53 protein-coding genes, 1 tRNA gene and 2 pseudogenes (2 of these 56 running past the window's edge) are annotated in these 56,174 nt (G+C 63.0%); 35 read left to right on the top strand and 21 right to left on the bottom strand.

Annotated features, from left to right (window positions below):
* The 6 genes in view from ACVW1C_RS24605 to ACVW1C_RS24580 are tightly spaced (at most 2 nt apart) and all read right to left on the bottom strand, a layout consistent with a single transcriptional unit that may run on beyond the window.
* Positions 1-154 carry the 5' portion of a PPC domain-containing DNA-binding protein gene (locus ACVW1C_RS24605; RefSeq protein ID WP_456760614.1) on the bottom strand. Its footprint begins 290 nt before the window's first position, so the window shows 154 of its 444 coding nt (coding positions 1-154); its start codon is at positions 152-154; its stop codon lies beyond the left edge, outside the window.
* A complete protein-coding gene (locus ACVW1C_RS24600) occupies positions 129-1,829 on the bottom strand; it encodes a GMC family oxidoreductase (RefSeq protein WP_456760613.1) in 1,701 nt (566 codons plus the stop codon). Before ACVW1C_RS24600 ends, ACVW1C_RS24605 begins: the two co-directional genes overlap by 26 nt.
* Positions 1,819-2,481 carry a gluconate 2-dehydrogenase subunit 3 family protein gene (locus tag ACVW1C_RS24595; RefSeq protein WP_456760612.1) on the bottom strand — a complete coding sequence of 221 codons (663 nt, stop codon included), beginning with the start codon at positions 2,479-2,481 and terminating at the stop codon, positions 1,819-1,821. Before ACVW1C_RS24595 ends, ACVW1C_RS24600 begins: the two co-directional genes overlap by 11 nt.
* On the bottom strand, positions 2,474-3,544 hold the full coding sequence (locus ACVW1C_RS24590) for a hypothetical protein (protein WP_456760611.1): 1,071 nt from the start codon (positions 3,542-3,544) through the stop codon (positions 2,474-2,476). The genes ACVW1C_RS24595 and ACVW1C_RS24590 overlap by 8 nt, the downstream gene beginning before the upstream one ends.
* Positions 3,462-4,559: an enolase C-terminal domain-like protein gene (locus ACVW1C_RS24585; protein ID WP_456760610.1), complete on the bottom strand. Its 1,098-nt coding sequence runs from the start codon at positions 4,557-4,559 to the stop codon at positions 3,462-3,464. The genes ACVW1C_RS24590 and ACVW1C_RS24585 overlap by 83 nt, the downstream gene beginning before the upstream one ends.
* Positions 4,560-4,561: 2 nt before the next feature.
* On the bottom strand, positions 4,562-6,337 hold the full coding sequence (locus tag ACVW1C_RS24580) for a thiamine pyrophosphate-requiring protein (protein WP_456760609.1): 1,776 nt from the start codon (positions 6,335-6,337) through the stop codon (positions 4,562-4,564).
* 329 nt (positions 6,338-6,666) lie between these two features.
* Here ACVW1C_RS24580 and ACVW1C_RS24575 point away from each other — a divergent pair, with 329 nt between their 5' ends.
* From ACVW1C_RS24575 to ACVW1C_RS24515, 13 genes are all read left to right on the top strand, one after another.
* On the top strand, positions 6,667-6,945 hold the full coding sequence (locus ACVW1C_RS24575; protein ID WP_456760608.1) for a DUF4396 domain-containing protein: 279 nt from the start codon (positions 6,667-6,669) through the stop codon (positions 6,943-6,945).
* Positions 6,946-7,123: 178 nt separating this feature from the next.
* Complete coding sequence (locus ACVW1C_RS24570; RefSeq protein WP_456760607.1) at positions 7,124-7,777, top strand: cytochrome c3 family protein; 654 nt, start codon at positions 7,124-7,126, stop codon at positions 7,775-7,777.
* Positions 7,765-10,623 carry a 4Fe-4S dicluster domain-containing protein gene (locus ACVW1C_RS24565; protein WP_456760606.1) on the top strand — a complete coding sequence of 953 codons (2,859 nt, stop codon included), beginning with the start codon at positions 7,765-7,767 and terminating at the stop codon, positions 10,621-10,623. The genes ACVW1C_RS24570 and ACVW1C_RS24565 overlap by 13 nt, the downstream gene beginning before the upstream one ends.
* Positions 10,620-11,987, top strand: coding sequence for an NrfD/PsrC family molybdoenzyme membrane anchor subunit (nrfD, locus tag ACVW1C_RS24560; RefSeq protein ID WP_456760605.1), 1,368 nt, complete (start codon positions 10,620-10,622; stop codon positions 11,985-11,987). The genes ACVW1C_RS24565 and nrfD overlap by 4 nt, the downstream gene beginning before the upstream one ends.
* Positions 11,984-12,511: a DUF3341 domain-containing protein gene (locus ACVW1C_RS24555; RefSeq protein WP_456760604.1), complete on the top strand. Its 528-nt coding sequence runs from the start codon at positions 11,984-11,986 to the stop codon at positions 12,509-12,511. Before nrfD ends, ACVW1C_RS24555 begins: the two co-directional genes overlap by 4 nt.
* Complete coding sequence (locus tag ACVW1C_RS24550) at positions 12,511-13,032, top strand: c-type cytochrome (protein WP_456760603.1); 522 nt, start codon at positions 12,511-12,513, stop codon at positions 13,030-13,032. The genes ACVW1C_RS24555 and ACVW1C_RS24550 overlap by 1 nt, the downstream gene beginning before the upstream one ends.
* Positions 13,029-14,102, top strand: coding sequence for a hypothetical protein (locus ACVW1C_RS24545; protein WP_456760602.1), 1,074 nt, complete (start codon positions 13,029-13,031; stop codon positions 14,100-14,102). The genes ACVW1C_RS24550 and ACVW1C_RS24545 overlap by 4 nt, the downstream gene beginning before the upstream one ends.
* Positions 14,092-14,502, top strand: coding sequence for a hypothetical protein (locus ACVW1C_RS24540; RefSeq protein ID WP_456760601.1), 411 nt, complete (start codon positions 14,092-14,094; stop codon positions 14,500-14,502). The genes ACVW1C_RS24545 and ACVW1C_RS24540 overlap by 11 nt, the downstream gene beginning before the upstream one ends.
* Positions 14,499-15,272, top strand: a complete 774-nt coding sequence (locus tag ACVW1C_RS24535) for an SCO family protein (protein WP_456760600.1) — start codon at positions 14,499-14,501, stop codon at positions 15,270-15,272. Before ACVW1C_RS24540 ends, ACVW1C_RS24535 begins: the two co-directional genes overlap by 4 nt.
* Positions 15,269-16,228, top strand: a complete 960-nt coding sequence (gene coxB, locus ACVW1C_RS24530) for a cytochrome c oxidase subunit II (RefSeq protein ID WP_456763161.1) — start codon at positions 15,269-15,271, stop codon at positions 16,226-16,228. Before ACVW1C_RS24535 ends, coxB begins: the two co-directional genes overlap by 4 nt.
* Positions 16,225-17,898, top strand: coding sequence for a cytochrome c oxidase subunit I (locus ACVW1C_RS24525; protein ID WP_456760599.1), 1,674 nt, complete (start codon positions 16,225-16,227; stop codon positions 17,896-17,898). Before coxB ends, ACVW1C_RS24525 begins: the two co-directional genes overlap by 4 nt.
* Positions 17,895-18,539: a cytochrome c oxidase subunit 3 family protein gene (locus ACVW1C_RS24520; RefSeq protein WP_456760598.1), complete on the top strand. Its 645-nt coding sequence runs from the start codon at positions 17,895-17,897 to the stop codon at positions 18,537-18,539. Before ACVW1C_RS24525 ends, ACVW1C_RS24520 begins: the two co-directional genes overlap by 4 nt.
* Positions 18,536-18,847 (top strand): cytochrome C oxidase subunit IV family protein, encoded by a 312-nt coding sequence (locus ACVW1C_RS24515; RefSeq protein WP_456760597.1) that lies wholly within the window; start codon positions 18,536-18,538, stop codon positions 18,845-18,847. Before ACVW1C_RS24520 ends, ACVW1C_RS24515 begins: the two co-directional genes overlap by 4 nt.
* 592 nt (positions 18,848-19,439) lie before the next feature.
* On the opposite strand, the gene ACVW1C_RS24510 is transcribed toward ACVW1C_RS24515, so the two are convergent.
* The 6 genes from ACVW1C_RS24510 to ACVW1C_RS24485 form a co-directional block, all read right to left on the bottom strand.
* Positions 19,440-19,688, bottom strand: coding sequence for a hypothetical protein (locus tag ACVW1C_RS24510; protein ID WP_456760596.1), 249 nt, complete (start codon positions 19,686-19,688; stop codon positions 19,440-19,442).
* A gap of 115 nt (positions 19,689-19,803) precedes the next feature.
* Entirely contained in the window at positions 19,804-20,043 is a 240-nt protein-coding gene (locus tag ACVW1C_RS24505; protein ID WP_456760595.1) for a DUF2798 domain-containing protein, read from the bottom strand.
* A gap of 61 nt (positions 20,044-20,104) precedes the next feature.
* The gene (locus ACVW1C_RS24500) at positions 20,105-21,316 is read right to left on the bottom strand and encodes an MFS transporter (RefSeq protein ID WP_456760594.1); all 1,212 of its coding nucleotides are present in this window, start codon (positions 21,314-21,316) and stop codon (positions 20,105-20,107) included.
* Positions 21,317-21,429: 113 nt separating this feature from the next.
* Positions 21,430-21,921: a cupin domain-containing protein gene (locus tag ACVW1C_RS24495; protein WP_456760593.1), complete on the bottom strand. Its 492-nt coding sequence runs from the start codon at positions 21,919-21,921 to the stop codon at positions 21,430-21,432.
* A gap of 130 nt (positions 21,922-22,051) precedes the next feature.
* Positions 22,052-23,413, bottom strand: a complete 1,362-nt coding sequence (locus ACVW1C_RS24490; protein ID WP_456760592.1) for a dihydrolipoyl dehydrogenase family protein — start codon at positions 23,411-23,413, stop codon at positions 22,052-22,054.
* 40 nt (positions 23,414-23,453) lie between these two features.
* On the bottom strand, positions 23,454-23,990 hold the full coding sequence (locus tag ACVW1C_RS24485) for a DUF302 domain-containing protein (RefSeq protein ID WP_456760591.1): 537 nt from the start codon (positions 23,988-23,990) through the stop codon (positions 23,454-23,456).
* A 154-nt stretch (positions 23,991-24,144) separates the two neighbouring features.
* Here ACVW1C_RS24485 and ACVW1C_RS24480 point away from each other — a divergent pair, with 154 nt between their 5' ends.
* Positions 24,145-24,852 carry a peroxiredoxin-like family protein gene (locus ACVW1C_RS24480; RefSeq protein WP_456763160.1) on the top strand — a complete coding sequence of 236 codons (708 nt, stop codon included), beginning with the start codon at positions 24,145-24,147 and terminating at the stop codon, positions 24,850-24,852.
* 33 nt (positions 24,853-24,885) lie between these two features.
* Here ACVW1C_RS24480 and ACVW1C_RS24475 read toward each other — a convergent pair whose 3' ends face one another.
* Positions 24,886-25,785, bottom strand: coding sequence for a LysR family transcriptional regulator (locus ACVW1C_RS24475; protein ID WP_456760590.1), 900 nt, complete (start codon positions 25,783-25,785; stop codon positions 24,886-24,888).
* A 170-nt stretch (positions 25,786-25,955) separates the two neighbouring features.
* On the opposite strand from ACVW1C_RS24475, the gene ACVW1C_RS24470 reads away from it, so the two are divergent.
* Positions 25,956-26,780, top strand: a complete 825-nt coding sequence (locus ACVW1C_RS24470; RefSeq protein ID WP_456760589.1) for a 3-hydroxybutyrate dehydrogenase — start codon at positions 25,956-25,958, stop codon at positions 26,778-26,780.
* Positions 26,781-26,852: 72 nt separating this feature from the next.
* Positions 26,853-28,001, top strand: a complete 1,149-nt coding sequence (locus tag ACVW1C_RS24465; protein ID WP_456760588.1) for a patatin-like phospholipase family protein — start codon at positions 26,853-26,855, stop codon at positions 27,999-28,001.
* 36 nt (positions 28,002-28,037) lie between these two features.
* Here ACVW1C_RS24465 and ACVW1C_RS24460 read toward each other — a convergent pair.
* A pseudogene (locus ACVW1C_RS24460) lies at positions 28,038-28,683 on the bottom strand (LysR family transcriptional regulator substrate-binding protein).
* A 1,202-nt stretch (positions 28,684-29,885) separates the two neighbouring features.
* On the opposite strand from ACVW1C_RS24460, the gene ACVW1C_RS24455 reads away from it, so the two are divergent.
* Positions 29,886-30,068, top strand: a complete 183-nt coding sequence (locus ACVW1C_RS24455) for a hypothetical protein (protein WP_456760587.1) — start codon at positions 29,886-29,888, stop codon at positions 30,066-30,068.
* A 250-nt stretch (positions 30,069-30,318) separates the two neighbouring features.
* Entirely contained in the window at positions 30,319-31,998 is a 1,680-nt protein-coding gene (locus ACVW1C_RS24450; RefSeq protein WP_456760586.1) for a recombinase family protein, read from the top strand.
* On the opposite strand, the gene ACVW1C_RS24445 is transcribed toward ACVW1C_RS24450, so the two are convergent.
* A tRNA-Met gene (locus ACVW1C_RS24445) sits at positions 31,984-32,060 on the bottom strand. The genes ACVW1C_RS24450 and ACVW1C_RS24445 overlap by 15 nt on opposite strands.
* A 317-nt stretch (positions 32,061-32,377) precedes the next feature.
* On the opposite strand from ACVW1C_RS24445, the gene ACVW1C_RS24440 reads away from it, so the two are divergent.
* Together ACVW1C_RS24440 and ACVW1C_RS24435 are read left to right on the top strand one after the other, a co-directional pair.
* On the top strand, positions 32,378-33,811 hold the full coding sequence (locus ACVW1C_RS24440) for a coniferyl aldehyde dehydrogenase (RefSeq protein WP_456760585.1): 1,434 nt from the start codon (positions 32,378-32,380) through the stop codon (positions 33,809-33,811).
* Between the two features lie 45 nt (positions 33,812-33,856).
* Positions 33,857-35,464 (top strand): GMC family oxidoreductase, encoded by a 1,608-nt coding sequence (locus tag ACVW1C_RS24435; protein ID WP_456760584.1) that lies wholly within the window; start codon positions 33,857-33,859, stop codon positions 35,462-35,464.
* 1,287 nt (positions 35,465-36,751) lie between these two features.
* On the opposite strand, the pseudogene ACVW1C_RS24430 reads toward ACVW1C_RS24435, so the two are convergent.
* Positions 36,752-36,892: pseudogene (locus ACVW1C_RS24430) on the bottom strand (SDR family oxidoreductase); the annotation flags it as partial.
* A gap of 166 nt (positions 36,893-37,058) precedes the next feature.
* Between ACVW1C_RS24430 and ACVW1C_RS24425 the strand changes: the two are divergent.
* From ACVW1C_RS24425 to ACVW1C_RS24415, 3 genes are all read left to right on the top strand, one after another.
* Positions 37,059-37,574, top strand: coding sequence for a CvpA family protein (locus tag ACVW1C_RS24425; protein WP_456760583.1), 516 nt, complete (start codon positions 37,059-37,061; stop codon positions 37,572-37,574).
* Between the two features lie 351 nt (positions 37,575-37,925).
* Positions 37,926-38,708 (top strand): SDR family oxidoreductase, encoded by a 783-nt coding sequence (locus tag ACVW1C_RS24420; RefSeq protein WP_456760582.1) that lies wholly within the window; start codon positions 37,926-37,928, stop codon positions 38,706-38,708.
* Positions 38,709-38,874: 166 nt separating this feature from the next.
* The gene (locus ACVW1C_RS24415) at positions 38,875-39,864 is read left to right on the top strand and encodes an NADPH:quinone reductase (protein WP_456760581.1); all 990 of its coding nucleotides are present in this window, start codon (positions 38,875-38,877) and stop codon (positions 39,862-39,864) included.
* A gap of 185 nt (positions 39,865-40,049) precedes the next feature.
* On the opposite strand, the gene ACVW1C_RS24410 is transcribed toward ACVW1C_RS24415, so the two are convergent.
* On the bottom strand, positions 40,050-40,463 hold the full coding sequence (locus ACVW1C_RS24410) for a DUF3775 domain-containing protein (protein ID WP_456760580.1): 414 nt from the start codon (positions 40,461-40,463) through the stop codon (positions 40,050-40,052).
* A 117-nt stretch (positions 40,464-40,580) separates the two neighbouring features.
* Between ACVW1C_RS24410 and ACVW1C_RS24405 the strand changes: the two genes are divergently transcribed.
* From ACVW1C_RS24405 to ACVW1C_RS24390, 4 genes are all read left to right on the top strand, one after another.
* A complete protein-coding gene (locus tag ACVW1C_RS24405) occupies positions 40,581-41,429 on the top strand; it encodes an MBL fold metallo-hydrolase (protein ID WP_456760579.1) in 849 nt (282 codons plus the stop codon).
* 140 nt (positions 41,430-41,569) lie between these two features.
* Positions 41,570-42,412, top strand: coding sequence for a fumarylacetoacetate hydrolase family protein (locus ACVW1C_RS24400; protein ID WP_456760578.1), 843 nt, complete (start codon positions 41,570-41,572; stop codon positions 42,410-42,412).
* A gap of 177 nt (positions 42,413-42,589) precedes the next feature.
* On the top strand, positions 42,590-43,204 hold the full coding sequence (locus tag ACVW1C_RS24395; protein WP_456760577.1) for a glutathione S-transferase family protein: 615 nt from the start codon (positions 42,590-42,592) through the stop codon (positions 43,202-43,204).
* A gap of 389 nt (positions 43,205-43,593) precedes the next feature.
* Positions 43,594-44,463: an MBL fold metallo-hydrolase gene (locus tag ACVW1C_RS24390; RefSeq protein ID WP_456760576.1), complete on the top strand. Its 870-nt coding sequence runs from the start codon at positions 43,594-43,596 to the stop codon at positions 44,461-44,463.
* A gap of 200 nt (positions 44,464-44,663) precedes the next feature.
* Here the strand turns inward: ACVW1C_RS24390 and ACVW1C_RS24385 are convergent, their stop codons facing one another.
* Positions 44,664-45,206: a methylated-DNA--[protein]-cysteine S-methyltransferase gene (locus tag ACVW1C_RS24385; protein WP_456760575.1), complete on the bottom strand. Its 543-nt coding sequence runs from the start codon at positions 45,204-45,206 to the stop codon at positions 44,664-44,666.
* 155 nt (positions 45,207-45,361) lie between these two features.
* Between ACVW1C_RS24385 and ACVW1C_RS24380 the strand changes: the two genes are divergently transcribed.
* Positions 45,362-46,171, top strand: coding sequence for an alpha/beta fold hydrolase (locus ACVW1C_RS24380; RefSeq protein WP_456760574.1), 810 nt, complete (start codon positions 45,362-45,364; stop codon positions 46,169-46,171).
* Positions 46,172-46,365: 194 nt separating this feature from the next.
* Here ACVW1C_RS24380 and ACVW1C_RS24375 read toward each other — a convergent pair whose 3' ends face one another.
* Positions 46,366-46,821 (bottom strand): carboxymuconolactone decarboxylase family protein, encoded by a 456-nt coding sequence (locus ACVW1C_RS24375; RefSeq protein ID WP_456763159.1) that lies wholly within the window; start codon positions 46,819-46,821, stop codon positions 46,366-46,368.
* Between the two features lie 110 nt (positions 46,822-46,931).
* On the opposite strand from ACVW1C_RS24375, the gene ACVW1C_RS24370 reads away from it, so the two are divergent.
* The 5 genes from ACVW1C_RS24370 to ACVW1C_RS24350 all read left to right on the top strand — a co-directional run bounded on the left by ACVW1C_RS24370 (position 46,932) and on the right by ACVW1C_RS24350 (position 52,300).
* Positions 46,932-47,798 (top strand): sigma-70 family RNA polymerase sigma factor, encoded by an 867-nt coding sequence (locus ACVW1C_RS24370; RefSeq protein WP_456760573.1) that lies wholly within the window; start codon positions 46,932-46,934, stop codon positions 47,796-47,798.
* 65 nt (positions 47,799-47,863) lie between these two features.
* Positions 47,864-49,120 carry a M20/M25/M40 family metallo-hydrolase gene (locus tag ACVW1C_RS24365; RefSeq protein ID WP_456760572.1) on the top strand — a complete coding sequence of 419 codons (1,257 nt, stop codon included), beginning with the start codon at positions 47,864-47,866 and terminating at the stop codon, positions 49,118-49,120.
* Between the two features lie 148 nt (positions 49,121-49,268).
* Positions 49,269-49,943, top strand: a complete 675-nt coding sequence (locus tag ACVW1C_RS24360) for a GntR family transcriptional regulator (RefSeq protein ID WP_456760571.1) — start codon at positions 49,269-49,271, stop codon at positions 49,941-49,943.
* Between the two features lie 55 nt (positions 49,944-49,998).
* Positions 49,999-50,799 carry a phytanoyl-CoA dioxygenase family protein gene (locus tag ACVW1C_RS24355; RefSeq protein ID WP_456760570.1) on the top strand — a complete coding sequence of 267 codons (801 nt, stop codon included), beginning with the start codon at positions 49,999-50,001 and terminating at the stop codon, positions 50,797-50,799.
* Positions 50,800-50,992: 193 nt separating this feature from the next.
* Positions 50,993-52,300 carry an NAD(P)H-dependent oxidoreductase gene (locus ACVW1C_RS24350; RefSeq protein WP_456760569.1) on the top strand — a complete coding sequence of 436 codons (1,308 nt, stop codon included), beginning with the start codon at positions 50,993-50,995 and terminating at the stop codon, positions 52,298-52,300.
* Positions 52,301-52,437: 137 nt separating this feature from the next.
* On the opposite strand, the gene ACVW1C_RS24345 is transcribed toward ACVW1C_RS24350, so the two are convergent.
* Positions 52,438-53,523, bottom strand: a complete 1,086-nt coding sequence (locus ACVW1C_RS24345) for an NAD-dependent epimerase/dehydratase family protein (RefSeq protein WP_456760568.1) — start codon at positions 53,521-53,523, stop codon at positions 52,438-52,440.
* 292 nt (positions 53,524-53,815) lie between these two features.
* Here ACVW1C_RS24345 and ACVW1C_RS24340 point away from each other — a divergent pair, with 292 nt between their 5' ends.
* Positions 53,816-54,904: a TRAP transporter substrate-binding protein gene (locus ACVW1C_RS24340; RefSeq protein WP_456760567.1), complete on the top strand. Its 1,089-nt coding sequence runs from the start codon at positions 53,816-53,818 to the stop codon at positions 54,902-54,904.
* Between the two features lie 89 nt (positions 54,905-54,993).
* Here the strand turns inward: ACVW1C_RS24340 and ACVW1C_RS24335 are convergent, their stop codons facing one another.
* On the bottom strand, positions 54,994-55,620 hold the full coding sequence (locus tag ACVW1C_RS24335; protein WP_456760566.1) for a hypothetical protein: 627 nt from the start codon (positions 55,618-55,620) through the stop codon (positions 54,994-54,996).
* Positions 55,621-56,055: 435 nt separating this feature from the next.
* Between ACVW1C_RS24335 and ACVW1C_RS24330 the strand changes: the two genes are divergently transcribed.
* On the top strand, positions 56,056-56,174 hold the 5' end (the start) of the coding sequence (locus tag ACVW1C_RS24330; RefSeq protein ID WP_456760565.1) for a GFA family protein. It continues 160 nt past the right edge of the window; only the first 119 of its 279 coding nucleotides appear in the window; it begins with the start codon at positions 56,056-56,058; its stop codon lies off the right edge, out of view.

Genomic DNA, 56,174 nt, shown 5'->3' with positions numbered 1-56,174 from the left:
CGTTGCTAAATGCGCCGATCGCAGTGAATTGAGCAGCGAAGATATGTTGATCGGCGACGAACGATTGCAACCGATCCATGGCCTCATCTCCGGCATCAAGAATAATCGCGAATATTCGTTGGCCGGCATTATCGTGCAGAAGCTTGTGCTGCATGGTATCCTCCTCGTGAATCTGCCGTGCTATTAAGCTCGCCACGCCGATTGAGTGTTTGTATGCGATCCGCGGTGCGGCACGCGATCGCCTGAATGGTGAGGGATGGATTGGCGCCACCGACGGTCGGGAATACGGAGCCATCGCAAATCCAGAGATTGGGAATATCCCAGCTGCGGCAATCGCCATCGACCACGCTGCATGACGGATCGCTTCCCATCCGCGCCGTCCCGTTGAGATGGCAGGTGTCGTCATCCTGCGTCCAGATGTTTCGGGCGTCCACCGCGCGTAGCGCCTCGGTCATGAATCTGAGCGAATGGTTGATGAGCCGCTTGTCGTTGTCGCACCAGGAATAAGTGATGCGCGGGATCCGCAGGCCATACTGATCGACCTCGTCGGCAAGGGTGACGCGATTGGACTCTTGCGGCAGCATCTCGCCGACGATCTTGAGACCGACGACGTGGTTATAGTTTTGCATCTCGGTCATCAGCCGCGAGCCCCAGAGGCCGTGCGCAGCCATCTGGGTATGGGCCCATAATTGCGGCAGAGGCCCCTGGCTCATGTAGCTGTAGCCACCGAAGAAGTCCTTGCCCTTGTCTTCGTAGTTCCAGTGCTCGGTGATGGCCAGCGAAGGCGGACCCTTGTACGAGCGGACCTCCTGATCCATCACGCCCCAAACGGCCTGGTTCGATTGCGCCATCAGGTTTTTCCCGACCAGCCCGGAACTGTTGGCCAGACCATCCGGAAACTTGCCGTTGGCCGAATTCAACAGCAGCCTTGGCGTCTCGATCGCGTAACCAGCCACGACGACATTGCGCGCGTTCTGGAAATGCCACGCACCCTCGCGATGATAATGCAGGCCGGTGACCAGCCCCGCGTGGTCGGTCTCGATCCTGCCGACCATCGCAAGATCCCGAATCTCCGCTCCGGCCGCGATCGCGCGCGGAATCCACGTCACCAGTGCGCTCTGCTTTGCGTTGGTCGAACAACCGGTGACGCAAAAGCCGCGGTATACGCAGGGATGCGCCAAGCCACGCGGCGAAGACAATGTCGCCAGCGGCGTTTCCGTCCAGGCAATGCCCATCGCCTCACAGCCCTTGGCGAGCGCCCGCGCGGGGGCGTTGAGCGGATGCGCACGACAGGGATAGCGCGGGCGATGCGGCCCCCAGGGATAACTAACGGGGCCTGCGATGTTCAGGGCCTGCTCAACCTCGGTGTAGTAGTTCCACATCTCGCGCCAATCGAGCGGCCAGTCCGCGCCATAACCCAGCAAGCTGCGCGACTTGAACCACTCGGGGCGGAAGCGCAGCGATACCATCGCGAAATGCACGGTCGAGCCGCCGACCGCCTTGCCGCTGTTGTTGCTGCCCATCTGCAATGGGTTCTCGCCGTCGACGATGCGGTCGTCGGTCCAGTACAGTTTGGTCTGTTCGCTTTCATCAGACGCGAAGTCTTCGAGCGGCCGGAAGTATGGACCAGCATCGAGCGCCACGACCGAAAATCCCTGCTCCGCCAGCCTGCACGCCAATGTGCCGCCGCCGGCTCCGGTCCCTACGATCGCGAAGTCGACCGTCTCGCTTTGCGCGTATTCCCGCATCGGCATCCATGCGCCGGGCCGAAAGACGTCCGGCGCCCGGCCGCGTCGCGCGCGTGGGTGCTCCATGGGATTATCCGACATTGCGATTGATCCCGAGAACCGAGGCGTCGTCGCCATTCGCGGCTTCGGCGGCCTCCCAGGGGTCGCGTTCGTTGAAATCGAGGCGGACATAACCACGCGGACTTGCGGGGCCGCCCCAGCCGATCTCGCTCCATGCAGTAGGGTGTGCGTAATAGGCGAGCACGATGTCGCGCGCCATACGCTTCTTGAAGAAGTCCTTCGATGTCATGCTGCCCCACGCTGGGGATTTCAGCTCTCCACGCTGCATGCGCGCCAGCAGCGCGTCCTGCAAACCAGTTGCGAGGCGTTGGAAATGTTCGCCATAGGCACCTATGGCTTCGGCATCGAGCGCCTGCAGGCCAAGCCGCCAGGCGTCGGGCTCCCGCGGCATCCCCGCCAGCCGATAGCCGTCGGATCTGCCGCTCGCCAATTTGTCGTCCACTAGCGACGCCACCGGAATTGGTGCGCGTACGGTGGGCTGCGGCACAATCCGGGACGCGATCGCAATGACCGTCCGGAATTCGTCGTCGCTGAAAAAGCGCGGCGGACCGCCGAGTGCCAGCCTGCGCGTCACGACGCGGCGGGTTTGTTCGTTCCACGACGGGCTCTGGCGCTTCGACAGGACGTCATAGCCGGGATAGCGGCTTGGGATATCGTCGACGGGATCATGCATCGGGATGATCCCTCATCAGGCCGAGCGCCGCAAGACCGGCGAGCGCAAGCCCCGCAAAGCTGGGCGGCGCCGGCAGCGGCGGCCCGTTGAGGATGTTCTGACTCCAGTTGCGCCAGCCGCCCATGTTTCGGGATACGCCGTAGGCGTGGAAACCAACGCCGGCCAAACCCATCGCGGCCAGGATGCGCATCCACCAGCGCGTGAAGCGGTGCTCACGTCCGGGTCCGCCTGCCGCGGCCGACGCAAGCATCGCCGCACCGACCGGTGGAAGCGTCACCGGAAGCATCATGAAGGGATTGTGAAATGCACCACGGAAGTGCAACAGCGCAGCTTCGCCGGTCGTGCCCAGCAGTCCGGCCCCGACGACCGCGGCCAGCGCACGGCCCGCCGGCAGGTCGAATATCTCGGGCCGCGTGCCCGGCTCGCTTTCGCGAACCCGTTCCGAGCAGAACCCGACAAGACCCGACAGCAGGATGGCCATCGGCGCGCCGAGCGGCGCGGCATAGAAGAAATTCTGCCAACTGAAGCCTCCGATCTTCTTGCCTACGTTGTAAATATGGAAACCGGTGCCGATCAGACCGGTGGCAGCCGCCAGCAGATAGGTCGTGTCGCGCAGTCGATGCGCCGCCGGTCGCATGTCGGCGGTGCCATGCAGGCTGACGCCGAGCGTCAGGGCGGAAACGATCAGGGGCATAAACATCGCCTTGTTCTTGAATGAGCCACGGTAGTGCTCGACGCCACTGTCGGCGAGCACGGAAGCCGCCAGCGTGCCGGCGGCGCGATTGAGACGCCGGGCCGCATGGACCGTCGCCGATTTCTTCGGTGAGCGAACAGGCCGGATCGCGACCGCGTATCGCCTCCGGCCGTCGCCGCTGCGAAGGGGCGTTCCTCCAAGCAGGGCGGCGCCCACCACCATGCCAGCCAGCGCCACACCGGCGCTTGCCAAGACATCGCTGTTGCTCGGTCGGATCATGCGCTTCCTATACGGCGTATCGAGCCGCGTCCCGGTGCTTGAAGCGGAGACCATTGCCGGGTCGCGAAGGATCAGGCCGAATTTCGCCATCGCTGGCGACGGGCGCGCCGTCAAACAGCATGTGTTCGATCCGGACGTGATCGTGAAACCATTCGAGGTGACGCAACCGCGGCGATGCGCAGGCCACGTGCAAATGCAGCGCCGGCGCGCAATGCCCCGACAGGTCGGTATGGAAGGCCTCGCAGAGCGCCGCGATCTGCAGAAAGGCGGTCACGCCGCCGCAACGGGTCACATCGGCCTGCTGCACATCGACCGCCTGCGCTTCCAGCATTCCGCGGACATAGTCGATCGTGTACGCGTACTCGCCCGCGGCGACTTCCATTCCAGCCGGAGCGCGCTGCCGCGTCGCGCGCAGTCCCGCCAGATCATCGGAACTGACGGGCTCTTCGAACCAGCCGATGCCCTGTCGGGAGAACTCATCGGCAAATTGGAGCGCCTGCCGGACGCGATAAGCGCCATTGGCATCGACGAACAATGTCGCGCGATCGCCGATCGCCTGTTTGGCGGTCTTTACCCGGCCGATATCCTTCTCCGGCTGCGAACCGACTTTCATCTTGACGAAGCTGCAACCGTCCCGCTCGACCCAACCGCCCAGCTGGGTTTCTAGTTCGCGGTCCGAATAGGTCGTGAAGCCGCCACTGCCATAGATCGGGACGCTGTCGCGGTAGCTACCCAGCATCTTGAATAAAGGTAGGCCGAGCAATCGCGCCTTCAGATCGTGGATAGCAGCGTCGACGGCGGAGATGGCGCTTGCGGCGAGGCCCTCCCGCCCGAGGTTGCGAACCGAACGCTGCATCTCAAGCCAAGCGGCCTGTGGGGAAAAAGCGTCCTTTCCCTTGACGACTGACGCCAGCCTGCCGCTGATCAATCCGACGATCGAAGTTCCGGAATAGGTGTAGCCCAACCCGGTCTCACCACCGGCGGAAACCTCGACGAGTACCAGTGTTGTCGAATTCCATGCAACCGTCCCGTCCGCTTCCGGCTTGTCGGTCGGAATCTCGAACGCTTGCGCGCGCACACCGTCGATCGAAACTCCGGCCGTCATCGTTAGCTCTTTCCGGGAAGAACACTCGTCAACAATTCCTTGGCGCTGTTGCGCAACACGCTGCCGAGCTCAGGTTCGGATGGAATCATGCTGACGAAATTCTTGGCGTCCTTCAGAGTGATGTGCGGCGGCAACGGCGGCACGTTGGGATCGGTATAAGCTTCCAGGATGACCGGCCGATCGTCGGCCAGCGCCTCGTCCCAGGCCGCGCCCACCCGATCTGGGTTGTCGACGAAAATGCCCTTGAGTCCGAGCAACTCGGCGTATTTGTGATAGGGAAAATCCGGAATGCTCTGGGTCGACTCGGTTTTGCCCGCGCCCAGTTGAATCCGCTCTTCCCACGTGACCTGATTGAGATCGCGGTTATTGAGAACGAGAACAATGAGGTGGGGGTTCGACCATTTCTTCCAGTATTTCGAAATGGTAATCATCACATTGAGGCCGTTCATCTGCATCGCCCCGTCGCCCATGCAGGCGATCACGGTGCGGTCGGGATAAGCCATCTTGCCGGCCAGCGCGTAGGGCGTACCCGCGCCCAGCGAGGCCAGTCCGCCTGACAGCGACGCCTTCATGCCGCGCCGCATCTTTAGGTCGCGCGCATACCAATTTGCGACCGATCCTGAGTCAGCGGTGATAATGGCGTTGTCAGGCAGCCGGGGGGACAACTCCCAGAATACCCGCTGCGGATTGAGCGGTTCAGCCGAATCCATTGCGCGTTCCTCCAGCGTCTGCCACCAGCGACGGAGGCCGTCCTCGATGCCGCGGCGCCAGGCCGATTCCTTCTTCTGGGTGAGCATCGGCAGCAGCGCGCGCAGGGTGGTGGCGCTGTCGCCGACCATATTCACTTCCATGGGATAGCGCAGGCTCAGCCGACTGCCGTCGATATCGATCTGTACGCCGCGCGCCTTGCCCGGCTGGGGGAGGAATTCGCTGTACGGGAACGCGGAGCCGATCATTAAGAAAGTGTCGCAGCCTTTCATGAGGTCCCAGCTTGGCTTGGTGCCGAGCAAGCCGAGTGACCCCGTCACGAAAGGCAGATCGTCCGGCAGCGCGGCCTTGCCGAGCAGCGCCTTGGCGACGCCGGCCTGCAGTCGCTCGGCCACCGCAATGAGTTCGTCGGTCGCCTCAAGCGCGCCCGCCCCAACCAGCATGGCAACCTTGTTGCCGGTGTTCAAAACGTCGGCGGCTGCGCGAAGCAGGCTTTCCTCCGGCAGCTTCGCCGGTCCTGCGTAGCCGACACCGGTATGCGTCGCGCCGTGCGCCACCGGCGGATCCTTGTAATTGAGTTCCTGCAGGTCGTTGGGCAGGATGACGCAGGTGACCGCTTTCTTGTTGTGCGCGATACGCACCGCGCGGTCGATCAGATGCCGGACCTGCTCCGGCACGCTCGCCTGTTCGACGTATTCGGCGACGTCCTGAAACAGGTTTTGCAGATCGACTTCCTGCTGATAGCTGGCGCCAAGCCCGCTTCTGGCCTGTTGGCCGACCAGCGCCACAACCGGCACGTGGTCCATTTTGGCATCATAAAGCCCGTTCAAGAGATGGATCGCGCCGGGCCCCGAGGTCGCGTAACACAGGCCCACCTGCCCGGTGAACTTCGCATGTGCCGACGCCATGAAGGCCGCCATTTCCTCGTGACGGACCTGCACGTATTCCATCTTGTCCTTCGCCGCTTCCAGCGCGACGTCGAGACCGCCGACGCCATCTCCCGGATAACCGTAAACCCGCCGCAGTCCCCATTCGGATAATCGCTGCCAAACAAACTCGCTGACGTTCATGCGTTTTCTCCACGAGGCGCGGAATTATCGCGTCCGAATCCATACAAACCTTGATGCACTGCCAACGTTGCCCGGAATGAAACGTTGCAATCATGAACGGATTTTCACCGAGCCGATCGCTCGGCGGTCGCCAGCCCGCAGCGGACGACCCGACCATCCGCGACAGTCAGACAATGTAGTAAGGAACGAACGTAAGGTGCGCGCCTTGGTGCGCGTGCTTTCCGCTTGGCTGCACGTCACCTCACTCGCGCTGATCGGGCTTGGATTCGGCTGCGCCATCGTGATTGCTGCCGATGAGGGGCAATATCCACGGCGGATGTGGATCATGAATGTGGTCTGGCCACTTACTGATGCGTCACCTGGCGTGGCGCAGGGCATCTGGGCCCGCCATAAAGGCCGACACGCTTTCCCTCACCGCGTCGCAGGTCGACATGACGGCTTCATGGCCGTCGCACATTTCTGGATATTCATCACCTGCTCGGCTTCAACTAAAGGCTGATACGCCCGAGTTCTGGTCGACAATGCAGGTCGCAATGATCTTCGGATTTCTGACGAGCTACCCGGTTAATTGGTGGCTGCTGCGGACCGGTCTGAAGGAAAAGATGTGAGCGTTGCCGGGATCCCGCGCCTCGGGTCAGGTCGATCTTTTCGCTCAATTGGAACTCTGCGGCATAAAGTCCGTTGGGACTCGGCCGATTGTTCCCGTGCCGGACGGGCTCTTGCCGGAGTTCGAGCGTAGGTCGCGGAAGGCGCGTTCGCAGGGTCGCCACTGTCAGAGACGGATGCATGCAGATCTTCCGTCCCGGAACCGACACGATCGCCACGCTGTTGCTGGCCTCTCTGGGAGTTTTGCCGGTGTTAGCGGTTGGACTGGGCTACCAGATCGTGCGTTCACCGCACATCACGGATCAGAACGTCACCCGCGACCAACCCGTGCCGTTCAGCCACGAACATCACGTCGGCGGGTTGGGCCTCGATTGCCGGTATTGCCACACATCGGTCGAGAAGGCGCGTTTCGCCGGCCTGCCCCCGACGGAAACCTGCATGACCTGCCATTCCCAAATCTGGACCAACGCCGAGATGCTGGCGCCGGTGCGCGAGAGCCTTGCCGAAAACAAGCCGATCCACTGGCAGCGCGTCAACGAGCTGCCCGATTACGTCTATTTCGATCATTCGATCCATACCGCCAAAGGCGTCGGCTGCACCACCTGTCACGGCCCGATCGATCACATGAAGCTGACCCGGCAGGCCGCGCCGTTGACCATGCAGTGGTGTCTCGACTGTCATCGCGATCCGGCCAGCGCGCTCCGGCCGCCCGAGGCCGTTTTCGATCCCGACTGGAAGCCGGAAGGCGACCGCGACAAGTCCGGACGGCAGTTGATGGCGGCGTATCATATTCGGATCGATCACCTGACGGATTGCTCGATATGCCACCGGTGAACGAACTGCCCGTCAAGGGATCAGGATTCTTTGTCCGCCGCCCTGCGGCGCTGAACCGCCGTCAGGCGCTGAACCTGCTGGCATCGGGAATTGCAAGCGGGCTTGCCGGCTGCAGCAAACCAGCGGAAGAGATCATCCCTTACGTGAAAATGCCAGAACGCGTGGTCCCCGGCGAAACGCTGAAATTCGCGACCACATTGTCGCTCTCCGGATTCGGCCGAGGCGTGATCGTCACGTCGATCGACGGCCGCCCCATCAAGGTGGACGGTAATCCGCGGCATCCGGCCAGCCTGGGCGCCACCGACGTATTCGCCGAAGCCACGGTGCTGTCGCTTTACGATCCTGATCGCTCACGTGCCATTCTCCAGAATGGCGAGATTGCCTCATCTGAAGCATTCCGGCAGGCGCTGCAAGCGCAACTGCAGCGCGCGCAGCAGCGCAACGGCGAGGGTCTTCGGTTGCTAACGGGCCGTGTCACCTCTCCGACCTTATTGCGCCAGATAGACGATCTGATGCAACGCTTTCCGAAAGCCAGTTGGCACGCTTACGAGCCAATCGACGAGGACAACGCGGAAGCCGGCGCGGTGCTGGCGTTTGGAAGAACGCTCCGGTTTGTTCCGCAACTCGATAAGGCGCGCGTGGTGCTGGCGCTAGACGCCGACCCGTTGGGCCACGGTCCAGACCAACTCAGAAATGCCCGTGGCTTCGCTGCGCGCCGCCGTCCGCAGGACGACGGCTTTTCGCGCATCTACTGCGTGGAAGCAGCGCCGACGTTGACCGGTGCCAGCGCAGACCATCGGATCGCCCTTCGGCCCGAATTAATGACCGAAGTGGCGATCGCGCTCGCCCGCGCGATGGGCGCCGAGCTTCGCGAGGCATCGCTTCCGGATCAGGCGATGCGCGTCGCAAAGCAAGCGGCCGCCGACTTGTCGGCGAACCGCGGCGGAGCCGTCGTGCTGGCGGGCCCGGCGCTTCCTTCCGAGACGCATGCGTTGGTGCATTGGATCAACGCCCAGTTGGAAGCGCCAATCGATGTGGTCGAAATCGAAAAAACGCCCGGCGGACGTAGCGCCGGCACGCTGGCTCAATTGACCCATGATCTCGATGCCGGCGCCGTCGATCAACTCGTGATGATCGGCGTAAATCCCGGCTATGACGCGGCCGCCGACCTGGAATTTGCCGAGCGCGCGGCCAAAGCGGCCTTCCGAGTGCACTTGGGATGCTATGCGGACGAAACCGCAGCTCTCGCGACATGGCACATCCCACAAGCCCATGAACTTGAAGGCTGGTCCGATTTGCGCGCCACTGACGGAACCGCAAGTCTCGTTCAGCCGCTGATTCGGCCGTTGTTCCGGAGCTGGACCGGCCACCAATTGCTGGCCCTGCTTACAGGTCGCGACGACGCCGCGCCCTACGCCCTGGTGCGCGAGACGTGGCGCTCGCAAGGGGGAAACGATTTCGAGGCATGGTGGACCCGCGGGCTGCATGACGGCGTCATTGCCGCTGCCGCCACGGCCGTCGCGGTCGGCAAGCCCGCGCTTGCCGCTCCTGCTCCACCAGCTGCCCCTGGCACAGGCATGACGCTGGTTTTGCGGCCCGATCCCAGCCTGTGGGACGGTTCGTTCGCCAATAATGCCTGGCTGCAGGAATGCCCGAAGCCGCTGACCAAGCAGGTGTGGGGCAATGCGCTGGCACTCAACCCGAAGGACGCCGGAACACACGGCATTAAGACCGGCGATGTCGTCACATTGTCGTCAGACGGACGGCAACTCGAGGCCGCTGTCATCGTTGAGCCTGGCGTCGCCGAAGGTGTCATGAGTCTCACGATTGGGCTCGGGCGGCGCAAGGCCGGAGCGATCGGCAACGGCATCGGCGTCAACGCCTTTGCCTTGCGGATAACCGCGCATCCCTGGGCCATACCCGGTGTGACGATCGACAAGACCGGCCGACAGGAGGAAATTCTCACCACGCAGAATGTGGTCCGCGCCGCCACGGATGTCCGCGAGCTCTATCCCCTGCGCGACCTTGCCGACACCGCCAAGCCGCAACGGCATGTCGGGCAGGAGAAGCCAAGTCTGCTGCCCGAGCGGCCCAAGCCAGACGATGGGCATGCCTGGGCGATGGTGATCGATGCGGCGGTGTGCATCGGCTGCAACGCCTGCGTCGTTGCCTGCCAGGCCGAGAACAATGTCGCAGTGGTCGGGCCGGAGGAGGTCGCGCGCGGCCGTGACATGCACTGGCTGCGCGTCGATGTTTACGACCATGGGACGGAGACAAATCCGCAGTTCGGATTCCAGCCGGTGCCCTGCATGCACTGCGAGCACGCCCCCTGCGAACCGGTCTGCCCGGTGGCCGCGTCAGTTCACGACGGCGAAGGTCTCAACCTGCAGGTTTACAACCGTTGCGTCGGCACGCGTTTCTGCGAGGCGAATTGTCCCTACAAGGTGCGCCGTTTCAACTTCTTCGGGTACGCGGACGGCCAGGAATACGCCAATCTCGGTTTCGAGGGATACCGCGCGCAGAGAAATCCCGAGGTCACGGTGCGCGCTCGCGGCGTCATGGAGAAATGCACTTACTGCGTCCAACGCATCAGCGCCGCGCGTCGCGCCGCCGAACGCGACGACCGTCCGATCGGCGCGGACGAAGTCAGGACCGCCTGCCAGAGCGCCTGTCCCACCGGCGCGATCAGCTTCGGCGACCTCCACCGAAAGGATTCCATCGTCAACCAGCAGCGAGCCGACCCGCGTCACTACGCGCTGCTCGAGCATCTCGGGACGCGCCCGCGCACGACTTATCTCGCGGACGTCCGCAATCCCGCGCCGGGCTTCGACGAGGGCGGCACATGAGCGCGGTGCTCGAACAACAGCTGCCGCCGCCGCATCGCTGGATCGCCGCGCAGCAGGTCAGTGACGTCGAAATCACCCAGGCCGTCGCCGATCCGCTATTTCAACCCGCCGGCAGGACGTGGTGGCTCGCTTTGCTTGCGAGCCTGCCTTTCGTGCTGTGGTTCTTCGGGTCGATCGGCTGGCTGTTCGACCAGGGAATTGGGATTTGGGGCATCAACTCCACCATCGTTTGGGGCGTCGCCATCGCAAACTACGTCTGGTGGATCGGCATCGGCAACGCCGGCACGCTGATCTCGGCCATGCTGCTGCTGACGCGGCAGCAGTGGCGCGGGTCGATTAACAGGTTCGCGGAAGCGATGACACTGTTCGCGGTCGCGATCGCCGGCATCATGCCGATCATCCATCTCGGCCGACCGATCTACGCCTATTGGCTTGCCCCCTACCCCAACACGATGGCGCTCTGGCCACAGTGGCGAAGCGCGCTGGTGTGGGATTTCTGGGCGATCGTCAGCTATCTCCTGTTTTCGATCCTGTTCTGGTACGTCAGCCTGATCCCCGATCTTGCTACCATGCGCGACCGCACGCGGACGCGCGCCGGACAACTACTCTATGGCGCGTTTGCGCTGGGTTGGCGCGGATCGGCCGGTCATTGGCGCAAGCTGCAGACGCTGCATACCACGATGGCCGCGCTCGGCGTTCCCCTCGTTTGCTCGGTGCACTCGATCGTCGGGCTGGATTTTGCCGCGAGCCTGATGCCGGGCTGGCAGGAAGGCATCTTCCCGCCCTATTTCGTGGTCGGCGCGATGTATTCCGGCTTCGCCATGGTGGTCGTGCTCGCGCTGGCGTTTCGCTGGGGCCTCGATCTGCAGGCCATCATCACGCGACGGCATTTCGACGTCATGGGCAAGATCCTGCTGATGGCTTCGATCGTGATGGGTTATTCCTACGCCACCGAATGGTTCATGGGCTGGTATGGCGGCGAACACAGCGACCGCAGCCTCGTGGCGTTCGAATTCACCGGCACTTACGCGCCGTTGTTCTGGGCGCTGTTGTTCTGCAACGTGCTGCTGCCGCAAGCGCTGTGGTTTCCCGCGGTCCGCAGGTCGCTGCCTGCGCTGTTCGCGGTCGCCATCGGCATCAACATCGGAATGTGGCTGGAGCGTATCCTGATCATCTGGAACACACTCTCGCATGATTACATGCCGAGCCTGTGGCGTTCCTTCCATTTCACTTTCTGGGACTGGTCGTTCCTGATCGCACCGCTCGGCCTTTTCGCCTTCCTGTTCCTGCTCTTCGTGCGCCTTGTCCCGGTGGTTTCAATGTTCGACATGCGCGAACTCGCGCATCGGGAGGGCGCGGCATGACAGGTCCGCTGCTGGCAGAATTCCGCGATCCCGAAACGTTGTCTCGCGCGCTGACGCAGCTGAAGCAGGCACGCTTCCGCGCGCTGGATGCATTTACCCCCTACCCGGTCGAGGGCCTCGCCGAGGAACTGGCCGTCGGCACATCCTCCATTCGTCCGGTGATGCTGGCGGGTGGCCTGACGGTTGCCGCCTTTGCTTTCGCGCTTCAGTGGTACAGCGCCGTGATCAATTACCCGATCAACAGCGGTGGCCGGCCGCTGAATTCGTGGCAGGTGTTCTGGCTGGTGCCTTTTGAAGTGGGTGTGTTTGCCGCGGCCCTGTGCGGCGTCATAGTCTTGTTCTGGTCTTGCGGCCTGCCGCGGCTGCATCATCCGTTGTTCGAAATTCCCGGCTTCGAACGCGCGACGCAGGACCGGTTTTTTCTGCTCGCGGCCCCCGAGGCCGACGACGAGCCCACGCTCAACCTCCGCCATCTGCTGGAGGCCGCGGGCGCGGTCGTGGTGACGGAGGTCCATCAGCCATGATGCGCGCATGGCTTAGCATTTCGACTGCGCTGCTGCTGGCGGGCTGCAACGATATCTCGATGACGCAGCAAAAGCGCTACGACACTTACGCGCCGGCCGCATTGTTTCCCGACGGTACGGAGGCGCAAGCGTTGCCGGCAGGCGTCGTGGCCCAAGGCGATCTCAGTCGCGCCGAGGAAATTGCGACGCCGCCGAAGGTCGATGCGTCCCTGCTCGCGCGCGGCCAGGAACGCTACGACATCTATTGTTCGCCGTGTCACGGGCTGTCCGGAGACGGAGACGGCATGATTGTGCGCCGCGGTTTTCCTGCCCCGCCGTCCTACCACTCCGCCCGGCTGCGGGCCGCGCCGGCGCAGCATTTTTTCGACGTGATCAGTCATGGCTATGGCGTGATGTACGCCTACGGCGCGCGGGTCGAGCCGCGCGACCGCTGGGCGATCGTAGCCTATATTCGGGCGCTACAGGAATCCCGGACCGCCAGGCTTGCCGGAGAGCCGGAGCTCAAGGACAAGCTGCCATGACCGCCGCAGCCAACACGCTGGTGAAGCGCGCGCTCGCTGACCGGCCGCTTGCCGTCGGCATTGCCGTGCTGCTCGCAGCCACGGGACTGCTCGCGGTGCTTGGATGGTTCAAACCGTTCGAGCCGCTGCTGCGCGGCTGGCTGGTGGCGTTTGCCATCGCCGGTTCGGTTCCGGTCGGCAGCTTGATTTGGCTGATGATCCATCGCCTGACCGGAGGCGAATGGGGCGTCGCCGTCGCGCCGGTGCTGCGTTCCGCCGCCGCGATCACGCCATTCCTGATCGCCGGCTTCTTGCCGATCCTGATTGGCCTGCGTTTGATCTATCCGTGGGCCGCCGATCCGACCGCAGTTCCAGTAGACGTCGCCGGCTGGTATCTCAACGCCATATCCTTTTCGCTGCGCGGCCTGATCGCGCTTGCCGGTTGGTCGGTTCTTGCGGTCGCGTTTACGGCCGGCCTGGGCAGCCGTTTGCTGGCCGGCCTCGGGCTGGCGCTCTTCGGCCTGAGCATCAGCCTTGTCGCGGTCGACTGGTATCTGTCGCTGGAGCCGCACTACGTTGCTACGGCCTTCGCCGCCATGATCGCCATCCAGCAGCTATTGATGGCGCTCGCGGTCACCGCGCTGATTGGGCCCCCAACGATCCAGGGCAAGGTGGCAGGCGATCTTGGCGCACTGTTGATCGCTACCCTGCTTGGCGTGGTCTATCTCGAATTCATGACCTTCGTCGTCGGCTGGTATGGCGATCTGCCCGACAAGGCGGCGTGGTTTTTGAAGCGCTCGAACCACGGCTGGATATCGGTCTTGATCACGGCGCTGGCGGTAGGCGCGCTGCTGCCATTCGCGATGCTGCTGGTGCAGCGTATCCGCCAAAGCCGCCAGGGATTGCGCATCGCCGCCGCAATGATCCTGTTCGGCACGGTGCTGCATTTCGTCTGGCTGCTGGTTCCGGCGTTCGACGATCCGCTCTCCGTCATGGCCGCCGCGTGCGCCGGCATCGCCGTTCTGCTGCTGGCTTCGTATCTGACCTTCCCTGCCCTCGTTCGGTTGTTGGAGGCCGGGGATGCCGAATGATGAAATGGGCGCGCGAAGCATCCCGCAATCCCCGGACGTGGCGAGCGGCGTTGTCGTGATCGCGGTTGCCGGATTTTTGTCCTTCGTCGCCCTGACTATGACGGGCTTGTTTTTCTACCTGAGAGCCGGCGCGCCGGGCGCTTTCAGGCCGGCGGCCGAACGCGCCTTTCCCGCGCCGGCGTTGCAAATAAAGCCGCAGGACGATCTGAAACGATTTGAACTTGAACAGCGCAAGGCGCTTTCTGGTTACGCTTGGGTCGACCGTTCCAAGGGCATCGCGCGCATGCCGATCGCAGAGGCCATGAGGATTGTCGCAGCGCGCGGCGACCACGCCTATGACCCGCTCGAACCGCCGCCGGCCGAGCCCGCCGCCAACGGTCAAGCCGGAGCCCGGCCGTGAGGGTCACTATTTTCATCATTCTCCTGGCGCTGTGGCCGGCGATGGCGCTGGCAGGGTTGACCGAAGCGCAGATCAAGCAGGTGACGCTGTCGCCGCCTCCGGACGCCCGGGTGCCGACCTCTCTGGTGTTTAAGGATCTTGGCGGACGCGACGTCTCGCTCGGCGATGCTATCGCCGGCCGCCCGACGCTGCTGCTGCCAGCGGACTTTACCTGCACGCAGCTCTGCGGACCGGCGCTGTCGATCGCCGCAAGCGCGCTGGGGGAAACCGGACTCCGGGCCGGTCGCGACTACAGCCTTTTGGTGGTCGGCATCGATGCCAGGGACAGCATCGACGACGCTCGCCGTTTCAGCTCGGGCCAGGTCGGCGGGCCGGGCGTCTCCGTGCTGACGGGCACCAACGAAGCGATCGATTCCCTGATGAATTCGATCGGCTACCGCTTCCAGCGCGATCCTAGCAATGACGCCATCGCCCATCCCGCCGCCTTCGTCACGCTTGCGGCAGACGGCCGGGTGTCGCGTGTCCTGTCCAGCCTGGCGCTGCAGCCGACGGATTTGCGGCTGGCGCTGCTGGAAGCCGGCGGCGGCAAGATAGGGGGCCTTGCCGGCCGGATTGCGCTGCTGTGCTACGGTTTTGACGCGGTCCACGGCATTTACACCCGCCAGATCGCAACATTGCTCCAGATCGGCGGCGCACTGACCGTAGCGATCCTGATTTCCGCGCTCGGCTTGATGCTGTGGCGATCCGCCAGGCGCGGGCCCTCGGCATGAACCCGGTGTTCAGCCTTCCCGAAGCCAGCACCCACGCCGTGCGCGTCGATCACATCTTCTATGGTCTGCTCGTGCTGACTGGCCTGACCATGCTCGCGGTATTCGTTCTCATCGTCGTGCTGGCGGTCCGATACCGGCGCGGATCCAGCGCCGAACGTGGACCGTTGCCTGAAATCGTCAGCCGCGAATTCGAGATCGGCTGGACCTCCGCCACGCTGCTCCTGTTCGTATTCCTGTTCTGGTGGGCGGCGTCCGCCGATCTCTCCGGCCTCTCGGCGCCCGCGAATGCACTCGAAATACATGTCGTCGCCAAACAATGGATGTGGAAGACCCAGCATTCCAATGGCGCACGCGAGATCAACGCGCTGCATGTGCCCGTGGACCAGCCGGTGCGGCTGGTGATGACTTCGCAGGACGTCATTCACTCGTTCTTCGTTCCGGCTTTCCGCGTCAAGGAGGATGTGCTACCGGGCCGCAATACCGAAATCTGGTTTCGGGCCACCCAGACCGGCGTCTTTCCGCTGCTTTGCGCCGAATATTGCGGCACCGATCATTCCATGATGCGCGGCCGGATCGTGGTGATGCGCCAGGAAGACTACGCCAGTTGGCTCGACAGGCAGCCCGAGGGCGACGACCTCGCCCATGAAGGGGCCAGACTGTTTGTCGCGCAGGGCTGCTCGGGCTGTCACGCCGATTCCTCCAGCGTACATGCGCCCAAACTCGCCGGGCTCTATGGCACCACGGTCCCGCTTTCCGACGGGCGCCGGGTGAAGGCTGACGACGGCTACATCAGGGATTCCATTCTGCAGCCCAAGCGCGACGTTGTGGCCGGTTACGAGCCGATCATGCCGGCCTATGCGGGCTTGCTCGATGATGGCGAAGTGCAGGGCCTGACCGCCTATATCCGTTCCCTGGCGTTGCCGAGCCGAAGCCAAACCGATGGAGCAGCGAAGTGACGGATGCCTTGCTGACAGGCGACCTGCCGCTGCCACCACGCCCTGACTATCTGAGCCACGGCATTACGCTGAAGTCGTGGCTGATCACGACCGACCACAAGCGCATTGCGATCCTGTATGCGATCACGATCTCGATTTTCTTCTTCATGGGTGGCATCGCGATCACGCTGGTGCGGCTGGAGCTTTTCACGCCGAACGGCTGGCTGCTGACTTCCGACACCTACAACAAACTGTTTTCGTTTCACGGCATCGTCATGGTGTGGTTCTTCCTGGTGCCGTCGATCCCGAACACGCTGGGCAACTTCCTGTTGCCGCTGATGATCGGTGCGCCCGACGTCGCGTTCCCCCGGCTCAATCTGTTCAGCTGGTATCTGACCATCGCGGCCGGCGCGCTGACGGTCTACGCATTGATCGCCGGCGGCGTCGATACCGGCTGGACCTTCTACACGCCCTACTCGACCATGTTTTCGAACAGCCACGTGTTCGCCGCGGCGTCGGGGGTCTTTGTCGTCGGCTTCGCCAGCATTGCGACCGGGGTCAACTTCATCGCGACGACGCATATGCTGCGCGCGCCCGGAATGACCTGGTTCCGTCTGCCGCTGTTCGTGTGGGCAATCTACGCCACCTCCATCGTCATGGTGCTCGCCACGCCGGTGCTGGCGATTTCTCTGCTGCTGGTGATCGCTGAAAGATGGCTGGGACTGCCGATTTTCAATCCGGCCAATGGCGGCGACCCGATCCTGTTCCAGCACCTGTTCTGGTTTTACTCGCATCCCGCGGTCTACATCATGGTGTTGCCGGCGATGGGCGTGGTTTCCGAGATCATCCCCTGCTTCGCGCGCCGTCGCATCTTTGGCTATGATTTCATGGTCTATGCGATGCTCGTGATTGCCGGAATTGGTTTCTTCGTGTGGGGACACCACATGTTCGTGTCCGGCCAGTCGCCTTACGCCAACCTGATCTTTTCCTTTCTCTCCTTCATCATCGCGGTGCCGTCGGCCATCAAGGTGTTCAACTGGACGGCCTCGCTGTACCGCGGCCAGATCAGTTTTGAGGCGCCGATGCTGTATGCGCTCGGCTTCGTCGGATTGTTCACGACCGGCGGGCTGTCGGGCCTTTTCCTCGCCTCAATTCCGGTCGACATCCACGTCACCGATACCTACTTCGTTGTCGCGCACTTTCACTACATCATGGTCGGCGGATCGGTGTCGGCCTTCTTTGCCGGCCTGCATTTCTGGTGGCCCAAGATCACTGGCAAGATGTATCCGGAATCATGGTCCCGGTTTGCCGCGATCCTGATGTACGCCGGATTCAACATGACCTTTCTGCCGCAGTTTTTTGCCGGCTATCTCGGCATGCCCAGGCGCTATCACACTTATCCGCCCGAATTCCAGATCTACAACGTGATGTCGTCGTCGGGCGCGGCCATCCTGGCCGTCGCCTATCTTCTGCCGCTCGGCTATCTCGCGTGGTCGCTCTACTACGGCGAACGCGCCGGCAAAAATCCCTGGGGGGCGACCGGTCTCGAATGGACCACATTCTCGCCTCCGCCCCCGAGAAACTTCGACTGGCAGCCTCGCGTCGACCGCGGCCCGTACGATTATCACGCCGAGGGACAATCGGCCGGCCTCGATCCACCGGAGGTCCAGAACGCGCGGGAAGTCCCATGACCGACACATCCGGACTGCTTCGAGAACCCTGGGAAAATTTCGAACGGCAGCGTGGCGCCGGCAAGTTCGGGATATGGGTGTTTCTCGCCAGCGAAGTGCTGTTCTTCGGCGCACTGATGCTGACCTACACGGTTTGCCGGATCGATCATCCCGAGGCCTTTGCCGCCGCCGGGCGCGCGACCAACATCTGGTATGGCACCATCAACACCGCGATCCTGCTGACCAGCAGCCTCACCATGGCGGTGGCTTCGCAGGCCGCGACCGTCGGCCGCGTGTTTCGCCGCCTCGTCATATGGTGCCTCGCCGCAACCGCGTCACTCGGGATAGCCTTCCTGGTCGTGAAGGCGTTCGAGTACAAGGAGGACATCGAGAAACATCTGGTGCCCGGCGCGGGCTTTGCCGTTCATGACGCCGGCGCACAGTTGTTTTTCGGACTCTATTGGCTCATTACCGGCGTACATGCAATACATCTGACCATCGGCATCGTCCTGGTCACGCGGCTGGCGCTGCTGGGCTATCTCGAAAAGCTTCAGATCGGCGAAAATCCGGAGATCGAGGTCACCGCGCTTTATTGGCACCTCGTCGACGTGATCTGGATTTTTCTGTATCCGCTGATCTATCTGCCGGGACGCGCGTCATGAGCGGAGCGAACGCCGCACCTCGCGTCAGCGCCCGGCAACTCTGGCTCCGCAACGGCATGATCTGGGCTGTGCTCCTGTCTCTGCTCCTGCTCAGCCTGGGGCTTTCTTACGTACCGATGGGACGGATGACGACGGTCGCTGGGATCGTGATCGCGTTCGTAAAATCCGGTCTCGTCATCCTGCTGTTCATGGAACTGGCGAAATCGAAGCCGCTGGTCCGCCTGACGGCCTTCGCCGGCGTGGTGTTTCTGGCCGCTCTGTTTGCGCTCACCTTGGCCGATATATTGACGCGGATGACCACTACCTAATAGGCGTTCAGTCGGCCCGCGCCGCGAGCGACGACGCGCCTTGCGGACGTCGGCTTCGCTCACCGGCGGCGCTTTCTTCCCGTAGACGTCGCGGACATAGGTGGCGACCGCAGCGACCTGCGCGTCGTCTGCCAGCCGAATGCCGGCATTGCCGGTCCGGTCGGCTCGCGATCGGTTGCTCTGCACACCTTGCAGGATCACGGATTGCGGGGCGGTCTCATATCACAACTTTGACGCCTTGAAACCCGGTTCGAAGCCACGATCAAAAATACAGTTCTTCCGGCGACTATCGCTATCGAATCGAACAATCGGATGCACAGGAGTGCTGTGGCGTCCCAGAGAGAATGGGAGTCAACCCGCGATTTCGATCATCCCGCTCGAACAGCTGAGACTAATCCCGCGGTTGATCCCTCCAGAGGTTCAGTCAGAGCCGGGTTCGATTCCGATCTGCGCGATTGTGAAGTCCGGAATGACATCGGCGTGCCCGCTGCGGGAAGCCTGCTATTTTATTTTTGTTGGCGAATGCCGTGCGTCATCCTGCTGGTATTTGTGCTGGTATCAGCAGCAATCGACGATAAAACTGATTTCAAATTCAAGTGGTTACGGTAGTAAGCGATTGCCGGCCAGGGGCCACCACGCTGAAAATATCAATCAATAACTTATACGATTGTTTCGTTTCCAGATTTTCGGGAAAATTTTCACGGTGCATTGAAAACACGCGTAAAAGTTCGCTCCAGCCGTCCGTTTTGTTGGCATTTTTTGTTGGTATGGGGAGCAAATGTTCACGGCGAATTTCCGCTATTCCGAACGAAAGAATTGATAGATGGCTCGCAAGAACCATGGCGCGAGTGCCAAGCCCAAGGCAGCGACGGCGGGCTCGATTTCGGATCCCTGAACCGAGGCATTCACGCTCGGTGTGATCTACCTAGCCGGGCTTTCAGCTTGCTCGTTGGAGTCTAGTTCGTCCGTTCATCACACGTTAGAGCGATGGCAAACGATCTTATCACGGGAGCGGCCAGCAGGACGATCGGCAGCATCGTGATCCAAGCGATCAACCAAGACGCCAGCCAATTCCAAAAGAAGTTTCCGGTCGCGAGAGACGGAAGGCTCGCGATACCAGCGGCGATCAAGCATGTCAGCCTGGACTGGATGAACGCGAAAACGAAATGGCTGAAGCGCCGTGGAATGCCGAGCATGACATGACCTCTACCGGAATACATGCAAAGGCCACGCCCAAAGAGCAGACGAGATGGCGGTTTAATCGGTGGCGAAGCGGAACCTTGCAACAAGGGCCGACGCGAGGGCCAGAACGACGCCGACCCCGGCAACGCAGGCGAGCCATCCAAAATGGTCGAACAATTGGCCAAGCACCGCGCTGCCGACGAGGCCACCAAAGAAATAACAAGCAAGGTAGGTGCCGCTGGCAACCCCGCGGTTTGTTCGCGCCGCCCGCCCGACAAAGCTGGTGGCGCAGGCCTGCGCAAAGAAGGTGCCGACCCCGACCAGCACCATCCCGGCGAGGACGTCCGCAAGGTGCGATGAGAGCATAAGTGGCAGTCCTAATGCCGCGATCGCAAGACCGCCCCATAGCGACAGTCGCATCCCCAACATGTCGACCACCTTGCCGGCCAGCAACGTGGTGACGATCGAGGGGAGGAATACGAAATAGACAAAGCCCACGCCCATCATACCGAGCGACAGCGGTGCACCGACGAGAACGAAGTTCACGTAGGTGAAGGTGCCGATGAAGGCAAACAGGATACAGAAACCGACGCCAAAGGCGGCTCGCAGCGCTGGATCACGCCAATGTTCTATCATTGCCGAAAGCGGTGATTGCGCCGGGTCGGTTGAATGCATGGGCTGGACACGCTTGATGGTGAAATAAACCAGCAAGGCCCCTGCGACATTGAGCAAGGCAAAGAAATAGAAATTCGTCGCCAGGCCGAGATTGTCGGCTACGGTCGCCGAGATGAGACGCCCTATCAAATTGCTTGCTACGTTCCCGGTGATGTAGGCGGCGAAGGCGCCTCCGGCATCCATCGCGCTGCACTGCTCGCCCAGATAGGCGAGCGTAAGCGTAAAGGCTGAAGCCATGCAGAGGCCCTGCAGGATACGAAGCATCGTGAAGACAGTCAGATTGGGCGCTATCGCAAGCAGGCTTGTTGGGATTGCGAGCAGAAGAAGGCTTGCCAGAATGCCCATCTTGCGGTCGATGTGCGGGCTGAAGGATCCGACAACCAGTCCTGCGATTGCCATGCCGATCGTGCTGGCGTTGACCGCGAAGCCCATCGCTCCCGGCGTCACGCCATAGTGCCGCGCCAAGGATGGCAGGATGGCTTGAGTTGCGAATAAATCGACGACGGTCAGGAACGCGGTGAGGCCGATGACCACCGATCGCAACACCACGCCGGGTGAATGATCACCTGCCTGCATCGCTTCCATCGTCGCTTCCGCCGGCATATCGGTCATGGCAGCAAATCCTGTGATCGCGATTGGGGGGATGTGACGCCCGGGCGTGCGGGGCTGGACACGGGATCCCGGGTCGTCACATCCGGTAACGAGGCATTCGGGCGCAGCACTCGTTACATGTTGTGGTCGGTTGGATCCTTGCGGACGTCGCCGACGTAGAGAATGACGGTTTCCTTGCCGAGGTTCTTCCACCAATGCGACGTGCCGTAGATCTCGCGCCGCAAGTCACCCGCCTTGTGCACGATCGGATCGACGCAGTTGCTGGCGTATTCCACGATCTCGCCCTGCTGGACAAAGATCAGCGCGGGCCGATCGTCATGGCTGTGCCAGGGCACGATGCCGCCGGGCTCGATGGTCAATTTGCGGAAGCGCAGCTCGCGGCCTTCAATATGCGCGGGCTGTTTGCCGAGATCGATGGAGCCGAGCGTGACGTCGGTGACGCCGACCGGCTTGTAGTCCACCATCTGACGGGCATTGGGCTTCATCTTGTCCGCGGGACATTCACCTGCGAGAGCGGCGGATGCTGTTGCGAGCGAGACGGCAATGGCGCTGGCCGCTCCGAGAACCTTGCAGATCTTGCGCGTGGTTACGAGGTCATCGAACATGTCATTATCTCCTTGGTTTGATGTCGCGGCCCCGGAAAAAGCGGCCGGCTGTGTCATCAGCATCGCGCAAACTCCTGGCCTCGGGAAATGCCGGTTGGCTGTTGAGTCGATAGCGGCGGGCTATGCGAGCTCAGGAATGGCCCAGCATGTGCTTGATGTCGGAAGCGTAGGTCGGATAGGCGTAGATGTGCTCGCGAAGTTCGCTTGCGCGGATGCCAAACTTCATCGCCAGGCTGAAGATATTGACAAGCTCGTGACCGGCATGGCCCACAAAGTGGGCGCCGAGAATCCGGTCGCTTCCACGATCGACAATGATCTTCGACCAGGCGACTGTCTCGGCATAGGTCCGCGCCGAAAACCAGTCGCGCATGTCGTTGACGTGGGTGGCGACCGGGAGGCCCTTCGCTTTCGCAGCGGTTTCGGTCAGACCTGCAGCGGCCAGAGCGGGAACCGTATAGACCGCGGTTGCGATGCTGGCATAGTCGGGACTGTGCTTCGGCCCATCGACGATATTGCGACCGACGAGATCGCCTTCGTAGGTCGCGATGGGCGAGAGTTGGGGCGACGACGGAACGGCATCGCCGCATACATAGACGCGCGAATTGGAGGTTGAGCGCAGATGCCCATCGATGGCGATGCGGCCATTGTCGTGATCAACTTGGCCCGCGGCGAGACCGAGCGCATTGACATCGGCAATGCGACCGGCGCCATTGACCACCCAGTCAGCTTCGACGGCCTTTTCGAGATCCTCGTGAGTAAAGATGACGCGGAACCGTCCGCCGGCGGCCTCGATGCGCTCGATCTTGACACCTGTCCTGATCTGCAGCCCGATCCGTTCGCTCTCCGCCTGCAGCGCAGCGACCGCATCGGTATCCATTGCGGGCAAGAGTTGCGGGAGCGCTTCCAATATCGTGACCGAGCTGCCGGCGCGTGCGTAGACATGGCCGAACTCCAGCGAGATCACGCCACCTCCGATAAAGACCACGGATTCTGGACGCCTGCTTTCGCCCAGCATGTCGTCCGAGGTGACCATCTGCTCGGCGCCAGGAATCGGCAGCGGCCGCGGCTTTGATCCTGCGGCGACCACGATGTGGCCGGCATGAAGCGTGCGACCACCGACTCGAACACTGTCCGGTCCGGCGAAGGTACCGTGTCCCTTGATCACCTCGACGTTGCGGCGCGCCATGGCGCGCGCGAGGTTTTCCGGGATGTTCTCGATCATCTGCTTTTCGCGCGCGATCAGGGCGGCCCAGTCCAGCTTTGCCTTGCCGACGTCAATCCGGTGCTGCGTAGCCAGAGTGATGTCGTGGAGTGCTTGTCCGGCCGCGACCAGCACCTTCTTTGGGGTGCAACCCCGATTGGGACATGTGCCGCCGAGATCGCGCGCTTCGATCATCGCAACCGACAGTCCCGCGCGCCGGGCCGGACCGGTCACGCCGATGCCGGCATTGCCGCCGCCGATGATCACGACGTCGAATTTCTCATTGCTCATCGGCCCCTCTCGAATTCAGCGTTGATGGACTGCCGCGCGATCATTTGCTGATGATGGTGGAGGTGATCGATTTCACGACCGTCGTCGCCATGTTGAACTGAGCGTCACGGTCCCGGATGTTGTGACGCCGCGCGATCCAGACAAAATCGGTCCACACCGCCCAAACGTCGCCATTGTCATCCTGCGTCAGCAGCAGACGAACAGGCCAGTCCAGCCCCGCGTTCGGATTGGACGTGATGAATTGCGTCCCGAGGGGCGGATTGCCGAATACGAGCAGGGTGGACGGCCGCAGTTTGATGCCGGCATCCGCCGCGAGCTTCGATTGGTCGATCTCATCGAAGAATTTGATGCCCTTTGCTGCAATATCCGCCTTGATGCGGATGATTGCCTCGGACATCGGAACGGCGCTCTTGACGCGGACAATGCCGTTGTCGCGTTCGATCCTGGCGTCGATCGGCGCAGCTGACGCCCAGAGCGGCATCAGGACGAGCAGGGTGGCAAACTTTCCAAGTCGTAGTACGTTGTAGCGAGACATTGAGGGCTCCTGTCGGGTGGCCGGCTTCCGCGACAGGATCACCGCTCAAGCTTCGAAAATGAAATGCGGGCTTGCTTTGATATCGATAGCTCAATGCTATCGCGCTTCGTGCAATGCTCCTGGCCGAGACGAGACGCCCCTTGTGGATGCGACCCAGGGAACTACAATCTGAAGGCCCAACATGCCGGAGCACGGGATGACATCGCTTTCGTCCGTTGACGCCGAGCGGCTCAAGGTCGCCTTTCAGCGCTGCCGGGAGATGGAAGGCACGCTGAGCGAACAGCTCAAAGCCTATGCGGCGGCAGGCCGGGACATCTTTCCAGCCTATGGCGAAGCCGTTGACCGCCTCGTGATCAGGATCAACGAAAATGGCGGCGGAGAGAACGCGCCGCGTCCGGGCGAGCCGATGCCGCCTTTCGTCCTACCCGACGAGAGCGGCCGGTTGGTCGCGCTGCCGTCGCTCCTCGAACTGGGTCCGGTAGCCGTTATGTTCTTCCGCGGGCACTGGTGTCCCTATTGCCGGCTCAATGTCAGGGCTGTGATCAAGGCATATGACCGTATCAAGGCTTTAGGCGCTGATGTCGTCGCCATCATGCCCGAGACGCAGGAATATGCGGCACGATTTAAGACTGAAGCCGATGCACCGTTTCCAGTGCTGACAGACCTCGACAACGGGTATGCGCTGTCACTTAATCTCGCGATCTGGCTCGGCGTGGAAATTGAGCGGCTGCTGTCCTACCTCGACATGGCGAGCTTTCACGGCAATGACGGTTGGGTGCTGCCGATCCCCGCGACCTTTGTCATAGGCCGCGACGGCATGGTCAAGGCACGCTTCGTCGATCCCGACTTCCGGCACCGCATGGCGATCGAGGATCTGCTCGCCGCTCTGAAGGATGCCCGCTAGCCCCGGCGAGGCAGCAAGCACGCCCGCGGGCTCTCACGCGGCCCGGCTCTTGTCCAGAAACTGCCGCCAATTCGCACCACGCAGCATGCGCATCACGGCGGACGCGACCGCCGTGCGTTCGCGGCCGGCGACTCCATAGAGATTGACTGTGCGCCGAGCATCCAGCCCGTCGACGGCAGCTCGTTTCAGCGTCTGCGGTATCGGCGAAGTGTCGGGGAGAATGGCGACGCCAATGTCGGCCTCGAGCAGCGCGATAAGGTCCCGCTCGCTCGAGATTTCGTGGCAATGATCCACCTCGACGCCGTGCTCGCGCAACGAGGCATTGAGGCGAGAGGCGAGTTCGCAATAAGCGCGCGACAACAACTGCTCCGATCTCAAGTCCTCGATCTCGACACTGTCACGTCCCGCGAGTCTGTGGAGTGCACTGGTGACGAGCTGAAAGTCCTCGGTAAAAAGCGGCCAGGCATCCAGTCGGTCCCAACTCGGATCGATCTCGGCAGCAATTCCAAGTTCCGCCTCACCTGCCTTGAGGAGTTCGCCGACTTCGCGACTGTTGCCGCGAAGAAAGCGAAACTCCAACCGGTTGAACCGTCGCTTGATCTGCTCGAGGAAGGGGATTAGCAGCGACAGGTCGATCGAATGGGTGAGCGCGATCCTCAGCGCGCCGATTTCGCCGCTCTTGAAGGAAGAGGCCAAAGAGCGGGCGCCGACCGCGGCCTCGTAGCATTGTTTCAGAAGAGGGTGCATGCGCTGGCCGAGTTCGGTAAGGCCGGCCGGCCGCTCCCGTCTGAAGAGGTCTCCGCCCAGCTCAGCCTCCAATTGCTTGATCGCCCGCGTGAGTGACGGCTGCGTCACATTGCATTCGTCGGCGGCGCGCGTGAAGTTGAGCGTCCGCGCAACCGCGAGGAAATACCTGACCTGATGCATTTCCATGATCGAACTCTCCCCCTGATCTGGCCGGCAATCTAGCCGATCGGGAGCTGGATCATATCAGGACCGCCATAGCGCGCACCTATCGTTTTGGAAGCCAAAGGGTATTTCCGTTAATCCAACGGGTGATGCAGATTTCCGAGCCATCGGCTACCGCCAAGAGGATTCGGAAGATGAACATCCAGATCAAATCGCACGCCGCTGGCGACACAGCCACTCTCGCCGGCAAGGTCGCGCTGGTGACCGGCTCAACCAGCGGCATTGGTCTCGGCATCGCGCGGGCACTTGCCGGCGCAGGTGCAAGCGTGGTTCTGAACGGTTTTGGAGCCGCGGAGGAGATCGCCAGGACGAGAGACGCGATCGAGACCGATTACGGCGTCAAGGCCGTCTATTCAGCGGCCGATATGACCTCCCCCGACGCGATCGCGCAGATGATCGCTGCTACGCTGGGGGACCTCGGCCGGCTCGACATTCTCGTCAACAATGCCGGCATTCAGCATGTGGCCCCGCTCGAGCAGTTTCATGTTGCGAAGTGGGACCAGATCCTTGCGATCAATCTCTCCGCCGCATTTCACACGATGCGGCTTGCACTGCCTGCAATGCGCAAAAACAAATTCGGTCGGATCATCAACGTCGCCTCTGCGCATGGGCTGGTCGCCTCGCCCTTCAAGGGAGCCTATGTCGCCGCCAAGCATGGCATTGTCGGCCTGACGAAGGTGGCCGCGCTCGAGACCGCCGAAGAAGGGATCACGTGCAACGCGATCTGCCCGGGCTATGTCTATACACCCCTGGTCGAAGCCCAGGTCGATGGCCTGGCGAAGGCGCACGGCACCTCCCGCGATCAGGTGATCCGTGACGTGCTGCTGGCCCAGCAGCCGAACAAGCGTTTCGCGACAGTCGAGGAGATCGGCGCACTGGCGGTGTTCCTGGCAAGTGAAGCCGCAGCGTCGATCACCGGAATTGCCTTGCCGGTCGATGGAGGCTGGACGGCACATTGAAACAGAGCCCGTGTAACAAGACCGAAGGCATTGCGAATCTCAAGCAAGGGCGGGAACAAGCAGGAGCATGACATGCACGACAAGACGTCATCGCTGAAATCGCTGGCCAAGGGTCTTCCGGGACAGGTGGTGCTGGTCCTGCAGGGCGGCGGCGCGCTCGGCTCGTACCAGGCCGGTGTCTATCAAGCTTTGCACGAGGCCGGAATCGAGCCCGAGTGGATCATCGGCACGTCGATCGGCGCCATCAATGCGAGTATCATTGCCGGGAATCCCATTGAGAACAGGCTGTCACGCCTGAGGGAGTTCTGGAAACGGATGGAGCAGAATCCAGCCTGGAATATCCGCACGGCCTTTCCCGGCTTCAATGAACGACTGTCCTACTGGGCGACCATTACGCACGGGATAGCCGGCTTCTTCCGACCAAACGCGCTGGCACACGCGGGCGACACCTATCCGCTGGGCGCCGAAAGGGCCGGCTATTACTTGACCGCGCCACTTGAGCAAACGCTGGCCGAACTCGTTGATGTCGATTTGCTCAATAGCTGCACCCCACGCCTGACGGTTGGCGCCGCTCACGTGCGCACCAGCCAGATGCGCTATTTCGACAGCCGGGACGGCGAGCTCACCATCAGGCACATCATGGCGTCCGGTGCGCTGCCGCCGGCCTTTCCCGCCGTTCGCATCGACGGCGAGCTCTATTGGGATGGCGGCATTCTGTCCAACACGCCGACCGAAGTGGTGTTCGACGATAATCCGCGCAAAAACTCGCTCATCTTCGCGGTCCATTTGTGGAATCCGATTGGCCTCGAGCCGACAACGATGGCCGAGGTGCTGAACCGGCACAAGGACGTGCAATATTCAAGTCGGATCATGAGCCATATCGCACGTCAGCAACAGGCGCATCGGCTGCGTCACATCATCAACGAACTCGCCAGACGGCTGCCCGAGACTGAGCGCAATAGCGCGGAGGTCCGCGAAATGGCCGGCTACGGCTGCCAAACACGCATGCACGTCGTGCGGCTGCTGGCACCACAGCTCGATCGCGAAACCCATACCAAGGACATCGACTTCAGCCCGCGCGGTATCATGCAGCGCTGGGACGCGGGTTACTCTCACACCAGGGCGGCCCTCGAACACGCGCCGTGGGTCGGCGAGTTCGATCCGCTCTCAGGCGTGATCCTGCACGAGCAGATGGAGCTAATGCCGGTGGCGGCGGAGTGAGAAGCGCCCGGAGGCAGATTTGCGGAATTGTCGGCTTCAATCATCAGGCCCGGCATCCTCCGCGGAGAGGTTCCTGATTGCCAGCGGGACCTCACCCAGCCATGACGATCTCATAGCCACATGAACGAGCGCGCCGACGGCACGCGAATATGGCCTTCCTTTTACGGTCGTCAGACTTACTTCCGTCCAGAATTCCGGGTTGACGAGCGGTCTTGCGACAACGTCCGGGTTCGAGATCGAATATTTCGGGAAGAAGCCGAATCCGAAGCCGCTTGCGATCATGGTCAGCACCCAATCGTCCCGGTCGCTGCGATAGACGGTTTCGCAGTCAACGCCACGGGCGGTCGAACACGCTGTCGACGACGTCGTTGAATTCGCAGAAGGAACGCTGCACGTATCTTTCGCCGGCGAGATCCGATATCTCGATCTGATCTTGCGACACAAGACGGTCGGTAGACGGAAGCACGATCATCATCCGTTCGCGAAACGGCGGCAAATAATTCAAACGGGAATCGGGCGCGCGATCTGGGCGACAGTAGATCGCAATCTCGGCCGCCGAAGCGACAAGTTGTTCTTCGACAGACTGGGCGGTACCGTCGATCAGCTCCAGCTTAACGTCGGCGCGCGAACTACGAAAGCGGGCGAATAGCTGAATAAGCAGCGCCGGCGCTATCGTGCACATGATGGCGAGCTTCAGTTGCGTCGCCGCGCTCGACACGTGGTCTCTTGCCTGCTGCCTCGCCCGGCTTCATCAGCGACCGGTCGGAAATACACCGAACGAAATTGCCACCGAGGTTGACAAAGCCGCGCACCTCGCCCTTGAGAATCCCCTTCCAGGCGTCCACGGTCGTGAGGTCGTCCTCGCGCGGTGGCTCGAAGCCGTAGAACTCCTTCGGCTTGTCGAGCGGGACAAGTTCGGTCTTTTCGGAGATGCCGACGGCGCGCTGGCCCTACACGTTGGAATGGCCGCGGCTCGGCGAAATACCGGCGCCGGGCTTGCCGATATTGCCCGCACCGCAGCAGCAGATTGACGACCATCTTCACGGTCTCGACGCCGTGCCGGTGTTGGGCCACGCCCATGCCGTAGTTCGCGATCACGGCATCTGCCGCCATGTAGGATGCTCGCGGCCTGGAACATCCCCGCTTGGCGCGCCGGAGGTCTCTTCCAGGTCAGTCCACCCTGCCCGCGGCAAAACTCCGCGAAGGCGTCGTAGCCCTGCGTGTGCTCCTCGATAAAAGCCAACATCGATGATGCGGTCATGCCCCGCAACCCGCGCCGCGTCATCCGCCTCGATTACAGCCTTGCAGATCCGACAATGGCCGCCGAACCTGACCTGATGATATTGCGAACTGATGCGAGTGCGACGCCGCCGCTAACTGCCGCGCGCTGTAGCGTACAAATCGGACAAACCGGAGCGATCGCACGGTGCTTCCAGCCTGGGTTCGATTCCGGTCAAAGCGAGTGCGCAGGCCGAAGCGGCATGGTGCATGCCTGCTGCCAGGGAGCCCACGAATTGTTTTTGCTAGCTAATAGGGCCCGTCGGCTTGTTGGTATTCCTGTTGGTATCGCCCGAACACGAAGACGAAAATGATTTTGTCTTCAACCGGTTATGGTATTGAGCCGTTATCGGCCAGGGGAGGCTCCCGGCGTTGAATCACCTATCATCAAGTTGATTAAGGTTGCCCAGTTCAATCCTTGGCAAGTTCATGAGATCGTCTGCTCGCGCCTGACCGCCCGCCGAAGGCAATGGTCGCGGGGTCGGGCTTCGATACGATCAAGCGGCCCACTTACGCGCAGATGTATCCAAAGACCGCCTGGACGTTTTTGCGCACTATCAAATCCACGGCAGCTTTGTTTTGACTGTGCCCAGCGGAGGCACAGTGTTGAAAATCAAGAACGTCGAAAATTCAAGGCTTTCGCGTTTAGCTGAAGCAGTCACTCAAGCGAAGACTTCCAACCAGTCAATCCTTCGCCTCGCCCGCCTGATCGGAAGACAAATGGCCCGTGACGACATCAAGGGTCGTCGATCAGCCTGTGACTCGCCGGAGGAAGAAGCCGCCCAATAGCCACAGCTTAGTCGACGCTCTTGGCGCATCGCCATTATGTAGATGCAGCTCTTCGAGTACGAAGCAAATGGGATGCGCGAAACGGACATCGCGTAACGTTGCCTAGTTCGCTTCAGAGCTTTTCCTTGATGTTGACCGGCGATATCCCTTCCCTTGCATCAAACCGATATCCGGGTGCGCGCGGCATATAAATGCCGCGTTCGATAGTTTTGCGCGTCAAGGCGCCATGTGCCGGCGCGAACGGAATGCCATGGGCAAGTCAATGAAGCGAGTTGCGCTCTATGCCAGATACTCGTCTGACAATCAACGTGATGCCTCGATCGAAGACCAATTTCGTATCTGCAGAGAGCGGGCAATCCGCGAAAAGTGGGCGATCGTCAGCTCCTACAAGGACGCCGGAATATCCGGTGTGAGTATGATCCGTCGTCCGGGCATCCAAGCTTTGTTGCAGGATGCTGAGAGCCGTGCGTTCGACATCGTGCTGGCCGAGGCGCTCGATCGCATCAGCCGCGACCAGGCGGATGTGGCAACTTTATTCAAGCAACTGCGCTTTGCCGGCGTTCCGATCGTTACCCTAGCCGAAGCGGAAATCACCGAGCTTCACGTCGGACTAAAAGGGACAATGAATGCTCTGTTTCTGAAAGACCTCGCTGCGAAGACGCACCGCGGCTTGCGAGGCCGGGTAGAGGATGGAAAGTCCGGTGGCGGACTTTGCTACGGATACCGCGTTATCAAGCGGCTGGACGAGCGCGGAGATCGTATCCGAGGAGACCGAGAGATTTATCCGACCCAGGCCGGCGTAATCCGGCGCATCTTTCGGGACTTCGCCGCCGGCATCAGCCCGCGAGCAATCGCCGTGAAGCTCAATGCCGAAGGCGTTGCAGGTCCTGAGACCAAGCTGTGGAACGACACGACGATCCGGGGGCATATTAAGCGTGGCACCGGGATCATTAACAACGAGCTCTACCTGGGTCGCCTCGTCTGGAATCGGCTGCATTACGTTAAGGATCCTTCGACGGGGAAACGCATCTCGCGTCTCAACCCGGAGTCCGAATGGATCGTCACCAAAGTTCCAGAGCTTCGTATCATCGAGGACGAACTCTGGAATCTGGTGAAAGCCAAGCAAAGTGAGATCGCCGAAAAATTAATCAACGTGACGGCGGCTGTCCGCGAGCACCACTCGAATAAGCGGCTTAACATTGCTCGCCGCCCCAAGTCGTTATTCTCGGGACTTGTGCTCTGCGGCTGGTGCGATGGCCCCTGTTCGCTGCGTGGCGCTGACCGCTTCGTCTGCTCGGCCCACGTCAGCAACGGATCCTGTTCGAATGGCCGCACCTTGGCGCGGAGCGAGCTCGAACAACGCGTGTTGGGCGGACTGAAGGGCCGGTTGCTGGCACCAGACGTCGTCGCAGAAGCAATGCGCGCCTATGCCGAGGAGATGAACCGGCTGAACCGTGAGCGGCGCGCCAGCGGCGATGCCTGGCGTGCTGAACTGGCGAAGGTCGAGAAGCAAATCCACGGAATCGTCGAAGCGGTCAAGGAGGGCATGTTCCAGCAGTCGATGATCGCGGCGATGGACGCGCTGGAGGCTCGCAAAGCCGAGCTCTCTGCCCTGCTCGCCGAAGCCCCTGCGGATACCCCGGACACTCTCCCAAGCGCCTCGCAACTCTACGCCAAGAAGGTCGCCCACCTCACCGAGGCTTTGAACCGTCCGGAAGACCGGGCCGAGGCCGCCCAGGCTCTTCGTGGCCTGATCGAACGCATCGTTCTTCGCCCAGGTGCCAAGCGCGGCCAAATCGACGCCACGCTCTATGGCGATTTGGGCGCCATCCTGAGCTGGACTGCTGCACGCAACACGGAAAAGGGGCACAAACCAAAACTCCCGCAGCGCCAGCTGCGGGAGTGTCGGTATCAGTGGTTGCGGGGATAGGATTTGAACCTATGACCTTCAGGTTATGAGCCTGACGAGCTACCGGGCTGCTCCACCCCGCGTTAAACCGTTGCGTGCCTTGCAGAAAGAGTGCCCGAGCCGGTCGGCCAACGCATCAGATGGCGCCGATCGATCCGTCCGGAGGGCTTCCTGAGAAGGCGACCCGGGCCGAAGCCGTCGGGTGCGAGGGGTATGTATCAACGTGAGTACGATTTGGAAAGCCCCGGATGCGGGTTTTTGAGGATTTTGTGACGCCGAAATCGGCGGTTTTCCTGGCAAATTTACCGCCGGGAACCGGGCTCTTGCCAGATCGCGCGCAAAAGCGGAGCTTGGCGCCCAACAAAGTCTGTCAAGGACACGTCATTCGAGGGGAAACGCCATGGACCGGCCATTGAAGAGCCCGGGGCTGCATGCGCTTGAGGACGCCTTTCACCGCCAGTTCGAGCTGTCGCGCAGCGAGCCGGCGCCGACATTGCAGGCGCGGCTCGACCGGCTGCGCCGCCTGCGCGCCGCGCTGACCGAGAACGAGGCGCGATTCGAGGCGGCGATCTCGGCCGATTTCGGCCACCGCTCCACCGTCGAGACCGCGATCGCCGAAACCATGCTGGTGCTCGGCGAGATCAAGCATGCGGCCAAGCACCTCAAGGGCTGGATGGCGCCCGAGAGGATTCCGACCACGCTGCAGTTCGCGCCGGCCAGGAACCGGCTGATCCCGCAGCCGCTCGGGGTGGTCGGGATCATCGCGCCCTGGAATTATCCGCTGCAGCTGACCTTGGCGCCCGCGGTCGCCGCGATCGCCGCCGGCAATCGCGCCATCATCAAGCCGAGCGAGCTGGTGCCGCGCTTCGCCGAGCTGCTGGCCGAGATGATCGAGAAGAAGTTCGACACCACCGAGCTCGCGGTCACCGATATCGACGACGAGATCGCAAGGGCCTTCGCCGCCCTGCCGTTCGATCATTTGATCTTCACCGGCTCGACCCGCGTTGGCCGGCTGGTCGCGGAGGCGGCCGGCCGCAACCTGACGCCGGTGACGCTCGAGTTCGGCGGCAAATCGCCCGCGATCGTCGACGGCTCCGCCGACCTCGACGAGGCCGCGCAGCGCATCGCCTATGGCAAGCTGCTCAATGCCGGCCAGACCTGCATCGCGCCCGATTACGTGCTGGTGCCGCAAGCCTCGGTGCAGCCGTTCGCGATGCGGCTGCAGGGCCACATGCAGCACATGTTCGGCACCGATCCAAAAAATCCCGACTACACCTCGATCGTCTCGGACCGGCACTATGCCCGGCTCGAGGGCCTCGTCGCCGACGCCGCCGCGAAGGGCGCGACCATCATGCAGCCGGCCGCGCCGAACGATCCCGGGTGGAAGGCGACGCGCAAATTTCCGCCGACCGTCATCGTCGATGCGACGCCCGAGATGACCGTGATGCAGGAGGAGATTTTCGGCCCGCTGCTGCCGGTGCTGGGCACCCGCGACGCCACCGAGGCGATCGCCTTCGTCAACCGGCGCGACCGCCCGCTGGCGCTGTACTGGTTCGGCACCGACAACGCCGCCCGCGATGCGGTGCTGGCGCGCACGGTGTCCGGCGGCGTCACCGTCAATGACTGCCTGTTCCATTTCGCGCAGGCCTATCAGCCGATGGGCGGCGTCGGCGCGTCCGGCACCGGCGCCTATCACGGCGAATGGGGATTCAAGACGCTGACCAAGCTGAAGCCGGTGTTCTACCGCTCGCGCTTCAACCGGCTCGCCGATCTCTATCCGCCCTATGGCGCGAAGATCGCGCGGCTGGAGAAGCTGATGCGGCTGTTGTCGTAATCGTCACCGGGCAATGACGGAAATAACAAGCAGGGGGAAACATACGTGACTGACACATTCGATTTCGTGGTGGTGGGTGCCGGCTCCGGCGGCTGCGCGGTGGCGGGGCGGTTGTCGGAGGATCCGGCGACCTCGGTGGCGGTGCTCGATGCCGGCGGCAAGAACGACAATTGGGTGGTGACCACGCCCGGCGCCATCATTCTCATGCTCTCGAGCAAGCTCAACAACTGGGCCTTCGACACGGTGCCGCAGAAGGGCCTGAACGGCCGCATCGGCTATCAGCCGCGCGGCAAGGGGCTCGGCGGCTCAAGCGCCATCAATGCCATGGTCTATATCCGCGGTCATCGCGCCGACTACGACCACTGGGCTTCGCTCGGCAACACCGGCTGGAGCTACGCCGACGTCCTGCCCTATTTCAAGCGTTCGGAGAACAACACCGAGCTGGACGGCGAATATCACGGCAAGGGCGGACCGCTCAACGTCACGGGCCTGCAGTCCGACAATCCGGTCAAGGAGACGTTCTTGCAGGGCGCGCGCGAGGCGCAGTTCCGGATCCGCGACGATTTCAACGGCGCCGAACAGGAAGGTTTAGGCATCTACCAGGTCACCCAGAGGAATGGGGAGCGCTGGAGCGCGGCGCGCGGCTATATCCATCCCCACATGGGCCGCCGGCCCAACCTGCGGATCGAGACGCAAGCGCAGGCGACCCGCATCAACTTCGAGGGCAAGCGTGCCGTCGGCGTCGAGTACATGCAAGGCAAGGAGAAGAAGGTGCTGCGCGCGCGGCGCGAGGTGATCCTCTCGGCCGGCGCGTTCCAGTCGCCGCAACTGCTGATGCTGTCGGGCGTCGGCGAGGCCGCGGCGCTCGGCAAGCACGGGATCGCCAGTGTGCATGATCTGCCGGGTGTTGGACAGAACCTGCAGGATCACCCCGATTTCGTGTTTGGCTTCGCCTCGGACGCACCTTATTTCTCGGGACTGTCGTGGAGCGGCATCGGGCGGATCATCAAGGGTATCGGGCAATACCGGCGCGAGCGGCGCGGCCCGATGACCTCGAACGTCGCCGAGTGCGGCGGCTTCCTGAAGACGCGACCTGAGCTCGACGTTCCCGACATCCAGCTGCATTTCTGCATGGCCATGGTGGAAGACCACGGCCGCAAGCCGCGCTGGGGCACCGGCTTCTCCTGCCATGTCTGCCTGCTGCGCCCGGCAAGCCGTGGCAGCGTGTGGCTGAACAGCGCCGATCCCCTCGCAGCCCCCGCGATCGATCCGAATTTCTTCGGCGAGGACAGCGACGTCGAGACCATGGTCGCGGGCTTCAAGATGACGAAGCGGCTGCTCGATACGCCCGCGCTGCGCGCGCTGCAGCAGAAGGACATGTTCACGTCGAATGTCCACACCGACGACGACATCCGCAGCATCCTGCGGGCGCGCTCCGACACCGTCTATCATCCGGTCGGCACCTGCAGGATGGGCACCGGCGATCCGCTTGCGGTGGTCGATCCGAAGCTGCGCGTGCACGGGCTCGAGGCCTTGCGCGTGGTCGACGCCTCGATCATGCCGACATTGATCGGCGGCAACACCAACGCGCCAACCATCATGATCGGCGAGAAGGCCGCCGACATGATCAAGGCCGAGATGCGGGCGGGCTGACCGAATGCGTCGGGTGGGCAAAGCAAAGCGTGCCTACCTCTTCGGGCACGGCTCGTGAGGGTGGGCACGGCGCGAGAGCGCCTTCGCCCACCCTATGAGACTGCCGTCGCAGGGGCGCACTGCCAAAATATTGAAAACAACCCCATGCAAAGGTGCCGGCGGCTGCCGGCGTTCGACACGGCAACTTGACTTGTCGGGCAAATCAGCGGCATTCTTCCATTATTCAGAAATCGCGCAGACGCCCCTCAACTTGCTCAGTGTCATCACCCGCGCACGCGGGTAATCCAGTATTCCAGACACCGCAGTGCTTGAGCCGAGGGGCCGCAGCGTACTGGATCGCCCGGTCAAGCCGGGCGATGACAGCGGTGGACGAGGACATAGCCTCACATCCTCTCGAGATGACGAGGTGATTGCTCAGCTTGCTCAGTGTCATCACCCGCGCATGCGGGTGATCGAGTATTCCAGAGACCGGAGTGTTTGAGCCGAGAGGCTGCGGCGTACTGGATCGCCCGGTCAAGCCGGGCGATGACAGCGGTGGACGAGGACATAGCCTCACATCCTCTCGGGATGACGGGTGATTGCTCAGCTTGCTCAGTGTCGTCACCCGCGCATGCGAGTGATCCAGTATTCCAGAGACCGCGTGCTTGAGCCGAGGGGCCGCAGCGTACTGGATCGCCCGGTCAAGCCGGGCGATGACAGCGGTGGACGAGGACATAGCCTCACATCCTCTCGAGATGACGAGGTGATTGCTCAGCTTGCTCAGTGTCATCACCCGCGCATGCGGGTGATCGAGTATTCCAGAGACCGGAGTGTTTGAGCCGAGAGGCTGCGGCGTACTGGATCGCCCGGTCAAGCCGGGCGATGACAGCGGTGGACGAGGACATAGCCTCACATCCTCTCGGGATGACGGGTGATTGCTCAGCTTGCTCAGTGTCGTCACCCGCGCATGCAAGTGATCCAGTATTCCAGAGACCGCGTGCTTGAGCCGAGGGGCCACGGCGTACTGGATCGCCCGGTCAAGCCGGGCGATGACAGCGGTGGACGAGGACATAGCCTCACATCCTCTCGGGATGACGGGTGATTGCTCAGCTTGCTCAGTGTCATCACCCGCGCATGCGGGTGATCGAGTATTCCAGAGACCGCAGTGCTTGAGCCGAGAGGCCGCGGCGTACTGGATCGCCCGGTCGAGCCGGGCGATGACAGCGGTGGACGAGGACATAGCCTCACATCCTCTCAGGATGAGATCTCGTTTCGCGGCTTTCGCTGCGCTTCATCCGGGTTGCGAAGTCAATTCAGCAGAAACCCGCCATCGACCGTTACCACCGTGCCAGTCATGTAGCGCGAGGCGTTGGAGGCGAGCAGCATGATCGCGCCGTCGAGATCGGATTCGGCACCGACGCGGCGCTGCGGAATCCGCTTTGCCAGCCCCTGCGAGGCGCCGGTGATGAGGATGATTTCTTTACTGACATCGAATAGGTCGGACATCGGCAGGTTCCCGGATTGAAGCGGACGAGTGATAGCGACAATTGTCCCTGATGTAAGCAGGTTTGATCAACCAGGGGACCGCAGGAGATTGGGGCAGGAATCCTTATCCATGAACCTCTTCGACATCGTCGTGACGCTCGGGTTGTTGTTCGCGGTCGTCACCGGCTTCACGACAGGCCTGCTGCGCAGCGCGGTCACCATCCTGGCCTATCTCGTCGCGATGCCGCTCGCAGTCGCGGCAATCGCGATGATCGGGCCCCACATCGCGACGCTGCCGTCGTCACCGTTCCCGCCCAACGGGGTGCTGCTGTTCGGCCTCTTCCTTCTGATCGGCGTCATCCTCGGAAAGATGGCGCGGACGATGCTCGACGACACCATCGGCTCGGAGATCGGGATCGGCGACCGGCTCGGCGGCGCGCTGCTCGGCGCGATCAGGGTCGGCCTTGTCGTGACCACACTGGTGCTGGTGTTCGATCAGCTGGTGCCGCCGGCGAGGCAGCCGCAATTCCTCAATGGATCGCAATTGCGGCCGCTGTTCTCCGCGGCCGGACAGGCCGGATTCCGGTCGCTGCCGCCCGAAGCCACCATGGCGATCGAGCGGCTGCGGCGCGAGCAGCGCATCTAAAGCGTGATGAGATTAGGTTCAGCTGGAACGGCGTCGGAGGGTTACCTCTCCCTTGGGAGAGGTCGATTTGCGCAGCAAATCGGGTGAGGGGTTACGATCTATCGAGAGAACGAGAGCCCTCACCTGGATTGCTTCGCAATCCGACCTCTCCCCGGCGGGGAGAGGTGAACCGAGACCGCGCCAAGCCGATTCAACCAAAACTCATCCTGCTTTGCCCGAGCGCATTCCCCCGCCTGTTCCGACCCGGCATGCACTTATGCATTGCACGTCCCTTACCGGCGCCGCCGGGCTTGGCTAGACTGGCGCCATCGAAGCTTTACAAACCAACCCGACATCACAGGGAGTGAACTCGTGGATCTTGGAATCAAAGGCCGCCGCGCCATCGTCTGCGCATCGAGCAAGGGACTGGGCCGCGCCTGCGCGATCGCGCTCGCCAATGAGGGGGTGCACGTCACGCTGACAGCGCGCGGCGCCGAGGCGCTGAAGCAGACCGCCGACGAGATCCGTAAAGGCCATCCCGACATCACCGTCACCGAGATCGTCGGCGACATCACGACGGCGGCCGGACGCGAAGCCGTGCTCAAGGCTTGCCCCGATCCGGACATCCTGATCAACAATGCCGGCGGCCCACCGCCCGGCGATTTCCGCAACTGGACCCGTGACGACTGGATCAAGGCGATCGACGCCAACATGCTGACGCCGATCGAGCTGATCAAGGCGACCGTCGACGGCATGATGGCGCGCAAGTTCGGCCGCATCGTCAACATCACCTCGGCGGCGGTGAAGGCGCCGATCGAAATCCTCGGCCTGTCGAACGGCGCCCGCGCCGGCCTCACAGGCTTCGTCGCCGGCCTGTCGCGCAAGACCGTGATCAACAATGTCACCATCAACGGCCTGCTGCCGGGCCCGTTCGAGACCGACCGTTTGCGCGGCACTGCGAAGCCCGAGGCCGAAAAGCGCGGTATCTCGACCGAGCAGGTCCTGGCCGAGCGCGCCAAGCTGAACCCCGCCGGCCGCTTCGGCGATCCCGACGAGTTCGGCTACGCCTGCGCCTTCCTGTGCGGCGCCAAGGCCGGCTTCATCACCGGACAGAACCTGCTGCTCGACGGCGGCGCCTTCCCGGGTACGCTCTAGTGCCGCCGATTTGAAGCTCCTGCACTGTATGCGGCGAGGCCGATTGGGAGCTTCAAATCGGTCAAGCGGCACTAGAGATTCACGAGTCTTCTAGCGCCCTCTTGCTTTCCGAAGTTCGCGCAAGAGGTCGCTGGACGAGTTCACGAACTTCGGAAAGGGGCGCTAGATGAGGGCGGTCTGGTACGAACGAACCGGCGCGGCGCCGACGGTGCTCACCGTCGGCGAGATGCCGACGCCTGACGCCGGCCCTGGCGAAGTCCGGGTTCGTCTCGAGGCCTCCGGCGTCAATCCGGCCGATGTCGGCCGCCGCAGCGGCAACTATCGCGCGATGGAATTTCCGCGCGTGATCCCGAACAGCGACGGCGCGGGGATCATCGACCAGATCGGTGAAGGCGTGACGCGCTTTGCCGTTGGCGACCGGGTCTGGCTGTTCAACGGCCAGCGCAACGGCCGCGCCTTCGGCACCGCGGCCGAATACATTACGCTTGCCGATTACCTGGTGACGCCGCTGCCGCAGGACGTGTCGTTCGCAGCCGGCGCGACGCTCGGCATCCCCTGCATGACCGCGTGGTGCGCGCTGTTTGCGGACGGTCCGATTTCCGGGCAAACCGTGCTGGTCACCGGCGGCGCCGGCGCGGTCGGCCACTATGCCGTGCAACTCGCCAAATGGGGCGGCGCGCGCGTGATCGCGACCGTGAGCTCGCAGGTGAAGGACGTGGAAGCGCGGCTTGCCGGCGCCGATACGGTCGTCAACTACCGGACCGAGGACGTTGTCTCCAAGGTAATGACCTTCACCGAGAACCGCGGCGTCGACCGCGTGATCGACGTCGATTTCGGCGGCAACCTCGCGACCACGCTGAAGATCATGGCGCTGAACTCGACGATCGCGGTCTACGCCACCAACGGCAACCGCACGCCTGTGCTGCCGGTGCGCGAATTGATGGAAAAATGCATCACGGTGCGCTCGCTGGTGCTGTTCGCGCTGCCGCCGCCGCTGCTCGCGGCCGCGCAGGCCGACATCACCAACTGGCTGGAGTCGGGCACCCGCGTGCACAACATCGCCGGCCAATTCGCGCTGGCGGAGACCGCCGAGGCCCACCTCGCCGTCGAAAAGGGCGACAAGATCGGCACCGTGATCGTCGACTGCGCGCGGTAACTCGCGTTGCTTAACTTCCCCCTCTCCCCGTTCTTACGGGGAGAGGGTTGGGGTGAGGGGCTGTCACCGCGAAGAAGGTGACGGCAGGGACTATGGAAGCTCCCCCTCACCCGGATCGCATCTGTCGATGCGATCCGACCTCTCCGCGCAAGCGGGGCGAGGTAAGAACAACACACTTCTGCTTCCTACTGGATCGGCGTGATGCGCTCGTCGCTCGGCGGTATGCCGAACTCGTCGAGCCCTTCGGCAAGGAGATCGCCGAGCATCGGCTCACCCAAGAGATAGCTCGCGGTGCGGCCGTTGCGCCCGCGCGCGGCCTCGCGGCGGAGATCGGCCCATTCCTCGATCGTACCGTCGCCGCGGCCGAGCCGCATCAGCGCGACGAGGTCGACCTGCTCGTCCTCGCTCAGCGCATCGATGAAGCCCGTGATCTCGCGCGCCACCGGATCGCTACCGTCGTCCTCTAGCACGTCGATCATCCCATCGTCGGCCCCGTTCGAGCCGGAGTCCGGATCGACGATCCCCTCCTTGACGTCGAATTCCCGCGCCTTCTCGATCAAGAAACCAACTTTTTCAGGGGAGATTGTGAGTTCCGGCATTTGCGTACTCCTTCGTCCGACGAAGCGGTAACGCGGGAGGCGCCGACTCGATCCATTGCGCCGGCGCGCGGAAGCCCGCATGATCCGGCAAGAAACAAGAAACCGAGGGCACGCCGCATGCACTGGACGATCGGCAAGGTCAAAATCACAAAAGTCGTCGAACTCGAGACCGTCGGCAGCACGCGCTTCATCCTGCCGCTGGCCGGCCGGGAAGAGATCCAGAGCTTGCCCTGGCTGATCCCGCATTTCGCCAATGAGGATGGCCGGCTGAAAATGTCGATCCATTCGCTGCTGGTCGAGACGCCGGAGCACCGCATCATCGTCGACACCGGTCTCGGCAACGACAAGCAGGGCCGCAACGTGCCGACCTGGAACAACCGCAGCGATCCGTTCCTGGAGAAGCTGAGCGCGGCGGGATTTGCGCCTGACAGCATCGACACCGTGCTGTGCACGCATCTGCATGTCGACCATGTCGGCTGGAACACGAAACTCTCCGGCGGCAAATGGGTGCCGACCTTCGCCAATGCGCGCTACGTGTTCGGCAAGACCGAATTCGAGCACTGGCGCGACCACAGCGACGATGCCGCGCATGCCGCCGTGTTCGCCGACTCGGTGAAACCGATCGCGGATGCCGGCAAGGCCGAGCTGGTGCCGAGCGATCATCGCCTCACCGAGGAGATCACACTGATCCCGACACCAGGACACAGCCCCGGCCATATGAGCATCCACATCAAGTCCGGCGGCGCGGAAGGACTGCTGACCGGCGACGTCGCCCATCATCCCTGCCAGATGTACCACCTCGACTGGTCGTCGACCGCGGACTCCGACCAGAAGCAATCGGCCGCGACGCGGCGCGAATTGTTCTCGCGCTTTGCCGACACGCCGACGCTGGTGATCGGCGGGCATTTCAACGCCGGCCACATCAAGCGCGACGGCGACGCATTCAGGTTCGTCGCGCTGGGGTGATCGGACCGGACTGACCTTGAATTAAGGCTTGGCTGCAATGCAGCGCGCTCATGGCGGTTGAATTTCCCGGCGCGCTGTTCCATGAAGCGTGTCGAGGTATAGCAGTAACAATCCTCAAGACATCGTAGGGAGTGATCAACATGAAGCTTGTTCGTTATGGCGAAAAGGGTGCGGAAAAGCCCGGCCTGATCGATAAATCCGGCCAGCTCCGCGACCTCTCGGCCCATCTGAAGGACCTGACCGGCGAAGCCTACATGCCGGAATCGCTGAAGAAGCTTTCCGCCCTCGATCCCGCCTCCCTGCCCGCCGTCTCCGGCAAGCCGCGCTTCGGCGCCCCTGTCACCGGCATCTCCAAATTCGTCGCGATCGGCCTGAATTATTCCGACCACGCCAAGGAAACCGGCGCTCAGATCCCGACCGAACCGATCATCTTCATGAAGGCGAATACCTCGCTGTCCGGCCCGAACGATGCCGTCGAGAAGCCGCGCGGATCGACCAAGCTGGACTGGGAAGTCGAGATCGCCGCGATCATCGGCACCCGCGCCAAATACGTCTCGGAAGCCGACGCGCTCAACCACGTCGCCGGCTATTGCGTCTGCAACGACGTCTCCGAGCGCAACTTCCAGACCGAGCGCCTCGGACAGTGGACCAAGGGCAAGTCGCACGACACCTTCGGTCCGGTCGGCCCATGGCTCGCCACCAAGGACGAAATCGCCGACGTGCAGAACCTGTCGATGTGGCTCGACGTCAACGGTCAGCGCCGCCAGACCGGCTCGACCAAGACCATGATCTTCACGATGGCGAAATGCATCTCCTACGTCTCGCAGTTCATGACGCTGCTGCCCGGCGATATCATCACGACGGGCACCCCGCCCGGCGTCGGCCTGGGCATGAAGCCGCCGACCTTCCTCAATGTCGGCGACATCGTGACGCTCGGCATCGAAGGCCTCGGCGAGCAGCGCCAGGAAATCGTCGCGGCGTAATTGCCGGTCCGTCATCCTGAGGAGCCGCGAAGCGGCGTCTCGAAGGATGAGCCCAGCACACCGTCATCTCAGCGGATGGGTGACGAGATAGTATTGGTCGTTGCCCATCCTTCGAGACGCGCGCCGATGGCGCGCTCCTCAGGATGACGGCGGTGTACTCGGAAAGAGGTCATCACCATGAAACTCACCTTCTCTCCCGCCTCCCCGTTCGCCCGCAAGGTGCGCATCGCGGCGATCGAGCTTGGCCTGATCGACAAGATCGAGCTGGTGCCGGCCAGCGTCGCGCCGGGCACGGCCAACGACGAATACTCCAGGATCTCGCCGCTGAAGAAGCTGCCGGTGCTGATCCTCGATCATGGCGACGTCATTCTGGATTCCTACGTCATCGTCGAATATCTCAACGAGATCGGCGGCGGCCGGCTGATCCCGGGCTACGGTCCGCGGCGTTGGAAGCTGAAGACCGATCATTCGCTGCTCAACGGCATGCTCGATTCCATGCTGCTTTGCCGCTACGAGAAGATGGTGCGGCCGCAGGGCTCGCTGTGGCAGGCCTGGTATGACGATCACTGGAACAGGGCCTGGGCCGGCATGGCGCGGTTCGAGAACCGGCCGGACGTTCTCGATGGCGCGTCGTTCGACATCGCGCAGATCGGCCTCGTCTGCGTTCTCGGCTACGCCGATCTCCGCTTCGCCGATTGCGGCTGGCGCAAGGCCTATCCGAAGCTTGACGCCTTCTACCAGAGAATGCTGGAGCGGCCGTCGGTGAAGATCTCGGCGCCGCCGCTGGCGTAGCAAAGCTACGCGGGGGGAGAACGACGATGCGCGAAGTCTCTCCCCGCCTCTAACGTCCCGGCGCGAGCGTTGTGCTCGCGTCGATCATCTTTGGCACAGCTCTGCGGGCCGACAACATAAAAGCTGGACAACAGAGCCAGCCTTGCGGATCGCCGGCCATGCGCGACGTCCAGCCGGACGATTGCCCGCCTCCCTCGTCCCGATCTCGACCTTGTGATGATGACGACGGCAGCCCGGTACGGCCAGCCGAAGCAAGGCCTTGCGGCAATGGATATCCTCGCCAACATCATGATTCCCGTCGTGCGCGACGCGCACTAGCATTTTTTTCGGTTCTCTTCCCGCGAACCGGACTCCACCTCGCTCGCAAACGCCAACGCCAAGGAATCACCATGAGCCTGAAATTTACCGCCGGCGATCTCACCATTCATCGCATCGTCGAGGAGGAAGGGCTGTTTTTGCCCGCGCATGACATGCTGCCCGGACTGACGCCGGAGCTGCTCGCGGAGAACCGCGCCTGGATGAAAGCGGCCGGCGCACTCGATGACAGCGACACGCTGATCCTGGCGTTCCAGTCCTACATCGTGAAGACGCCGCACCACACCATCCTGATCGACAGCTGCATCGGCAACGACAAGCCGCGGCCGGGGCGGCCGAGCTGGAACATGAAGACCGACGACAACTATCTGCGTGGCCTCGCGGCGGCCGGCTTTTCGGTCGGCGACATTGACTATGTGATGTGCACGCATCTGCATGTCGACCATGTCGGCTGGAACACGCGGCTCGAGAACGGCCGCTGGGTGCCGACCTTCCCGAACGCGCGCTACGTATTCGACAAGGGCGAGTTCGACTACTGGACCGAGACCAACGCCAAGGCAGCGGTCCCGCCCTTCGTCGACAGCGTGCTGCCGGTGGTCGAAGCCAAGCGGGCCGACCTCGTCGGCAATGATTTTGCGATCGGCGATCATATGCGCGTGCTGCCGACTCCCGGCCACACGCCGGGCCATGTCGCCTTCACCTTCGGCCGCAGCAAGGATGATGCGGTGTTTGCCGGCGATTTGATGCACTCGCCGATCCAGACGCTCTATCCGGAGTTGTCGCCGAAGTTCGACGTCGACCCGGCACTGGCCGCGAAGACGCGGCGCGGCTTCCTCGAGCGCTATTGCGATACCGATACGCTGTGCTGCCCGGCGCACTTCCCCTCGCCGACGGTCGGCAAGATCAGGCGGAAGGGCAACGGGTTTGTCTGTGAGACGGTGTAGCTGAAGCCGCTTGCTCGCTTCACCCTCCCCTGGAGGGGGAGGGTCGGCTCACAGCGAGGGCAGCGAGATGTGAGACGGGGTGGGGTGTTCTCTCAACGCGGGCAGCGCCCGATACGAGAGACCTTCACCCCACCTCGGTTCGCATTTCATGCGAACCGATCCTCCCCCTCCAGGAGAGGATAAGAAGACCGCGCGCCGCCTCAATCGAACAAGCTCGGCGTGTGGTTCACCACCGCGCCTTCGATCTGCAGCATCTTCAGCTTGGTCACCACGCCGCCATTGGCCGAGAAGCCGCCTGGCTTGTTGCCGGCCGCCAGCACCCGGTGACAGGGCACTACGATCGGGCATGGGTTGCGGCCCAATGCCTGGCCGACGTCGCGCGACAGCTCGACGCCGCCGAGCTGCTTGGCGATATCGCCATAGGTTACGGTCTTGCCCGGCGGAATCTTCCGCGCGATGTCGTAGACGCCGCGGTTAAACTCCGGCACGCCGTCGAGATCGAGCACGATGTCGGCGAGGTCGTTCGGCTTGCCGGCGAGCAGCTCGATCATGCCGTCGATCGCGTATTGCACCTCGGCCGGCGGCGCCGCCTCGGTGACGTCGCCGTTGCGCTGGAAGATCCGCTTGCGGGTCTTTTCCTCGGTGCCCATCGGCAGCTGCACACCGGTGACGCCGTGCTCGCCCCAGACGACCCCGCAGGCGCCGATCATGGTCTCGAAGATTGCAAAATGCTGGCCGGTCATGGCTCGCTCCAGATGTTCCTTCATATCATTTGGGCTCACACATGCGAGCCTGTTGCTGATCTGAAATCTAGGCTTGGAGAATGTTGCTATCCACCCGAATTCCGTGGGAACTTGGGCTAAATCAACAACATCTCCTCCCCTGCGCGAGCCTCCAAATGCACAGCCTCCACGTCAACGGTTTCGACATGCCCTATCTCGATATCGGAGAGGGCCCGCCGCTGGTCTGCGTGCACGGCTCGCTGTGCGATTTCCGGATCTGGTCGGCGGTGCTCGGCCCGCTGACGCGGCGGCATCGCGTGATCGCGGTCAGCCTGCGGCATTTCTTCCCGGCGCATTGGGACGGCGTTGGCGACACCTATTCGATCGCGCAGCATGTCGACGACGTCATCGCCTTCATCGAGAGATTCGACACCAAACCGGTCGACCTGATGGGGCATTCCCGCGGCGGCCATATCTGCTTCCGCGTCGCGCAGCGGCGGCCGGACCTGCTGCGCAAGCTGATCCTGGCCGAGCCCGGCGGCGAGCTCGACGAGAGCCTTGATCCTGACTTCAAGCCGGGCCCCTCGCCGCTGGCAGCGCGCTTCGCGGCGTGTGCCGCTGAGATCGCCAAGGGCGACATCGACGGCGGCTTGCAGATCTTCATGGACGCGCTCGAGGGCCCCGGCGCCTGGAAGCGGATTCCGGCGACCTCCAAGCAGCTGTTGCGCGACAACGCGACCACCCTCATTGGCCAGACCCGGGACCAGCGCCCGCCGTTCTCGAAGGCCGACGCGGAGGCGATCAGGACGCCGACGCTGTTCATCGGCGGCGCCAACACCAAGGGCGTGCTGCCGAAGGTGCTGCACGCGCTTGCCGCCAATGTGAAGGGCGCGCGCACCGAGATGATCCCCGGCACCACGCATCCGATGTTCGAACAGGCGCCGCAGCGTTATTGCGAGATCGTGCTGGAGTTCTTGGCGAGTTGAGGCGGCGGCACACCTCTTCACCTCGCCCCGCTTGCGGGGAGAGGTCGGATCGCATCGGCAGATGCGATCCGGGTGAGGGGGTACAGGTTCATCCACTCGCATCGCCCGCGGAGAGAGCCCCTCACCCCAGCCCTTTCAGAGCGAGCTTCGCTCGTCTCGACCCCGCAAGAGCGGGGAGAGGGAGAACAGGACCCTCACACCTTCCACGCACCGACCGGCTGACGCACGGCGACGTTGAGCCGGTTCCAGACATTGATCGCGGCGATCCCGAGCACCAGCGACGCGAGCTGCTGCTCGTCGAAATGCTTCGCCGCCTCGTCCCACACCGCGTCCGTCACCGGATCCTCGCGGTCGCTGAGGCGGGTTACCGCCTCGGTCAGCGCCAGCGCGGCGCGCTCGGCTTCGGTGAAATATGGCGTGTCGCGCCAGGCGCCGACCGCGAACAGCCGCTCATCGGTCTCGCCGGCGCGCCGTGCGAGCTTCGGGTGCATGTCGACACAGACGCTGCAGCCATTGATCTGGCTGGCGCGCAGATGGACCAGCTCGAGCAGCTTTTCCGGCAAGGCCTGTTTGGTGCTCTCGCTGAGCGCCTGCAGCGCCTTCATGGCCTCGGGAACAACCATCACCGGGTGGTTCATGCGGGCTTTCATCATCTCACTCTCCTGATTTGCCTTTTGACGCCGCCGGGCCGATCTGCTGTCACATCGGCCTGGTTTCGTTCGTCATGGCCATGACGGAGCGGACCAAGGGAATGTGACCGATGGACGAGAAAGAATTTCTGGCCGAACAGTTCGAGGCCAACCGGCCGCGCTTGCGGGCCGTGGCCTATCGCATGCTGGGCTCGACCGCCGAGGTCGACGACGCCGTGCAGGAGGCCTGGCTGCGGCTCGGCCGCACCGACACTGCCGCCGTCGACAATCTCGCGGGATGGCTGACCACGGTGACCGCGCGGATCTGCCTCGACATGCTGCGCTCGCGCAAATCGCGCCGCGAGGAGCCGATGGGTGCGCACGTGCCGGAGCCGATCGCGGACAATCCGTCCGAGCGCGAGACCGAGATGGCTGATTCGGTCGGTGCCGCGCTCCTCGTGGTGCTGGAGACGCTGGCGCCGGCCGAGCGGCTGGCTTTCGTGCTGCACGACATGTTCGCGGTGCCGTTCGAGGAGATCGCGCCGATCGTCGGACGCACGCCGGCCGCCGCGCGGCAGCTGGCGAGCCGCGCGAGACGCCGCGTGCAGGGCGCGCCGCCCGCGCCGGATGCCGATCTCAGCCGGCAGCGCTGCATCGTCGAAGCTTTCCTCGCCGCATCCCGCAATGGCGATTTCGAGGGGCTGCTCGCCGTGCTCGCGCCCGACGTCGTCGTGCGCGCCGATCAGGCCGCGCAGCGGCTCGGCTCGCTGCCGGTGATCCGAGGCGCCGCGGCTGTCGCCGAAAGCTTCAAGGGACGCGCGCAGGCGGCGAAGCCAGCGCTGGTCGACGGCGAGATCGGCATTGCCGTCGTCCTTGGCGGCGCGCTACGCGTCGTGCTGCGGGTCACGATTTCAGGCGACCGGATTGCCGCGATCGATGCCACCGCCGAGCCCGCGCAGATCGAAACCTTCGATGTCGAAGTCCTCGATCCGAGTTGACCGCAGCTGGAGACGAGCAGGCTGCGATGCTAGTCTCTCCCTGCGCTGCTCAGGGAGGACAAATCATGAAACTATCCATCAAATTGCTCGCGTCGGCCGGCCTGCTTTCGCTCGCCTTCGCCTCGTCCCCCGCCTTTGCTGCCGCGGATGAAAAGCTGCGCGCGGCCGCCGAGCAGGCTCAGCCGGCCGTGATCAAGAGCCTGCACGACATGGTGCTGATCGAATCGGGCTCCGGCGATGTCGAGGGCCTGAAGAAGATGGCCGACTATACCGAAGCGCGGCTGAAGGCGCTCGGCGCCAAGACCGAGCGGCGCAAGACCACGAAGGGCGCCGGCGCCGACATGGTGATCGGCACCTTCGAAGGCACCGGCAGCAGGAAGCTGATGCTGATCGCACATATGGACACTGTCTATGAGCACGGCATCCTCGACACCCAGCCCTACAAGGTCGACGGCAACAGGATCTACGGACCCGGCATTGCCGACGACAAGGGCGGCATCGCCGTCATCCTGCATTCGCTCAAGATCCTGAACGATGCGGGCTGGCGCGACTACGCCAAGCTCACGGTGTCGTTCAATCCGGACGAAGAGGTCGGCTCGATCGGCTCCGGCGAGATCATCGCCGAGCTCGCCGACCAGCACGATGTGGTGCTGTCCTGCGAGCCGACGGTGGCGCCGCCGGTGGCCAAGAACGAAAGCCTGCTGCTCGGCGCCAGCGGCACCGCGACCGGCACAATGGACGTGAAGGGCAAGGCCTCGCATGCCGGCGCCGCGCCGCAGCTCGGCCGCAACGCGCTGCTCGAGCTCGCGCATCAATTGCTGCAGACCCAGGACGTCGCGAAATCCATCCCGGGCACGCAGCTGAACTGGACCACCGCGAAGGCCGGCACCGTGCGCAACCAGATCCCGGATCACGCGAGCGCCGGCGCCGACATTCGCCTCACCATTCCGGACGGCGTGCAGAAGCTGCAGGCCGCGCTCGACGAGAAGGTGAAGGACAAGTTGATCCCTGACACTGAGGTAACCGTGAAGGTCACCGCGGGCCGCCCGCCCTTTGTCGCGAACGATCGTGGCCGCGCGCTCGCCAAGCAGGGACAGGCGATCTACGCCGAACTCGGCCGCACGCTGGATATCGCTGACATGACCGGCGGCGCGACCGACGCCGGCTACGCCGCGCGCAGCGGCAAGGCCACCGTGGTCGAAAGCTTCGGCCTCGCCGGCTGGGGCTATCACGCCCGCGACGAATACATCGACACCAACTCGATTGTGCCGCGGCTCTATCTGATGACGCGGATCCTGATGGAGCTTGGGAAGGCGAAGTAGCGGGGGCGGCATCCGATAGCCGCCTAAATCTTCTTGATTTCAAGCACTTAGTATTTCCGCATGCTCGCGCCTTGACCGCTCCTGCACCCCGCAGTAGTCTTTCATTTTCGAACACGGAATTCCGTATTCCAATTTGGACGGTCGGCATATGATCCCATTAGACCCGCTTCCGAACCTGATCGACCAGGTCTACGGGCGCTTGCTCGAAGCGATCATCGACCGCACGCTGCTGCCCGGACAGCGCATCACCCAGAACGAACTTGCCGATCGGCTCGGCGTCTCGCGCCAGCCGATCTCGCACGCGCTGCACCTGTTGCATCGCCAGGGCCTTGTCGCGGAGAGCGGCAAGCGCGGCTTCGAGGTGACGCAGCTCGATCCGCAGCGCATCCGCGAGCTCTATGAAGTGCGCGGTGCCATCGATGCGCTGGCGGCGCGGCTTGCCGCAGCGCGTGTGAAAGAGGATTCCGCGGCACGCGCGCAGCTCGAGGCCGCGCTGGAAGCCGGGCGCGCGATCGACGACAACGCGCCGCTGGCGCGCCTGATCGCGCTCGACGTCGACTTCCACAGCGCGATCTATCGGCTGGCCGGCAATACCGCGATCGAGGAAATGATCGCGCCGCAATGGCCGCATATGCGCCGCTCGATGGCGACCGTGCTCGCCGAGCTCGATTACCGCGGCAGCGCCTGGACCGAGCACGAGACGATCGCCGCGCACATTTTCTCCGGCAACGCCGCCGCCGCTGAGGCCGCCGCGTTGGCCCATGCGCAGACGGCGGGGCGGATGACCGAAGAGAAGCTGAGGGCGATCGACGTGGCGGCGTGAGCAGGACCGTCACTGCGCCAAGAACGAAAACCAATAATCAAAGGAGGAAAGCACCATGAAACTGACGCCGGAGCAGGTCGAATTTTTCCATCGCGAAGGCTGGCTGTTCCTGCCCGAGCTGTTCAGCCAGGAAGAGGTCGATTTCCTCGCACGCGAGGCGGTCTCGATCTATGACGCCAACCGCCCCGAGGTGTGGCGCGAGAAGAGCGGCGCGCCGCGCACGGCCTTCGCCGCGCATCTCTACAACGAGGCGTTCGGCATCCTCGGCGCGCACCCGCGCATGATCGACCCCATCGAGCAGCTGTTCGGTGAGAAGGTCTACATGCATCAGTTCAAGATCAACGCGAAGGCCGCCTTCACCGGCGACGTCTGGCAGTGGCACCAGGATTACGGCACCTGGAAGCGTGACGACGGCATGCCGGAGCCGCGCGCGATGAACATCGCGATCTTCCTCGACGAGGTGATGCCGATCAACGGCCCGCTGATGCTGGTGCCGCAGAGCCAGACCGCCGGCGACCTGAAAGCGTCGCACGATCTCGAAACCACGTCCTACCCGCTGTGGACGCTGGACGAAGAGACGGTGACCCGCCTCGTGAAGCAGGGCGGCATCGTTGCCCCGACCGGCAAGCCCGGCGGCATGCTGATGTTCCACGGCAATCTGGTGCACGGCTCGAGCGGCAACATCACGCCCTACCCGCGCAAGATCGTCTATTTGACGCTGAACGCGGTCTCGAACTACATCCGCACCCCGACGCGGCCCGACTACATCGCGCACCGCGACTTCACGCCGATCCGGACGGTTGCCGACGACGCGCTGCTGCGGCTCGCCCGTGCGCCGCGGCAGGCGGCGGAGTAGACTCAAAAGCTGTCATTCCGGGGCGACGCGCAAGCGTCGAGCCCGGAATCCATACTCCCGATCGTGGTTATGGATTCTCAGATGTGCAATTGCACATCATGGCTCGTGACTTTGTCGCGCCCCGGAATGACGATTCCTGATATCTACCGTCGTTCTAGATCACTCCCTTCGATCGCATCGTGGCAAAAGCATAATGAACCTGCATCATCTCCTCAAAATCCGCGCCGCCGCTGGCAAGCCGGTTCGCGTCGTCCTGATCGGCGCCGGAAAATTCGGCTCGATGTTCCTGTCGCAGGTGCCGCACACGCCGGGGCTCGAGGTGCCGGTGATCGTCGATCTCGACCGCGACCGCGCGCGCGAGGCGTGCCGCACCGTCGGCTGGGACGACGCGCGGATCGGCGCCACGACCTTTACCGACGACGGTGCGCGCGCGATCGCAGGCGGCGCGTTCGACGTCGTGGTGGAAGCCACCGGCAATCCCGCGGTCGGCATCCGCCATGCCCGCGCGGCGATCGCCGCCGGCAAGCATGTCGTGATGGTCAATGTCGAGGCCGATGTGCTGGCCGGCCCGCTGCTCGCCGAGGAGGCGCGCAAGGCCGGCGTGGTCTATTCGCTCGCCTATGGCGACCAGCCAGCGCTGACGGCGGAGATGGTCGATTGGGCGCGCGCGACGGGATTCCGCGTCGTCGCCGCCGGCAAGGGCACGAAATATTTGCCGGCCTATCACGACGTGACGCCGGAAGGCGTGTGGCAGCATTACGGGCTCACCGCCGGAGAGGCGCAATCCGCCGGCATGAACCCGCAGATGTTCAACTCCTTCCTCGACGGCACCAAGTCCGCGATCGAGATGGCAGCGATCGCCAATGCCTGCACGCTCGACGTGCCCTCGGAGGGCTTGCTGTTTCCGCCCTGCGGCGTCGACGACCTGCCGCATGTGATGCGGCCGCGCGACAGAGGCGGCGTGCTGGAGAAATCCGGCATTGTCGAGGTGGTATCGTCGCTGGAACGCGACGGCCGTCCGGTGTTTCGTGATCTGCGCTGGGGTGTCTATGTGGTGCTGGAGGCGCCGAACGATTATGCCGCCGATTGCTTCAAGCAGTACGGCCTCAAGACCGATGCGTCCGGCCGCTATGCGGCGATGTACAAGCCGTATCATCTGATCGGGCTCGAGCTGAATATTTCCGTGCTCTCGGCGGCGCTGCGCAACGAGCCGACCGGGCAGCCCCGCGGCTTCCGCGGCGACGTCGCGGCGGTGGCGAAGCGCAATCTGCGCGCCGGCGAGATGCTCGACGGCGAAGGCGGCTACACGGTGTGGGGCAGGCTGATGCCCGCCTCGGCCAGCCTCGCCGCCGGCGCATTGCCGATCGGGCTCGCGCATCGGGTCAAGCTGAAGAACGACATCGCCCATGGCGCGGTCGTGCGCTGGAGCGACGTCGAGGTCGACGAGAGCAACGACACCATCAAGACGCGCAAGGCGATGGAGAAGGCGTTTTCGCGCTGAAGCTCAAACGATGATGGGACCTGCTTCCGGGTGATGGGGCAAGCGGCATGGTGCTCACCGGATGGAGGCCCCCCACTCCAACCCTCTCCCCGTAAGAACGGGGAGAGGGAGAAGAAGAAGAGCGCCCGCTCCAACAACTACGGCAGCAGCCGGCGCGCTTTCGCCAGCTTGAACCATTTGCGAAACATCGCTTCGGTATCCATCATCTCGGTGAAGCCGGCCTGGTTGATCTTCACGGTCGAAACGATCGAGGGCGGACCGGATTCAGTCTGCCCGTAGCGCATGCTGTAATCGGCATATTGGAAGGACAGGCCGACAAACTCTTCGAGGCGAGGTGCGATCAAATCGTGCTTCCGGCGCAGCTCGTCCCACAGCGCGATCCAGTTCGGATACTCCTGCGCCAGCGACAGCGGCACATGCCGGCCCGGCGCCATCTCGAGCGCATCGGCGACTGCCGGCCAGATGTTCTCCCAGGTGAACACGTCGCCATTGGTGACGTTGAAGGCTTCATTGCGTGCGGCCTCGGCGTCGCCCGACCAGGCGAGCGCGCGCGCCAAGAGATCGACGTCCACCGCCTGCGCGACCCGCGGCGCGCCGCCGGGATAATCCAGCGGCCTGCCCTGCGCGCGCAGCACCGCCGCATAGACGCCGAGCGGTGGGATCAGGTCCATCGCACCGCCCATGGCTTCGCCGATGATCAGCACCGGACGCAGGATGCTCCAGTGCCAGCGCTTGCCCCGCTGCAACCCTCGCAGGAAGTTCTCCTGCGCCCAATAGAAATTCGGCTGCTCGTACATTTCCGAGCGGCCCTCGCGCGCCGGCACCGTGAGCGGCCGGACATGCACGCCGTAGGCCTTGGTGCCCTGCAGCAGCGCGACGTGCGCAAGATCAGGCGCGACGGGTTCGAGCACGCCCATCAGGTTGCGCAGCATGCGGTCATTGGTTTCGATCTGCCCGGCATCGCGCCAGCCATCGACCAGGCTCGGCGCTTCGTAGAGCGCGGCATAGATCAGGTGCGTTGCGCCGGCGAGCTCGGCCCCGGCGCGGCGGCAATCCTCGGCGCTGGTGAGGTCGATTCGCACATGCCGCGCGCCGTAGAGATCGCGCGGCTTGCGGCGCGACAGCGCAATGCGCTCGCAATCCCCGGATGCGCCGAAGTGTCGCAAGGCGGCGTTGCCCACGAGGCCGGTCGCGCCGGCGACCACGACTTTCTTGTTGGCCATGTCCTTGAACTCCCATCAACTCACTGCCCTGCGTAGCAGATCGCAGCAGGGCCGACAGGTATCAGATGAGACCAACAGCGCCGATTTTCCTTCGCAGCAACGAAGGCGGGCGCTTGATTTCCTCCGGCAAACGATCATCCTGACCAGTGGAACCGAAAGCTCGGATTCCACACACAAGAGCCCGTCGAGGGCTACCGGACACATCACCACAGCGACGTCGATCGATCGGCGAAGAAAGACGGCACCAAGATCGTTCCCCTTGTCGAGGCATCGGCACACAGGAGGAATACGCATGAAGCGTCGTGATTTCTTGAGGGCAGGCGGCGTCGGGCTGGCTGCGACGGCGGTGGCTGCGCCCGCGGTCGCGCAATCGATGCCGGAGGTCAGGTGGCGGCTCGCGGCAAGCTGGCCGAAGGCGCTCGATACGCTCTATGGCGGCTGTGAATTCTTCTGCAAGCGCGTCGCCGAAATCACCGACAACCATTTCCAGATCCAGTCTTTCGCCGCCGGCGAGATCGTGCCCGGCCTGCAGGTGCTGGACGCCGTCTCCAACGGCACGGTCGAGATGGGCAACACCGCGCTGTATTATTACTGGGGCAAGAATCCCGCGTTCACCTTCGGCACCTCGCTGCCATTCGGCCTCAACACGCGCCAGCATATTTCCTGGCTGCAATGGGGCGGCGGCAGCGAGCTGATCAACAACCTGCTTGGGGAATACAACTGCGTCGGCATTCCGACCGGCTCAACCGGCGCCCAGATGGGCGGCTGGTTCCGGAAGGAGATCAAGTCGATGGCGGATCTGCAGGGGCTGAAATTCCGCGTCGGCGGCTTCGCCGGCACCATCATCGCCAAGGTCGGCGGCGTGCCGCAGCAGATCGCCGGCGGCGACATCTATCCGGCACTGGAGAAAGGCACCATCGACGCCGCCGAATGGGTCGGGCCGTATGACGACGAGAAGCTCGGCTTCGTCAAGGTCGCGAAATTCTACTACTACCCCGGCTGGTGGGAAGGCACCGGCCAGGGCCACAATGTGATGAACAAGGACAAGTGGAACGCGCTGCCGAAGCATTATCAGGCCGCGATCCAGGCCGCCTCCGAAGACACCTTCACCTGGGTCACCGGAAAATACGATGCGGTGAATCCGCCGGCGCTGAAGCGCCTGATCGTGGCCGGCGCGCAGCTGCGGCCGTTCCCCCAGGAAGTGCTGGAGGCCTGCTACAACGCAGCCAACGAGATCTATGCCGATCTCGCCAAGAGCAATCCGCATTTCGGCAAGATGCATGCGAGCCTCGCCGCCTATCGCAACGAATCGCTGGCCTGGATGCAGGTTGCCGAACTGTCGTTCGACAGCTTCATGATGCGGATGCGCACGCGCACCTGAGCCGGCACGAGATCAGGCACAAAAAAGCCCCGGAGAAATTCTCCGGGGCTTCGTTCTTGATTCGGATCTGATCTGATTCGGATGACGAATCAGTTGTCGTCGCTGCCGCCGAATTCTTCCATCAGCTTGTCGTAGCTCTTGGTCACGAGATCGATGTTGCCCTTGTTCTCGACCGCGGGCGGCGGCGACTTCAGGGCTTCGTTGAGATCGGCAAGCGCGTCCTTCTTGTCCTTGGCCGACATCTTCTTGTCGGCCTGGACCTGGGCGATCTGCGCCTTCACCACCGCCTCGGGACCGACATACTTCTTGGTCTGCGGATCGAAGCCGCCGAGCACCAGCGAGATGTTGTCGACGACGTTGTTGTAGTCGTCATAGCTGGCGAAGCCGTGCTTCTTGGCGATGCCCTCGAGCTGGGCAACGATCTTCGGATCCGGCTTGGCATCCTGGGACAGTTTCGCGGTGATCGGGTCCATTTCCTTGGCCGCCGCGACCGCGCCATCGATCTGCTTGTCGGTCAACGCGATCTGCTTGATCGGAGGAGCCTGGTCCTGTGTCGGAGCTGCGGCCTGCGCGGCAGGCGCGGGCTGCTTTGCGGCCGGCGCCATCTGCTGCTGCTTGGCCTGCGCGAATGCGCCGCTGTTCGACACCGCGGTCACGGCGATCGCGAGACATGCGACGCTCAACGCAGCAGTTACGGGACGGACGATCTCACGCATGGAAGTCTCCTCATTGGGGCGGGGTTGCCGAGCTTCTTGGGTGCAAGAGGTACGGAAATCGAAATGAACGGCCTATGAACTTTGGTCGTAGAGCATGATGAGCAATCGTGGCCGAATGATCACAAAGTGTTCAAGGAGTGTTGATCGCGGCGATCGTACCCGAGCGGCGATTGAACACGAATCGTGCGCGGATGCAGCGGCCAAATCGCGACGGCCGAAGCGTGTAAGCCTATCCGGCGGAAACATTGTCCGGCGTGCAATTCGATCGTTGTGCCACGCTGCTCGGCTCACAGATATTGCGGGCCAATACGAGGACAGAGACATGACCTGTTATCGGGGATCCTGCCACTGCGGCGCGGTGACGTTCCGGATCGACGCGGACACGGCGAGCTGACGACGTGCGATTGCTCGCTTTGCCGACGCAAGAACGCGGTCATGGCCAGGGTTCATGAGAGCGAGCTCACGATCCTCAGCGGCGAAGATCTGTTGTCGGCTTACGTCTGGAACACGGATCGCGCGAAGCACTTCTTCTGCTCGCGCTGCGGCGTCTACAC

This window comes from Bradyrhizobium sp. USDA 4011 (assembly GCF_054063415.1).
The sequence above is the reverse complement of the archived record's forward strand: the minus strand, read 5'-3'. Positions and strand labels throughout refer to the sequence as shown.

Coding starts and splice junctions, on each gene's coding strand:
- ACVW1C_RS24600 (WP_456760613.1), bottom strand. CDS start 1,829: ATGTCGGATAATCCCATGGAGCACCCACGCGCGCGACGCGGCCGGGCG.
- ACVW1C_RS24595 (WP_456760612.1), bottom strand. CDS start 2,481: ATGCATGATCCCGTCGACGATATCCCAAGCCGCTATCCCGGCTATGAC.
- ACVW1C_RS24590 (WP_456760611.1), bottom strand. CDS start 3,544: ATGGCGAAATTCGGCCTGATCCTTCGCGACCCGGCAATGGTCTCCGCT.
- ACVW1C_RS24585 (WP_456760610.1), bottom strand. CDS start 4,559: ATGACGGCCGGAGTTTCGATCGACGGTGTGCGCGCGCAAGCGTTCGAG.
- ACVW1C_RS24580 (WP_456760609.1), bottom strand. CDS start 6,337: ATGAACGTCAGCGAGTTTGTTTGGCAGCGATTATCCGAATGGGGACTG.
- ACVW1C_RS24575 (WP_456760608.1), top strand. CDS start 6,667: ATGTGGTCTGGCCACTTACTGATGCGTCACCTGGCGTGGCGCAGGGCA.
- ACVW1C_RS24570 (WP_456760607.1), top strand. CDS start 7,124: ATGCAGATCTTCCGTCCCGGAACCGACACGATCGCCACGCTGTTGCTG.
- ACVW1C_RS24565 (WP_456760606.1), top strand. CDS start 7,765: ATGCCACCGGTGAACGAACTGCCCGTCAAGGGATCAGGATTCTTTGTC.
- nrfD (WP_456760605.1), top strand. CDS start 10,620: ATGAGCGCGGTGCTCGAACAACAGCTGCCGCCGCCGCATCGCTGGATC.
- ACVW1C_RS24555 (WP_456760604.1), top strand. CDS start 11,984: ATGACAGGTCCGCTGCTGGCAGAATTCCGCGATCCCGAAACGTTGTCT.
- ACVW1C_RS24550 (WP_456760603.1), top strand. CDS start 12,511: ATGCGCGCATGGCTTAGCATTTCGACTGCGCTGCTGCTGGCGGGCTGC.
- ACVW1C_RS24545 (WP_456760602.1), top strand. CDS start 13,029: ATGACCGCCGCAGCCAACACGCTGGTGAAGCGCGCGCTCGCTGACCGG.
- ACVW1C_RS24540 (WP_456760601.1), top strand. CDS start 14,092: ATGCCGAATGATGAAATGGGCGCGCGAAGCATCCCGCAATCCCCGGAC.
- coxB (WP_456763161.1), top strand. CDS start 15,269: ATGAACCCGGTGTTCAGCCTTCCCGAAGCCAGCACCCACGCCGTGCGC.
- ACVW1C_RS24520 (WP_456760598.1), top strand. CDS start 17,895: ATGACCGACACATCCGGACTGCTTCGAGAACCCTGGGAAAATTTCGAA.
- ACVW1C_RS24515 (WP_456760597.1), top strand. CDS start 18,536: ATGAGCGGAGCGAACGCCGCACCTCGCGTCAGCGCCCGGCAACTCTGG.
- ACVW1C_RS24510 (WP_456760596.1), bottom strand. CDS start 19,688: ATGGTTCTTGCGAGCCATCTATCAATTCTTTCGTTCGGAATAGCGGAA.
- ACVW1C_RS24505 (WP_456760595.1), bottom strand. CDS start 20,043: ATGCTCGGCATTCCACGGCGCTTCAGCCATTTCGTTTTCGCGTTCATC.
- ACVW1C_RS24500 (WP_456760594.1), bottom strand. CDS start 21,316: ATGACCGATATGCCGGCGGAAGCGACGATGGAAGCGATGCAGGCAGGT.
- ACVW1C_RS24495 (WP_456760593.1), bottom strand. CDS start 21,921: ATGTTCGATGACCTCGTAACCACGCGCAAGATCTGCAAGGTTCTCGGA.
- ACVW1C_RS24490 (WP_456760592.1), bottom strand. CDS start 23,413: ATGAGCAATGAGAAATTCGACGTCGTGATCATCGGCGGCGGCAATGCC.
- ACVW1C_RS24480 (WP_456763160.1), top strand. CDS start 24,145: ATGACATCGCTTTCGTCCGTTGACGCCGAGCGGCTCAAGGTCGCCTTT.
- ACVW1C_RS24475 (WP_456760590.1), bottom strand. CDS start 25,785: ATGGAAATGCATCAGGTCAGGTATTTCCTCGCGGTTGCGCGGACGCTC.
- ACVW1C_RS24470 (WP_456760589.1), top strand. CDS start 25,956: ATGAACATCCAGATCAAATCGCACGCCGCTGGCGACACAGCCACTCTC.
- ACVW1C_RS24465 (WP_456760588.1), top strand. CDS start 26,853: ATGCACGACAAGACGTCATCGCTGAAATCGCTGGCCAAGGGTCTTCCG.
- ACVW1C_RS24450 (WP_456760586.1), top strand. CDS start 30,319: ATGGGCAAGTCAATGAAGCGAGTTGCGCTCTATGCCAGATACTCGTCT.
- ACVW1C_RS24440 (WP_456760585.1), top strand. CDS start 32,378: ATGGACCGGCCATTGAAGAGCCCGGGGCTGCATGCGCTTGAGGACGCC.
- ACVW1C_RS24425 (WP_456760583.1), top strand. CDS start 37,059: ATGAACCTCTTCGACATCGTCGTGACGCTCGGGTTGTTGTTCGCGGTC.
- ACVW1C_RS24415 (WP_456760581.1), top strand. CDS start 38,875: ATGAGGGCGGTCTGGTACGAACGAACCGGCGCGGCGCCGACGGTGCTC.
- ACVW1C_RS24410 (WP_456760580.1), bottom strand. CDS start 40,463: ATGCCGGAACTCACAATCTCCCCTGAAAAAGTTGGTTTCTTGATCGAG.
- ACVW1C_RS24405 (WP_456760579.1), top strand. CDS start 40,581: ATGCACTGGACGATCGGCAAGGTCAAAATCACAAAAGTCGTCGAACTC.
- ACVW1C_RS24400 (WP_456760578.1), top strand. CDS start 41,570: ATGAAGCTTGTTCGTTATGGCGAAAAGGGTGCGGAAAAGCCCGGCCTG.
- ACVW1C_RS24395 (WP_456760577.1), top strand. CDS start 42,590: ATGAAACTCACCTTCTCTCCCGCCTCCCCGTTCGCCCGCAAGGTGCGC.
- ACVW1C_RS24390 (WP_456760576.1), top strand. CDS start 43,594: ATGAGCCTGAAATTTACCGCCGGCGATCTCACCATTCATCGCATCGTC.
- ACVW1C_RS24385 (WP_456760575.1), bottom strand. CDS start 45,206: ATGACCGGCCAGCATTTTGCAATCTTCGAGACCATGATCGGCGCCTGC.
- ACVW1C_RS24380 (WP_456760574.1), top strand. CDS start 45,362: ATGCACAGCCTCCACGTCAACGGTTTCGACATGCCCTATCTCGATATC.
- ACVW1C_RS24375 (WP_456763159.1), bottom strand. CDS start 46,821: ATGAAAGCCCGCATGAACCACCCGGTGATGGTTGTTCCCGAGGCCATG.
- ACVW1C_RS24370 (WP_456760573.1), top strand. CDS start 46,932: ATGGACGAGAAAGAATTTCTGGCCGAACAGTTCGAGGCCAACCGGCCG.
- ACVW1C_RS24365 (WP_456760572.1), top strand. CDS start 47,864: ATGAAACTATCCATCAAATTGCTCGCGTCGGCCGGCCTGCTTTCGCTC.
- ACVW1C_RS24360 (WP_456760571.1), top strand. CDS start 49,269: ATGATCCCATTAGACCCGCTTCCGAACCTGATCGACCAGGTCTACGGG.
- ACVW1C_RS24355 (WP_456760570.1), top strand. CDS start 49,999: ATGAAACTGACGCCGGAGCAGGTCGAATTTTTCCATCGCGAAGGCTGG.
- ACVW1C_RS24350 (WP_456760569.1), top strand. CDS start 50,993: ATGAACCTGCATCATCTCCTCAAAATCCGCGCCGCCGCTGGCAAGCCG.
- ACVW1C_RS24345 (WP_456760568.1), bottom strand. CDS start 53,523: ATGGCCAACAAGAAAGTCGTGGTCGCCGGCGCGACCGGCCTCGTGGGC.
- ACVW1C_RS24340 (WP_456760567.1), top strand. CDS start 53,816: ATGAAGCGTCGTGATTTCTTGAGGGCAGGCGGCGTCGGGCTGGCTGCG.
- ACVW1C_RS24335 (WP_456760566.1), bottom strand. CDS start 55,620: ATGCGTGAGATCGTCCGTCCCGTAACTGCTGCGTTGAGCGTCGCATGT.